General features: G+C 67.0%; 50 protein-coding genes and 1 pseudogene. 26 read left to right on the plus strand and 25 right to left on the minus strand.

The window, feature by feature from the left end:
• The 5 genes and pseudogenes from AC5RVB_RS12520 to AC5RVB_RS12540 all read left to right on the plus strand — a co-directional run.
• Nucleotides 1-304: pseudogene (locus AC5RVB_RS12520) on the plus strand (hypothetical protein); the annotation flags it as partial.
• 70 nt (nucleotides 305-374) lie between these two features.
• Entirely contained in the window at nucleotides 375-1,100 is a 726-nt protein-coding gene (locus AC5RVB_RS12525; RefSeq protein WP_290245871.1) for a YcnI family copper-binding membrane protein, read from the plus strand.
• A gap of 93 nt (nucleotides 1,101-1,193) precedes the next feature.
• Nucleotides 1,194-1,862: a DUF4232 domain-containing protein gene (locus tag AC5RVB_RS12530; protein WP_227904959.1), complete on the plus strand. Its 669-nt coding sequence runs from the start codon at nucleotides 1,194-1,196 to the stop codon at nucleotides 1,860-1,862.
• Between the two features lie 69 nt (nucleotides 1,863-1,931).
• A complete protein-coding gene (locus AC5RVB_RS12535) occupies nucleotides 1,932-6,818 on the plus strand; it encodes an ATP-dependent helicase (RefSeq protein WP_494142843.1) in 4,887 nt (1,628 codons plus the stop codon).
• A 32-nt stretch (nucleotides 6,819-6,850) separates the two neighbouring features.
• Nucleotides 6,851-7,648 carry an Fpg/Nei family DNA glycosylase gene (locus AC5RVB_RS12540; protein WP_227904952.1) on the plus strand — a complete coding sequence of 266 codons (798 nt, stop codon included), beginning with the start codon at nucleotides 6,851-6,853 and terminating at the stop codon, nucleotides 7,646-7,648.
• Nucleotides 7,649-7,806: 158 nt separating this feature from the next.
• Here AC5RVB_RS12540 and AC5RVB_RS12545 read toward each other — a convergent pair whose 3' ends face one another.
• Entirely contained in the window at nucleotides 7,807-8,673 is an 867-nt protein-coding gene (locus tag AC5RVB_RS12545; protein ID WP_494142844.1) for a LysR family transcriptional regulator ArgP, read from the minus strand.
• A 69-nt stretch (nucleotides 8,674-8,742) separates the two neighbouring features.
• Between AC5RVB_RS12545 and AC5RVB_RS12550 the strand changes: the two genes are divergently transcribed.
• Complete coding sequence (locus AC5RVB_RS12550; RefSeq protein WP_290245866.1) at nucleotides 8,743-9,339, plus strand: LysE/ArgO family amino acid transporter; 597 nt, start codon at nucleotides 8,743-8,745, stop codon at nucleotides 9,337-9,339.
• A 92-nt stretch (nucleotides 9,340-9,431) separates the two neighbouring features.
• Nucleotides 9,432-9,812: a GNAT family N-acetyltransferase gene (locus AC5RVB_RS12555; RefSeq protein ID WP_494142845.1), complete on the plus strand. Its 381-nt coding sequence runs from the start codon at nucleotides 9,432-9,434 to the stop codon at nucleotides 9,810-9,812.
• Between the two features lie 39 nt (nucleotides 9,813-9,851).
• Here AC5RVB_RS12555 and AC5RVB_RS12560 read toward each other — a convergent pair whose 3' ends face one another.
• From AC5RVB_RS12560 to AC5RVB_RS12580, 5 genes are all read right to left on the minus strand, one after another.
• Nucleotides 9,852-11,402 carry an MFS transporter gene (locus AC5RVB_RS12560; protein WP_494142846.1) on the minus strand — a complete coding sequence of 517 codons (1,551 nt, stop codon included), beginning with the start codon at nucleotides 11,400-11,402 and terminating at the stop codon, nucleotides 9,852-9,854.
• Nucleotides 11,403-11,495: 93 nt separating this feature from the next.
• Complete coding sequence (locus tag AC5RVB_RS12565) at nucleotides 11,496-12,986, minus strand: hypothetical protein (RefSeq protein WP_494142847.1); 1,491 nt, start codon at nucleotides 12,984-12,986, stop codon at nucleotides 11,496-11,498.
• The gene (locus AC5RVB_RS12570; protein WP_227904940.1) at nucleotides 12,983-13,864 is read right to left on the minus strand and encodes an ABC transporter ATP-binding protein; all 882 of its coding nucleotides are present in this window, start codon (nucleotides 13,862-13,864) and stop codon (nucleotides 12,983-12,985) included. The genes AC5RVB_RS12565 and AC5RVB_RS12570 overlap by 4 nt, the downstream gene beginning before the upstream one ends.
• Nucleotides 13,861-15,003: a FecCD family ABC transporter permease gene (locus AC5RVB_RS12575; protein ID WP_494142848.1), complete on the minus strand. Its 1,143-nt coding sequence runs from the start codon at nucleotides 15,001-15,003 to the stop codon at nucleotides 13,861-13,863. The genes AC5RVB_RS12570 and AC5RVB_RS12575 overlap by 4 nt, the downstream gene beginning before the upstream one ends.
• A complete protein-coding gene (locus AC5RVB_RS12580) occupies nucleotides 14,978-16,132 on the minus strand; it encodes an ABC transporter substrate-binding protein (RefSeq protein WP_290245862.1) in 1,155 nt (384 codons plus the stop codon). The genes AC5RVB_RS12575 and AC5RVB_RS12580 overlap by 26 nt, the downstream gene beginning before the upstream one ends.
• Before the next feature lie 163 nt (nucleotides 16,133-16,295).
• Between AC5RVB_RS12580 and AC5RVB_RS12585 the strand changes: the two genes are divergently transcribed.
• Entirely contained in the window at nucleotides 16,296-16,802 is a 507-nt protein-coding gene (locus AC5RVB_RS12585) for a MarR family winged helix-turn-helix transcriptional regulator (RefSeq protein ID WP_493991699.1), read from the plus strand.
• Between the two features lie 205 nt (nucleotides 16,803-17,007).
• Nucleotides 17,008-17,892, plus strand: a complete 885-nt coding sequence (locus tag AC5RVB_RS12590) for a serine/threonine-protein kinase (RefSeq protein ID WP_494142849.1) — start codon at nucleotides 17,008-17,010, stop codon at nucleotides 17,890-17,892.
• Between the two features lie 27 nt (nucleotides 17,893-17,919).
• On the opposite strand, the gene AC5RVB_RS12595 is transcribed toward AC5RVB_RS12590, so the two are convergent.
• Nucleotides 17,920-19,446 (minus strand): SulP family inorganic anion transporter, encoded by a 1,527-nt coding sequence (locus AC5RVB_RS12595; protein WP_494142850.1) that lies wholly within the window; start codon nucleotides 19,444-19,446, stop codon nucleotides 17,920-17,922.
• A gap of 80 nt (nucleotides 19,447-19,526) precedes the next feature.
• On the opposite strand from AC5RVB_RS12595, the gene AC5RVB_RS12600 reads away from it, so the two are divergent.
• Entirely contained in the window at nucleotides 19,527-20,429 is a 903-nt protein-coding gene (locus AC5RVB_RS12600) for an RluA family pseudouridine synthase (RefSeq protein WP_494142867.1), read from the plus strand.
• 12 nt (nucleotides 20,430-20,441) lie between these two features.
• On the opposite strand, the gene AC5RVB_RS12605 is transcribed toward AC5RVB_RS12600, so the two are convergent.
• Nucleotides 20,442-20,747 carry a hypothetical protein gene (locus AC5RVB_RS12605; RefSeq protein ID WP_227904933.1) on the minus strand — a complete coding sequence of 102 codons (306 nt, stop codon included), beginning with the start codon at nucleotides 20,745-20,747 and terminating at the stop codon, nucleotides 20,442-20,444.
• Between the two features lie 43 nt (nucleotides 20,748-20,790).
• Entirely contained in the window at nucleotides 20,791-21,285 is a 495-nt protein-coding gene (locus AC5RVB_RS12610) for a hypothetical protein (RefSeq protein WP_494142851.1), read from the minus strand.
• 324 nt (nucleotides 21,286-21,609) lie between these two features.
• Between AC5RVB_RS12610 and AC5RVB_RS12615 the strand changes: the two genes are divergently transcribed.
• From AC5RVB_RS12615 to AC5RVB_RS12630, 4 genes are read left to right on the plus strand one after another with little or no spacing between them, the layout of a single operon-like run.
• Complete coding sequence (locus AC5RVB_RS12615) at nucleotides 21,610-23,154, plus strand: pyridoxal phosphate-dependent decarboxylase family protein (protein WP_494142868.1); 1,545 nt, start codon at nucleotides 21,610-21,612, stop codon at nucleotides 23,152-23,154.
• Nucleotides 23,151-24,527 (plus strand): lysine N(6)-hydroxylase/L-ornithine N(5)-oxygenase family protein, encoded by a 1,377-nt coding sequence (locus tag AC5RVB_RS12620; RefSeq protein WP_494142852.1) that lies wholly within the window; start codon nucleotides 23,151-23,153, stop codon nucleotides 24,525-24,527. Before AC5RVB_RS12615 ends, AC5RVB_RS12620 begins: the two co-directional genes overlap by 4 nt.
• A complete protein-coding gene (locus AC5RVB_RS12625; protein WP_494142853.1) occupies nucleotides 24,524-25,060 on the plus strand; it encodes a GNAT family N-acetyltransferase in 537 nt (178 codons plus the stop codon). The genes AC5RVB_RS12620 and AC5RVB_RS12625 overlap by 4 nt, the downstream gene beginning before the upstream one ends.
• Nucleotides 25,057-26,955 carry an IucA/IucC family protein gene (locus tag AC5RVB_RS12630; RefSeq protein WP_494142854.1) on the plus strand — a complete coding sequence of 633 codons (1,899 nt, stop codon included), beginning with the start codon at nucleotides 25,057-25,059 and terminating at the stop codon, nucleotides 26,953-26,955. Before AC5RVB_RS12625 ends, AC5RVB_RS12630 begins: the two co-directional genes overlap by 4 nt.
• A gap of 211 nt (nucleotides 26,956-27,166) precedes the next feature.
• On the opposite strand, the gene AC5RVB_RS12635 is transcribed toward AC5RVB_RS12630, so the two are convergent.
• Together AC5RVB_RS12635 and AC5RVB_RS12640 are read right to left on the minus strand one after the other, a co-directional pair.
• The gene (locus AC5RVB_RS12635; RefSeq protein ID WP_494142855.1) at nucleotides 27,167-28,363 is read right to left on the minus strand and encodes an acyl-CoA dehydrogenase family protein; all 1,197 of its coding nucleotides are present in this window, start codon (nucleotides 28,361-28,363) and stop codon (nucleotides 27,167-27,169) included.
• A gap of 5 nt (nucleotides 28,364-28,368) precedes the next feature.
• Nucleotides 28,369-29,142 (minus strand): SDR family NAD(P)-dependent oxidoreductase, encoded by a 774-nt coding sequence (locus tag AC5RVB_RS12640; protein WP_227904920.1) that lies wholly within the window; start codon nucleotides 29,140-29,142, stop codon nucleotides 28,369-28,371.
• Nucleotides 29,143-29,283: 141 nt separating this feature from the next.
• Between AC5RVB_RS12640 and AC5RVB_RS12645 the strand changes: the two genes are divergently transcribed.
• On the plus strand, nucleotides 29,284-30,414 hold the full coding sequence (locus AC5RVB_RS12645) for a glycoside hydrolase family 76 protein (protein ID WP_494142856.1): 1,131 nt from the start codon (nucleotides 29,284-29,286) through the stop codon (nucleotides 30,412-30,414).
• Nucleotides 30,415-30,448: 34 nt separating this feature from the next.
• Here the strand turns inward: AC5RVB_RS12645 and AC5RVB_RS12650 are convergent, their stop codons facing one another.
• Both AC5RVB_RS12650 and AC5RVB_RS12655 read right to left on the minus strand, forming a co-directional pair.
• Nucleotides 30,449-31,321 carry a class II glutamine amidotransferase gene (locus AC5RVB_RS12650; protein ID WP_494142857.1) on the minus strand — a complete coding sequence of 291 codons (873 nt, stop codon included), beginning with the start codon at nucleotides 31,319-31,321 and terminating at the stop codon, nucleotides 30,449-30,451.
• 21 nt (nucleotides 31,322-31,342) lie between these two features.
• Nucleotides 31,343-31,969, minus strand: a complete 627-nt coding sequence (locus tag AC5RVB_RS12655; protein ID WP_227929340.1) for a YdeI/OmpD-associated family protein — start codon at nucleotides 31,967-31,969, stop codon at nucleotides 31,343-31,345.
• Between the two features lie 126 nt (nucleotides 31,970-32,095).
• Here AC5RVB_RS12655 and AC5RVB_RS12660 point away from each other — a divergent pair, with 126 nt between their 5' ends.
• The gene (locus AC5RVB_RS12660) at nucleotides 32,096-32,635 is read left to right on the plus strand and encodes an NUDIX hydrolase family protein (RefSeq protein WP_227904911.1); all 540 of its coding nucleotides are present in this window, start codon (nucleotides 32,096-32,098) and stop codon (nucleotides 32,633-32,635) included.
• 68 nt (nucleotides 32,636-32,703) lie between these two features.
• Nucleotides 32,704-33,570 carry a DUF6707 family protein gene (locus AC5RVB_RS12665; protein WP_494142858.1) on the plus strand — a complete coding sequence of 289 codons (867 nt, stop codon included), beginning with the start codon at nucleotides 32,704-32,706 and terminating at the stop codon, nucleotides 33,568-33,570.
• Here the strand turns inward: AC5RVB_RS12665 and AC5RVB_RS12670 are convergent.
• Nucleotides 33,567-34,604, minus strand: coding sequence for an FUSC family protein (locus AC5RVB_RS12670; protein WP_494142859.1), 1,038 nt, complete (start codon nucleotides 34,602-34,604; stop codon nucleotides 33,567-33,569). The two genes, AC5RVB_RS12665 and AC5RVB_RS12670, sit on opposite strands and share 4 nt — an antisense overlap.
• Before the next feature lie 186 nt (nucleotides 34,605-34,790).
• On the opposite strand from AC5RVB_RS12670, the gene tgt reads away from it, so the two are divergent.
• A complete protein-coding gene (tgt, locus tag AC5RVB_RS12675) occupies nucleotides 34,791-36,065 on the plus strand; it encodes a tRNA guanosine(34) transglycosylase Tgt (RefSeq protein WP_227904907.1) in 1,275 nt (424 codons plus the stop codon).
• A gap of 45 nt (nucleotides 36,066-36,110) precedes the next feature.
• Here tgt and AC5RVB_RS12680 read toward each other — a convergent pair whose 3' ends face one another.
• The 3 genes from AC5RVB_RS12680 to AC5RVB_RS12690 form a co-directional block, all read right to left on the minus strand.
• Nucleotides 36,111-36,341 (minus strand): hypothetical protein, encoded by a 231-nt coding sequence (locus tag AC5RVB_RS12680; RefSeq protein ID WP_227904904.1) that lies wholly within the window; start codon nucleotides 36,339-36,341, stop codon nucleotides 36,111-36,113.
• Between the two features lie 44 nt (nucleotides 36,342-36,385).
• On the minus strand, nucleotides 36,386-36,604 hold the full coding sequence (locus tag AC5RVB_RS12685) for a hypothetical protein (RefSeq protein ID WP_227904902.1): 219 nt from the start codon (nucleotides 36,602-36,604) through the stop codon (nucleotides 36,386-36,388).
• Nucleotides 36,605-36,718: 114 nt separating this feature from the next.
• A complete protein-coding gene (locus tag AC5RVB_RS12690) occupies nucleotides 36,719-37,456 on the minus strand; it encodes a queuosine precursor transporter (RefSeq protein ID WP_227904899.1) in 738 nt (245 codons plus the stop codon).
• Between the two features lie 213 nt (nucleotides 37,457-37,669).
• Here AC5RVB_RS12690 and AC5RVB_RS12695 point away from each other — a divergent pair, with 213 nt between their 5' ends.
• The gene (locus AC5RVB_RS12695) at nucleotides 37,670-38,323 is read left to right on the plus strand and encodes a TetR/AcrR family transcriptional regulator (protein ID WP_227904897.1); all 654 of its coding nucleotides are present in this window, start codon (nucleotides 37,670-37,672) and stop codon (nucleotides 38,321-38,323) included.
• A gap of 115 nt (nucleotides 38,324-38,438) precedes the next feature.
• Nucleotides 38,439-39,284: a bifunctional hydroxymethylpyrimidine kinase/phosphomethylpyrimidine kinase gene (gene thiD, locus AC5RVB_RS12700; protein ID WP_227904895.1), complete on the plus strand. Its 846-nt coding sequence runs from the start codon at nucleotides 38,439-38,441 to the stop codon at nucleotides 39,282-39,284.
• Between the two features lie 92 nt (nucleotides 39,285-39,376).
• On the opposite strand, the gene AC5RVB_RS12705 is transcribed toward thiD, so the two are convergent.
• Entirely contained in the window at nucleotides 39,377-40,147 is a 771-nt protein-coding gene (locus tag AC5RVB_RS12705) for an Ltp family lipoprotein (protein WP_227904893.1), read from the minus strand.
• A gap of 362 nt (nucleotides 40,148-40,509) precedes the next feature.
• Here AC5RVB_RS12705 and AC5RVB_RS12710 point away from each other — a divergent pair, with 362 nt between their 5' ends.
• Complete coding sequence (locus tag AC5RVB_RS12710) at nucleotides 40,510-44,136, plus strand: S8 family peptidase (protein WP_494142860.1); 3,627 nt, start codon at nucleotides 40,510-40,512, stop codon at nucleotides 44,134-44,136.
• Nucleotides 44,137-44,256: 120 nt separating this feature from the next.
• On the opposite strand, the gene AC5RVB_RS12715 is transcribed toward AC5RVB_RS12710, so the two are convergent.
• Entirely contained in the window at nucleotides 44,257-45,141 is an 885-nt protein-coding gene (locus AC5RVB_RS12715; protein WP_290245847.1) for an Fpg/Nei family DNA glycosylase, read from the minus strand.
• A gap of 33 nt (nucleotides 45,142-45,174) precedes the next feature.
• A complete protein-coding gene (locus AC5RVB_RS12720; RefSeq protein WP_227904886.1) occupies nucleotides 45,175-46,692 on the minus strand; it encodes a helix-turn-helix transcriptional regulator in 1,518 nt (505 codons plus the stop codon).
• Nucleotides 46,693-46,839: 147 nt separating this feature from the next.
• On the opposite strand from AC5RVB_RS12720, the gene aceA reads away from it, so the two are divergent.
• The 3 genes from aceA (at nucleotide 46,840) to AC5RVB_RS12735 (ending at nucleotide 50,702) form a co-directional block, all read left to right on the plus strand.
• Nucleotides 46,840-48,138 carry an isocitrate lyase gene (aceA, locus tag AC5RVB_RS12725; protein ID WP_494142861.1) on the plus strand — a complete coding sequence of 433 codons (1,299 nt, stop codon included), beginning with the start codon at nucleotides 46,840-46,842 and terminating at the stop codon, nucleotides 48,136-48,138.
• A 95-nt stretch (nucleotides 48,139-48,233) separates the two neighbouring features.
• Entirely contained in the window at nucleotides 48,234-49,865 is a 1,632-nt protein-coding gene (gene aceB / locus AC5RVB_RS12730; RefSeq protein ID WP_227904881.1) for a malate synthase A, read from the plus strand.
• Nucleotides 49,866-49,985: 120 nt separating this feature from the next.
• Nucleotides 49,986-50,702: a DsbA family oxidoreductase gene (locus AC5RVB_RS12735; protein WP_494142862.1), complete on the plus strand. Its 717-nt coding sequence runs from the start codon at nucleotides 49,986-49,988 to the stop codon at nucleotides 50,700-50,702.
• A gap of 27 nt (nucleotides 50,703-50,729) precedes the next feature.
• On the opposite strand, the gene AC5RVB_RS12740 is transcribed toward AC5RVB_RS12735, so the two are convergent.
• Both AC5RVB_RS12740 and AC5RVB_RS12745 read right to left on the minus strand, forming a co-directional pair.
• Nucleotides 50,730-51,413: a LytR C-terminal domain-containing protein gene (locus tag AC5RVB_RS12740; RefSeq protein ID WP_494142863.1), complete on the minus strand. Its 684-nt coding sequence runs from the start codon at nucleotides 51,411-51,413 to the stop codon at nucleotides 50,730-50,732.
• The gene (locus AC5RVB_RS12745) at nucleotides 51,406-51,705 is read right to left on the minus strand and encodes a type II toxin-antitoxin system VapB family antitoxin (protein ID WP_227904874.1); all 300 of its coding nucleotides are present in this window, start codon (nucleotides 51,703-51,705) and stop codon (nucleotides 51,406-51,408) included. Before AC5RVB_RS12745 ends, AC5RVB_RS12740 begins: the two co-directional genes overlap by 8 nt.
• Nucleotides 51,706-51,850: 145 nt before the next feature.
• Between AC5RVB_RS12745 and AC5RVB_RS12750 the strand changes: the two genes are divergently transcribed.
• Nucleotides 51,851-52,750, plus strand: a complete 900-nt coding sequence (locus AC5RVB_RS12750) for a hypothetical protein (RefSeq protein WP_494142864.1) — start codon at nucleotides 51,851-51,853, stop codon at nucleotides 52,748-52,750.
• Between the two features lie 6 nt (nucleotides 52,751-52,756).
• On the opposite strand, the gene AC5RVB_RS12755 is transcribed toward AC5RVB_RS12750, so the two are convergent.
• Complete coding sequence (locus AC5RVB_RS12755) at nucleotides 52,757-53,269, minus strand: glutathione peroxidase (RefSeq protein WP_290245843.1); 513 nt, start codon at nucleotides 53,267-53,269, stop codon at nucleotides 52,757-52,759.
• A gap of 150 nt (nucleotides 53,270-53,419) precedes the next feature.
• On the opposite strand from AC5RVB_RS12755, the gene AC5RVB_RS12760 reads away from it, so the two are divergent.
• Entirely contained in the window at nucleotides 53,420-54,451 is a 1,032-nt protein-coding gene (locus AC5RVB_RS12760; RefSeq protein WP_227904872.1) for an isopenicillin N synthase family dioxygenase, read from the plus strand.
• Between the two features lie 88 nt (nucleotides 54,452-54,539).
• On the opposite strand, the gene AC5RVB_RS12765 is transcribed toward AC5RVB_RS12760, so the two are convergent.
• Both AC5RVB_RS12765 and AC5RVB_RS12770 read right to left on the minus strand, forming a co-directional pair.
• Nucleotides 54,540-55,232: a glycosyltransferase family 2 protein gene (locus AC5RVB_RS12765; RefSeq protein ID WP_494142865.1), complete on the minus strand. Its 693-nt coding sequence runs from the start codon at nucleotides 55,230-55,232 to the stop codon at nucleotides 54,540-54,542.
• The coding region (locus AC5RVB_RS12770) for a class I SAM-dependent DNA methyltransferase (protein ID WP_494142866.1) at nucleotides 55,229-55,992 on the minus strand (764 nt) is incomplete at its 5' end. The genes AC5RVB_RS12770 and AC5RVB_RS12765, both read right to left, overlap by 4 nt.

Here is a 55,992-nt window from a genome sequence, read left to right on the forward strand (position 1 = left end):
GGTGCTGGACTGCCTGCCGGCGGCCGTACCTGCTGCGGCAGGGCACGGCCTGCACGACGCCGGCCCCGCCCTGTTCCTGGCGCACCTTGCGGCAGTGGTCCTCACAACTCTGGCACTGGCCCGCGGCGAAGATGCGCTGCACGCAGCTGCGGCCTGGCTGCGCCCGCTGTTCACCGCTCCGGTGCCCCACACCTTCCGGATCATTCGCCCCGCGGCCGTTCCTGCACCGACGCCCGGCCGGGCCCGCTCCCGGCACTGCCCCGCCCGCCCGGTGCGCGGACCGCCGTCGTACGCCTTGGCCTAAACCCTTTTCCTTATCCCTTGCCGCAATCTGCGGCTCCCGGCGCCCCTGCGCGCCATTGAAAGGCTTACCCATGCGTACCCGCACCTCTGCCCTGCTTGCCGCCGGCGGCACCGCCGCCCTGATGACCCTGGGCCTCGGCTCTGCCGCTGCCCACGTCCACGTCACTCCGGACACCACGGGCGCCGGCGACACGGCCCTGCTCACCTTTGACCTCTCGCACGGCTGCGAAGGCTCCCCCACCACGGCCCTGACCTTCACGCTTCCCGATGAGCTGACGGATGCCACTCCCACCGCGCACGCAGGCTGGGACGTCAAAAAGGTCACCGAGGAACTCTCCGAACCCCGGACCCTGCCCAACGGCTCACAGGTCAGCACGCGCACCAGCGCCGTGGTGTACACCGCCAAGGACCCGTTGGCCGACGGCGTGCGGGACACCTTTACGCTCAGCGTCACGCTGCCGGAGGATGAGGGCGCCACCCTGGCTTTCCCCGTCCTGCAGACCTGCACCGAGGGCGAAACCGATTGGGCGCAGGTGCCCGCGGAGGGGCAGTCCGCGCACGATCTGGACTCACCTGCCCCGGTGGTAACCATCACGGAGGCCGACGACGACCACAACGGCGGGCACGGTGACGACCACGGCACACCTGCCGGCTCCGACCGGGAAGATGCGGAGGAGCGGGACGACGATACCGAGGCCGCCGCAATTGCCGGGTACACCGGACTGGGTGCCGGGCTGCTTGGCCTGGCCGCCGGCGTCACCGCACTGATCCGTACCCGGGGCCGCAGCCGGGGCTAGCGCATTCCCGGGAACCCGTAACGGTTTTGCGTCTTTCCGCCCCGCCCAGCGGGGCGGATTGACGCACCCCCGGCGCCGGGACAGGGTGAGAGCATGAACACCCGAACCGCCGTTTCCCGCGCCGCTACAGCCCCAGCACGCAAGGCACTGACCCTGTTGGCCCTCCTCACCCTTTCCGGAGCGGCCCTGGCCGGCTGCGGTTCCGCGGACAGCGACGACGCCGGGTCCAGTTCCCCCTCCCCCACCGCTACTGCCAGCGCCCCGTCCGCGGCGCCTTCCACATCCGCTGCACCAAGCACCCCCGCGGCTGAACCCAGCACCGGGGCTGCGGCCGCCGGACCGGCCCCCTGCACGGCGGGCACACTTAGCGGCGCGGTGGAGGACGTCCCCGGCGGTGCGACCGGCGGCGGTGTGTACCGTGCCCTGGTGCTTACCAACACCTCGGCCGATGACTCCTGCACGCTGGCCGGCTACCCCGGCGTCTCCTACCTTGACGCGGCGGGCACCCAGGTGGGCGCACCCGCTGCCCGGACAGAAGGCACCCAGGCGGTTCCGGTCACCCTGGCCCCGGGCCAGTCCGCCGCCGCGGAACTGCAGGAAACCGTGGCACAGAAGTACGGCGAGTGCCAGGTACAGCCCACCGCCTCCCTGCTGGTGTACCCGCCGGAGGACACCGCGTCCCTGACCATCACCTACCCCTCCACCGGCTGCCTGAACCAGGACATTGAGCTGCTGCACATTGGGGTTCTGCAGGCCCGCTGATATTCGGCCTGCAGCCAAACCCGCGGCAGCGGCGGGGAAACTGTCGGCGCAGTGGGGAAGAATGGTGGCATGACATCGGCGTCCTCGGTGCAGGCCCTGTCCCGGCAGGCCCGGACCGTGCTCGGCAAGTTCACCCCAGCCACCCGGGAGTGGTTCGAGGGTGCCTTCGCCGCGCCCACACCGGCGCAGCTGGGCGCGTGGGACGCGGTGTCCGAAGGCGCCAACGCCCTGGTGGTTGCCCCTACCGGATCCGGCAAAACCCTGGCCGCGTTCCTCTGGGCGCTGGACAGCTTCATTGCCGCCGCGGCGCAGGACACAGATCCCACCCTGGACATTTCCCTGCCTGCCGAGACCAAGGTCTCCGGGTCCCGGCGCGCCAAGGAACCCAAACGTAAAACCAAGGTGCTGTACATTTCGCCGCTGAAGGCCCTGGGCGTGGACGTGGAGCGCAATCTGCGGGCCCCGCTGATCGGCATTACGCAGACCGCCAAACGGCTCGGCCTGCCGGCGCCGTCCATCACCGTGGGCGTACGCTCCGGCGATACCCCGCAGAATGAGCGCCGCGCCCTGCTGACCCGGCCGCCGGACATCCTGATCACCACGCCGGAGTCCCTGTTCCTGATGCTGACCTCGCAGGCCAGGGAAACCCTCGCCGAGGTGGAAACCGTCATTGTGGATGAGGTCCACGCAGTGGCCGGCACCAAGCGCGGCGCACACCTGGCTGTGACTCTGGCCCGGCTGGACGCGATGCTGGAGAAGCCGGTGCAGCGGATCGGGCTCTCCGCCACCGTGGAACCGCATGAAACCGTGGCCCGCTTCCTGGGCGGCAATGCGCCTGTGCGGATCGTGGCGCCGGAGTCGAAGAAGAACTGGAACCTCACGGTCACGGTTCCGGTGGAGGATATGTCGGACCTGGGCGGCGCTCCGGCGGTCGAGGACACCGTTGAGGGCGGTTACGCTCCGCAGGCGAGCATCTGGCCGCATGTGGAGGAGAAGATTGTCGACCTTATTGAGGCCAACCGCTCCACCATTGTGTTTGCCAATTCCCGCAGGCTTGCCGAACGGCTGACCGCACGCCTGAACGAGATCCACGCCTACCGGCTGGAGGCAGCCGCCGCGGCCACCGGGACCGACGACGCCGCGCCCGCTCCGCGTACAGGAACCTCCCGTCCGCCGGCCCAGCTCATGGCCCAGTCCGGGGTCTCGGTCCTGCGCCGCGAGGACCTGGCGGTTGACGACGACGGACCCCTCCTCGCCCGCGCCCACCACGGCTCGGTGTCCAAGGACCAGCGTGCCCTGATCGAGGATGACCTGAAATCCGGGCGGCTGCGCTGTGTGGTGGCCACCAGCTCGCTGGAACTTGGCATCGATATGGGCGCTGTGGACCTGGTGGTACAGGTGGAATCCCCGCCGTCCGTGGCCAGCGGACTGCAGCGCGTGGGCCGGGCCGGACACCAGGTCGGGGAAATCTCGCAGGGCGTGATGTTCCCCAAGCACCGCGGGGACCTGCTGAATTCCGCCGTCACCGCCGAGCGGATGCTGGCCGGGCAGATCGAGCCGCTGGCCATCCCGGCCAACCCGCTGGATATCCTGGCGCAGCAGACCGTGGCGGCCTGCGCCCTGGGTTCCATTGATGTGGAGGAATGGTTCGACGTCGTCCGCCGGTCCGCTCCGTTCGCCGGCCTTCCGCGCTCCGCGTTCGACGCCACCCTGGATCTGCTCTCCGGGCGCTATCCTTCCGACGAGTTCGCCGAGCTGCGCCCGCGGATTGTGTGGGACCGCACCGAAGGGACCATCACCGGCCGGCCCGGCGCCCAGCGGCTGGCGGTGACTTCCGGCGGCACCATCCCGGACCGCGGGCTTTTCGGCGTCTATCTGGTGGGTGATTCCGAAGGCAAAAACAGCCGCCGGGTCGGGGAACTCGATGAGGAGATGGTCTATGAGTCCCGGGTGGGAGACGTTTTCGCGCTTGGTGCCACCAGTTGGCGGATAGAGGACATCACCCATGACCGGGTGCTGGTTTCCCCCGCGTTCGGCCAGCCCGGCAAGCTGCCGTTCTGGCGCGGGGATTCCCTGGGCCGGCCGGTGGAACTCGGCCGTGCCCTGGGCGCCTTTGTCCGGGAAATGGCCGGCTCGGAGGACGCCGCTGCCCGCGAACGGCTGGCCGCCGTCGGGCTGGACGAGTGGGCCGCAGGAAACCTGATCACCTACCTGCGCGAACAGCAGCAGGCCACGGACGTGGTGCCCAACGATAAATCCCTGGTGGTGGAACGCTTCCACGATGAGCTCGGCGACTGGCGGGTGGTCCTGCACAGCCCGTATGGCATGCCGGTCCACGCGCCCTGGGCACTGGCAGTGGGGGCCCGGCTGCATGCGAAGTACGGGCTGGACGGCTCGGCGATGGCCTCCGATGACGGCATTGTGCTGCGGGTACCGCTGATGGAGGATGAACCGCCCGGCGCCGAGCTGTTCCTTTTCGATCCCGAGGAACTCGACTCCATTGTCACCGCCGAGGTGGGCGGGTCCGCCCTGTTCGCCTCGCGTTTCCGCGAATGCGCGGCGCGCGCCCTGCTGCTGCCGCGGCAGAACCCGTCCAAGCGGACCCCGCTCTGGCAGCAGCGGCAGCGTTCCGCCCAGCTGCTGGATGTCGCCAAGAAGTACCCGACTTTTCCCATCGTGCTTGAAACCGTGCGCGAATGCCTGCAGGACGTCTACGATCTGCCGGCTTTGAAAGACATTGCGGCCGGGATCGAGCGGCGTGAGATCCGGCTGGTGGAAACCACCACCCCCTCGGCGTCCCCTTTCGCCCGGTCCCTGCTCTTCGGCTATGTTGGCGCCTTCCTCTACGAGGGTGACTCCCCGCTGGCCGAACGCCGGGCCGCCGCCCTGTCTCTGGACCCGACGCTGCTCAATGAGCTGCTGGGCCGGGCCGAGCTGCGCGAACTGCTGGACGCACGGATCATTCACCGGATCCAGCAGGAGCTGCAGCGCCTGGCTCCGGACCGCAAGGTCCGCGGATTGGAAGGCGTGGCCGACCTGCTGCGCCTGCTCGGTCCGCTGTCCGTTCCCGAGGTGGCTGCCCGGCTGCAGCCTGCGGAACCCGGCCCGGAAGGCAGCACCCCCGAACCGGCATCCCAGGACTACGCCGAGGAGCTGCTGGAGGCACTGGTCCGCGCCAATCGTGCCCTGAAGATCGGCATGGCCGGTACCACCCGGTACGCCGCCATTGAAGACGCCGCCCGGCTGCGCGATGCCCTGGGTGTTCCGCTGCCCATGGGTGTTCCGCTCGCCTTCATTGAGCCGGTGGCGGATCCGCTGGGGGACCTGGTGGGCCGCTACGCGCGCACGCATGGCCCCTTCACCGCGGCCGAGGCTGCGGCGCGGCTGGGCCTGGGTGTTGCGGTGGTGACCGGCACCCTGCAGCGGCTGGCGGGCGAAGGCCGGGTGGCTGAAGGCGAATTCCGGCCGGCGGAAACCCTGCTGCTGGACGCCAACGACGGCGTGGATTCCACTCCCGCCGCCACCGTCACCGTCCCGGGCACCCCGGGCGGCACCGAATGGTGTGACGTGGAGGTGCTGCGGCGGCTGCGGCGCAGCTCGCTGGCGGCACTGCGTTCCGAGGTGGAACCGGTGGACCCCGCCACCTACGGCCGGTTCCTTCCCGTGTGGCAGAACGTGGGAACCGGGCTGCGCGGGCTCGACGGCGTGGCCACCGTAATTGACCAGCTCTCCGGCGTGCCCATTCCGGCATCGGCCTGGGAGCCGCTGATCCTCGGGTCCCGGGTGCGGGACTATGCTCCGGCCATGCTGGATGAGCTGACCGCCACCGGCGAGGTCCTCTGGTCCGGCCACGGGTCCCTGCCCGGCAACGACGGCTGGATAGCCCTGCACCTGGCGGAGAACGCCCCGCTGACCCTGAACCCGTCTCCGGACTTCGAGCCGGGTGCCCTGCACCAGCGGCTGCTGGAAATCCTGGGCAACGGCGGCGCGTACTTCTTCCGCCAGCTCAGCGATACCCTCGCAGCGGTAGGGCCCGCCGAAACCGATGCCAATATTGTCTCCGCCCTGTGGGAACTCACCTGGGCGGGACAGATCAGCAATGACACGTTCACGCCGGTGCGTTCCCTGCTCTCGGGCGGGAAAACAGCGCATAAACAGCGGGCTGCCACCCCGCGGGCACGCACCGCGCGGATGGGACGGCTGGGCCGGGCACCGGGCGCTTCGCTCACGGGCAGTTCAATGCGCCTTGCCGCCGGAGGCACGGCCGCTGCGGCGCTGCGGAACGCCCCGCCGCTGGTTGCCGGACGCTGGAGCCTGCTTCCGCCCGTGGAGGCCGACGCCACCCTGCATGCGCACGCCACCGCCGAGCTGATGCTGGACCGCTACGGTGTGGTCACGCGCGGCTCGGTGGCCAGCGAGGGAACCGTGGGCGGCTTTGCCCTGCTCTACCGGGTCCTCGCCCGGCTGGAGGAAATGGGCAGGTGCCGGCGCGGCTACTTCATTGAACAGCTCGGTGCGGCCCAGTTTGCCGTTCCCGCTACGGTGGACCGGCTGCGGTCCTACTCCGAAGATGCCCAGCTCAAAGCCCCCGAACCCGCCGCCGTCGCCCTCGCTGCCACGGACCCGGCCAACCCGTACGGCGCCGCCCTGCCCTGGCCGTCGCTGGACGGCGGGCACCGGCCCGGCCGCAAGGCCGGCGCGCTGGTGGTTCTGGTGGACGGCAACCTGGCCCTCTATGCCGAACGCGGCGGGAAAACCCTGCTGACCTTCACGGAGGATCCGGAGCTGCTGCAGCTCTCCGCCGCCGCCCTGGTCCAGATCATCCGGCGCGGTGCCGCGGAGAAAATGGCCATCGAGAAGGTCAACGGTGCGGATATCTTGGACACCGAGGCAGCTCGGGCATTGACCGCCGCCGGTTTCTACACCACTCCCAAGGGGCTGCGGTACCGTGTCTGAGACTTCCCTGCGGAATCCGGAAAGGAGACGGCGTGCCTGAAGGCGATACCGTCTGGCGGGCCGCCCGCGATCTCAACGCCGCACTGGCCGGCCAGGAGCTTACCCGGTGCGATCTCCGGGTCCCCAAGTTTGCCACTACCGACTTCACCGGTGACACGGTGCAGGACGTCGTCTCCCGCGGCAAGCATCTGCTGATCCGCGGCGGCGATCCTGCGGAGGGCTGGATCCTGCACTCGCACCTGAAAATGGAAGGCCTCTGGCACGTATACCCCCGCGGCGGGAAGTGGCGACGGCCCGCGTTTAAGGCCCGCGCCGTGCTGGAAACCGCCACGCACCAAATAGTGGGCTTCGACCTGGGCTTCCTGCGCGTGGTGGCGCGGAAGGACGAGGACGACGCCGTGGGCTACCTGGGGCCCGACCTGCTGGGTCCGGACTGGGATGCGGAAGAGGCGCTGCGCCGGCTGCGGGCCGAACCCGACCGCCCCATTGGCCTGGCGCTGCTGGACCAGCGGATCATGGCCGGGGTGGGCAACGTGTACCGGTGCGAGCTGTGCTTCCTGGCCGGCGTGCATCCGAAAACCCCGGTTTCCCAGGTGCCGGATCTGTCCCGGCTGGTGGACCTGTCCAAACGGCTGCTCGAGGCGAACAAGAACCGGTCCCGCCGGATCACCACCGGTGCTGCGGGCCGGGACCAGCTATGGGTCTATCGCCGGGAGAAGCGCGGCTGCCTGCGCTGTGGCACCAAGGTGGCCCATGAGCTGTTCGGCGACAACGAGCTGGAGCTGCGGGACCTGTATTACTGCCCGCACTGCCAGCCCCTGCGGGGTTAGTTTTCCGACCGGTTCGGGTTTTTCCGCCCGGTTCGGGTTTTTCCGACCGGTTCCTGAGTTTCCGCCCGGTTTAAACGCGCCGGAAAGACGCAAAGTGGTCGAAAATCCGTAGTCCTGACGCAGCCGGGCCCGCTGGTTGGAAGGTTTCGTGCCCGCCGCTACCTCAGGTGCCGGGCGGCCCGCCGCACCGAGGCGCCGATACGTTCCAGCCGCTCCGAGTCCAGCTTCCACGCCTGCCAGTACAGCAGGACATCCTCATGGGCCCGGCCGTCCAGCAGCACCAGCGCTCCGTCGTCGAGGTTTGTCCCCAACTGCAGTTCCGGCAGCATGCCCCAGCCCAGTCCGGCGCGGACCGCAGCCAGGAACGCTTCAGAGGACGGGACGGTGTGCCGGGGCGGATCCCCCGTTGTACCGCGGACCCGCAGGAACCGGCGCTGCAGCTCATCCTTGGCGTTGAACCGAACCACGGGCATCGCTTCCCAGTCGATCCCGCCTGCTCCGGTAAAGCGTTCCCGGAGTTCCGGCGTGGCCACCGGGAGGTAGCGCATGGCCCCCAGCGGCTGGACCCGGCATCCGTTCACCGGGGCCGGTTCGGCGGTGACGGCGGCAATAACGTCGCCGCTGCGCAGGAGCCGGGCACTGTGGTCCTGATCTTCCACATGCAGGTCCAGTGTGCTGTCGGTCCAGCCGGCTGCATCCGAGAGGACCGGCAGGAACCAGGTGGCAAGGGAATCCGCATTCACGGCCACCGGCGTCGTGGCCCGGGTGGATGATCCGCCGGACAGTGTGTGCCGCGCTTCGGATTCCAGCAGCTGCACCTGCCGGGCCATCCTCAGCAGCACTGCCCCGGGCTCCGTGGGGGTACACGGTGCTCCGCGCCGGACCATGATCTGCCCCTCAGCATTTTCCAGCGCCTTGATGCGCTGGCTGACGGCCGAGGGGCTGATGTGCAGCCGGTCCGCGGCCGCTTCGAAGGTTCCCTCCTCGACGACGGCGGACAGGGCACGCAGATGTTCAAAGTTCATGAAGCAAAGCTAATGCATCCTGAAAAAGAATCGTTGGTCTGATTCGCATCGGAGAACTACGTTGGAAGCATGTGGAGCATAGCGGCAACCGGCATGGTCACCGGACTGGGATTGATTGTGGCCATCGGGGCCCAGAACGCGTTTGTGCTGCGCCAGGGTCTGCGCCGGGAGCACATTGGAACCGTCACGGCCCTGTGCATCATCAGCGACGCACTGCTCATCTTCGGTGGGACTGCCGGGATCGGCGCACTGGTGAGCCGCTTTCCCGCAGCGCTGGAGATCCTCCGCTGGGGCGGCGCGGCCTACCTCACCTGGTGGGGTATCCGTTCCCTGGTTTCTGCCCTGCGCCCCTCGGCTCTGACCGCCCAGGCGCCGCGCAGCAAAGGCACCGTCATTCTGACCACTCTCGCGCTGACCTTCCTGAACCCGCACGTCTACCTGGATACGGTGGTGCTGCTGGGGAGTCTGGCGAACCAGTACGGACCGGACGCCCGATGGACTTTCGCCGCGGGCGCCGCCGTCGGCAGCCTTCTCTGGTTCACGGCACTGGGCTACGGCGCGCGCTCACTGTCCGGTGTGCTGAACCGGCCGAGGACCTGGCAGGTGGTGGACCTGCTGATCGGCATTGTCATGCTGGTCCTGGCCGCGCGGCTGGTGCTGGGCTGAGGAAACCCCGGCAGGGTCCGGCACCGCCGCAGCCCGGTGCCGCCCCGTAATAAAACGGCGTCCGGGCCGGCGGACGTGGAAGCATTTCCTCCATGACTGATGAACCGTACCGCCTGCTGCACACCGCCCCTCCGGTGGAGGCCTACCTCCGGTTGCGCGCGGAGTCCGGGCTCAGCCCGAAGCGGGCGGACCAGGCCCGGGCGGCCCTGCCCGGCAGCTGGGCCGCCGTCCACATTGTCGAAACAGCCACCGGGACGCCGGTGGCCATGGGACGGGTGATCGGTGACGGCGGCTGGTACTTCCATATTGCGGATATGGCCGTGCTGCCCGGCCACCAGCGGCAGGGACTGGGCGACCGCGTGCTCACCGAGCTGCTGGCCCAAATTCGGGCCGAAGCCCCGGCCGGCGCCTGGGTCACGCTGATGGCGGATCCGCCCGGACGGCGCCTGTATGCCCGGCACGGTTTCCTCTAAACCGCGCCGGACTCCCTGGGCATGGCCCTGACCCTGTAATCAAGACGTGCGAGGCCTGTTGTCCGGGGCCGTGGTGGTGCGGGCCTGAGCCGTCTTCGTACGGGTGCCAAGGGACGGGATGTTCAGGGCGGCCACAGCGATGCTGCAGACCAGCAGCGCCATCCAGACCCACCCGCCCACGTGGCGGTAGGCGTTCGCAAAGTCCGCCGAGGCTGCGGACAGGATCGTGCCAACCACCGCGATGCCCAAGAGCTGACCGGTCTGCTTCGACGTCGAGAAGAGCGACGAGGCCAGACCCGCCTCCGAGTCGGGAAGCGCTGCGAGCTCCTCCACGCTGAGCGGATCGTTGAGCAGTCCGTAGCCGAAACCGAAGACCACGAACGACGCCGCCTCCACCCACAGCGAGCCGTCCGACCACAGCAGCAGCATCACCGAGCCCAGTGCCATGATCCCTCCACCCGCCACCAGGTCCTGCCCCGCCCGACCGGCCGCAACGATCCGCCCGGACAGCTGGGCAGAGACCAGTGCGGCGATTGCGAGCGGAAGGAGGAAGATGCCCGCTTCCAGCGCGCTCTCCCCGCGGATCGAGCGCAGATACTGCGGGGCGATGTAGAAGAACCCGGCGGCGGCGGCGAAGCCGATGATCGAGGTGAGCGACGCCCGGACGAAAGGGCGGTCAGCGAAGAGGCGGAGCGGGATCAGGGGATCCGGGCGGCGCCGGGCACGCAGCAGCCAGACGATGAGGAGGACGGCCGCGGCCCCGAGCGAGATCAGGATCGGTGCAGAGGTCCAGCCCAGCTGTGTGCCCTCGATCATCGCGAAGGCCAGCGCGGCGAGGAACCCCGACACCAGTAGCTGCCCTACGACATCGAACGGGAGCGGCGAGGGGTTGCGCGACTCCCTGACGGCAATTGGCACCAGGGCCAGGCCGATGAGGGCTACCGGGACGCTCATCCAGAACACGCCGCGCCATCCGAAGAACTCGCTGACGACGCCCCCGATGAAGGGTCCTGCGGCCAGGGCGACGCCGCCGATCGCGGCCCACCACGCGATCGCGCGGACCCGCACAGCGGTGTCGGTCGACCGGGCAGAGACGGCGGCGAGCCCCGACGAGGCGAGCATGGCTGCGCCGACGGCCTGCACGACGCGGCCGACGATGAGCACGACAACATCGGGACTCAGCGCGCAGACGACGGAGCCGATCAGGATGACGGCGAGTCCGGCAAGCAGGATGCGACGGCGACCGAGTCGGTCCGCCATGTTGCCCGCCGCTGTCAGGAGGCAGGCGAATGCGAGGACGTAGACCCCGACCGTCCACTGCAGCATCGTCATCGAGGAGCCGAACTCCTTCGCGATGTCGGGCAGGACGATGCTCACGATCGAGCCGTTGACCGTCAGGACGAACTGCGCGATGCAGCACGCAATCAGCGCGACGACGGCTTTGCCCGCCGGCTTCATGAACGACCAGACGTGTGGACCGGGGCGAATGCTGCTTGCCGGCTGCACCCTGCGCGGTGACTCATGGCCCCAGTGTGGCACCACCCACAGCGGATGCGGAGCGGGTCCGGCGGAAAACTGCGTGTCTTCCAATAACCCGCTCCGCAGCCTCTCGGCATCGATCCCGCCGAACTTCCCTGGGCATGGCCCTGACCCTGTAGTCCCCCCGTCCCCCGCAAGCGCAGGTCAGGGGTGTTTCCCCGCGGACGAACGTGTGGCGGTCACCCAGCGCAGCAGTGAGTACAGCAGCTGTGAGGCCCCGGGCATAAACCCGGATCCGTGGTGGTACACCGGGTCCATGGTGGTCACCAGCAGACGGGCGGGCTGGTTGACCTCATCCACATACATCAGGGTCCCCACCTCGGCACCGTCCTCTTCCATGACCACCAGTGACCGGGCCCCGGGGCGCGGGTGCAGCAATCCGTGATGGTGCCAGGACACGGACCACGGGGTAAAGAACTCCCACATCGGGTCCTCCGGCAGCCGCAGCCGGGTGCCGTTGTCCTCGCCCGTGCGCCATTTCCAGAACACTGTGGGCCGGAAGGTGTAGCCAACACCGGGCAGCCATTGCTCCACCTTGTTTTCGCCCAGTACGATCACCGTTTTCCGCGGATCCTCCAGCGCCGCAAGCAGTGCCGGGACAAAACGCTCCAGCTGGCCCTGGTGCAGCCGGTCGCTGACCAGCACCACGTCCAGGTCCGCCAGCACTGCCGGATCAGCGTCCGGGAGGTACACGGATTCCAGCCGGTAGGGTGCCAGCGCCGGATCAGCAAGGGTGCGCAGCGGCTGGAAGGCGCCGCAGTGCAGCAGCCCGATCCGCGGCGCGGCACCCGGTGCGCGGGATTCGCGGGATTCGCGGGATTCGCGGGATTCGCGGGAAACCCTAGCATCGCGGGCTGCGCGGGCGACGGCGGCATCCGCCGGGGCGGCGGCGGGGAGAACGCGGACGACGGCGGCATCAGTGCCGCCGTTCTGCGCGCCGTTGCGCACGCTGGTCCCGCCGTCCCGTCCGCCATCGTTCCGTGCGCCGTCGTTCCGTCCCGCTTCGAGCCAGGCCACCAGGTTCGGGCCAAGCACCCGGGTGCTGTAGCCGTCGTCGCTGAAGCTCTCCAGGTCATTGCCGCCGTGCACCAGCACTTCGCCGGCGCCGATGCGGTAGGCGTAGTCCAGCGGCAGCCGGTAGGAGCCAATGCCGGTGATGACCTGGGCTCCTTCGGGCAGGTCCAGGTGGTAGCCGCGGCCGTAGAAACCGGCTACGCCTATCTCCTCCAGCCGCTCATAGCTGTGGATACCGGGCACGCCGGTGCGGTAGTGCAGGTCCCGGTCATCGATCCCGTTCCAGACCGGATGCTCGCTGACGGCGTGTGGACGGACATCCTGCGCACCGCGGAATTCCAGCTTCCGCCACACGGCCAGCCCGTCGATGAACGGCTTGACCACCTGGCCGTTGACCAGCACCCGGCCGCCGGAGCGGACAAAAGCCGTCAGTTCCTCCCGGTAGCGGCCCAGCAGCAGGTGGTCCACACCGCCGCTGATCACCAAGCCGTTGGCGGAGAGAATCCGGGCCCGCGCGGCGTCGTTGGTCAGGTCGTAGGCATCGGCGTCGGAGATGGCACCGCGCCAGGACGGGTCGGCCTGACCGCGCATGGGCGTGCCGCCGATCAGTCGGATAATCACGGAAGGTCCTTTCGGATAGGCAGGGGAAGGTCAATCAATGGTGCCCCGACGGCTTCGGGCACCGGGCAGGCGCGGCAGGACGGGCCGAAGTCCGGGACCGCGATCACGCGTTCGCCCGAGACGGTTCCCACGGTGGGGGTGCAGATGGGCAGGCCGTACACCTCGGACAGGGCGGGGCCGGTAAGCAGTTCATCGGTGGGACCCCAGCGGACGTCATGGCTGCCGACAAACAGCAGCGCATTTTTGGACACGTGCAGGGCGTGGTCCGGGTGGTGGGTGGTCATGATGATGCCCATACCGTCGGAGGCCAGGCCGGACAGTACCGCCAGCACGCGGGACTGGTTGTTCAGGTCCAGGGCGGAGGCCGGCTCGTCCAGGATCAGCAGCTCGCAGCCGGAGGCCACCGCCCGGGCAATCAGTACCAGCTGCCGCTGCCCTCCGGACAGCTCGGAGTATTCCCGTTCCGCCCAGGCGGCCACGCCCACCCGCTCCATGGCGGCCTCGGCGGCGTCATGGTCCTCGCGCCGCGGAGTCTGGTAGGCCCGCAGGTGCCGGGTGCGGCCCATCAGCACCATTTCGGCGACGCTGAAGGAAGGCCCTGCGCCGTGGTCCTGCGGCACGTAGCCGATCCCCGGGGCGCAGGACACGGATCCTTCGCGCGGGGCCAGCAGTCCGGCCAGGCATTTGAGCAGCGTGGTCTTGCCCCGGGCGTTGGGCCCCAGGATGGAAAGGATTTCGCCGGGCTGCAGTGTGAAGCCCAGGTTGCGGAACAGCCAGGGCCGCAGCCGTGAGTAGCGGAACCCCAGGTCCGCCACCTGCATCAGCGGGTCCTGCCCCTGGTTTCCGGACGCGGGGCGCGGCATGGAAAGTACGGTCATGAGACCTGCCCTTTCTTCTGTGATCGGGCCAGCAGCGCCACGAAAACGGGCGCGCCGATAATGGCGGTGAGGATGCCCAGAGGCAGTTCGCTGCTGGTGATGGAGCGGCTGAGGGTGTCAATGAGCATCAGGTACGTGCCGCCCAGCAGCAGCGACGCCGGCAGCAGCACCCGGTGATCCGGCCCCACCCAGAGCCGGGCCAGATGCGGAACCACCAATCCCACCCAGCCGACGGCGCCGGCCACGGCCACTGTCCCGGCGGTCATCAGGGCGACGGCGCACAACAGCAGCACGCGCGAACGCTGCGGGTTCACGCCCAGCGCGGCGGCGTCGTCGTCGCCCAGCGAGAGCACGTTCAGCCGCCAGCGCAGGGCGAGCACGACGGCGGCGCCCAACGCCACCGGGACCAGGGCGGTGAGCACCTTGTCATAGCTCGCTGCGGCAATGGAGCCCAGCAGCCAGTGCACAATCGAGGGCAGTTCGGAGTACGGGTCCGCTATGTAGGTCATAAAGGAGACCAGGGCGTTGAAGAAGGCTGCCACCACAATTCCGCCGAGCACAATCATGAGCATCGCGTTGTCCCGTCCGCCCAGCCGGCCCAGCAGCAGCACGCCGGCCAGGGCGGCGAGGCCGAACCCGAAGGCTCCGCCCACCATCCAGCCGCCGGAGAGGCCAAGGGTCAGTACCAGCACGCCGCCAAAGGATGCCCCGGCCGTGACGCCGATAATGTCCGGGCTGACCAGCGGGTTGCGGAACAGTGCCTGCAGGCAGGCACCTCCCAGCGAGAGTGCCCCGCCCACCAGGAAGGCCAGCAGCACGCGCGGAAGCCGCACGTCCAGGACCACGGTGGCTTCCTGGTCAGTCCAGGTCCGCCGGAGCATTCCCTCCCCGCCAAAGACGGTGGTGGCCTCATTGGCGAGGATGCGCAGGATCTCGTTCGGGGGAACCCAGTAGCGGCCGGCGGCCATGGACACCAGGGCCACCGCGCAGAGGATCAGGAAGCACAGCAGCAGGATCAGCCGGCGGCGTGCAGCTGTGGGGGTCCCGCGGCGTGCTCCGGCCGGTGGTGCGGGGACTTTCCGCGCGGGACCAGCGGCGGGTGCCGTGCCCATCTCAGCGGCGGAAGACGTCGTAGCCAACACTGGCACCGTTCATGTCCAGCCGCAGGGCGGCGTCGATCTGCCCTTCGGAGACGTCGTATCCGTAGAGGTAGCTGATCTTTTCCTTCATGGCGGCACGCAGTGTGTGGCCGGTGCGGTCGGGGTGGTAAATTTCCGCCGCCCACTGCCACATCAGCGGCGACTCGGCGCAGGGCACCTCCCAGCGGTAACCGCCCAGTGGGGCCTTGTAGACCCGGCGGTTCTTCACGGCGGACACCGAGGCAAGGGACTTGTCCGCATAGACCTCTGCAGGAGTGCGGGCGTCGAAGCCGCCCAGCGTGATGACCTCCGGATCCCATTCGATCAGCTGTTCGGCACTCACCACGTTCTCGGCGGAGATGTTGTCTGCGGCCATGTTCTGCCCGCCGGCCAGTTCCATCCAATAGTGCATGTAGGAGGTTTTGTTCGAGGCCGAATAGCCGTCACCGGACTGGCCCAGGTGCACCACCCGAACGGGCGTTGTGACGCCGGAAAGTTCCTCCTGCAGCCGCGAGATTTCGGTGTGCATCCAATCGACAATTTCGGTGCCGCGCCCTGGCTTGCCGAGGATGGTGGAGAACAGGGACACCCAGGTTTCCAGGTACTCCTGTGTGCCGTAGAGCAGGCAGACGGTCTTGAACCCGGCATTTTCGAGCGGCTCCACGAGGCCGTCGCCCTGGTCCGCCCACTGGAAAACAACGTCGGGTTCCAGGTCGGTGATGGTTTCAATGTTCGGCGTGAAGCTGGACGGGGAGATGGTGGTGGTCTTTTTTGATTCCGGGAACATCTCGCCGAACAGGCCCTGCTGGTTGGCCTGCAGGGTGGACTCATTGATGCCCACAATCCGGCCGTAGCCGCCGTCCACGGCAGCCAGCATGGACGGGGAGGGGATCACGGTGGTGGCGATTCGCTGCACCGGAGCGTCAAAGGACACCTGCACGCCGCGCATGTCCGTCACGGTGAAGCTTCCGGACCCGGCGGAGGCTGCCGGGTTGCCCGCACCCACGGTCTCCCGGGATGAGCAGGCGCCAAGCGCCAGGGCAAGGAAGCCCAGACCGGCTCCGCCAAGGACGGTTCGGCGCGAAGGCCCGATGGAGGACATGGACGGCGGGACGCTGGGTGCGGGCAAGGGTGTTCCTATCAGTCTGAAGTAAGGCGGTCCTAAATCGGACAAACAACATCAGACCACACCCGAACGCATTAGCTCATATTTTTATGTCCTAATTACAGTGTGAATTGTGTCGCACCGTTCCCTAGCCGGGCTAGCCTTCAGGAGGACTAGGATTGGGCGAATGGACATCCCCCAGCAGCCCGGCGATCAGGGCGGGTACTGGTACACCCCGGATCCGGAGCACCCTCGGGCCCGCGACGTACTCGACGCCGTGCGGAGCTACCGTGCCACCGAAACGCAGATCCGCCGGCGCACCCAGGACTCCATGGGCATGAATGAGAATGACCTGCTTGCCATGCGCTACCTCATGCAGGCACGCCAGGTGGGCGGAAGCCTGGGACCCAAGGATCTCAGCCGGCTGCTGGGCATTTCCACTGCCTCCACCACGGCGCTGATTGACCGCCTGGAACGCGGTGGCTATGTCCAGCGGCGCGCACGCCCGAATGACCGGCGGGCCTGGGAGATTGTCCCTACCGAAACGTCCGATGAGGAAGTCCGGGAGACCGTTGGGGACATGCACCGGCGCATGATGCAGGCGGCCGCCGAACTCTCCCCCGCCGAGGCCGACGTGGTCATCCGCTTTATGAACCGGCTGCGGGACGCGCTGCCTGAACCGCCCGCCGGCTAGCCCCGGCCGCAACCCACCCCATTCCGGCCACACACTTCCCGCCGCCTTATTTCCGCCGGCGCCACCGGCCGCGCCGCACCCGTACTGGACTTTCCGATCCCGCCGCAGGTATCTTAGCTTTTCTAATAACTAGACAAGCTAACTATCCATGGGGGAGCGGACAATGAGCGGCTCGGCGCCAGCGGCTATTCGGCATTCCCGGCCGGTGGCCGGACAGCCCCGTTCCGTCCCGTCCGGCCGCCCGGACTCGTCCGGTTTCAGTGCCCACGTTCTCCTCGACGGACGGTACTGCCTGGATGAACCCATCGGACGCGGCGCCGCCGCGTATGTCTGGCGGGCCACCGACCTTGCCTCGCTGGAGAAGGTGGCCGTGAAAATCTTCTCCGCTCCCCTGGGGCACGCACCCCAGGGCCACGAAGCCTCACGCGAGGCCGCCGTGCTGGCAGCGATACCCCATCCGCATGTGGTGGGGCTGTTGTCCCACGGCGCCATCAGCCACCCCGACACAGGTGCTCAGGCCCCCTATCTGGTGCTGGAGATGGTGCCCGGACGCAACCTGCGCCAGGACATTGCCAGCCACGGCGCCATGCAGCCTGCCGCCGCGGCACGGCTCGGCCGGGACGTGGCGGCCGGACTCTCCGCCATACATGCGGCCGGATATATCCATCGGGACATCAAACCGTCGAACATCCTGCTCGACCCGGGGACGGGGACCGCGAAGATTGCCGATCTGGGAACAGCCGTGGACGCCCAGGGCGGCGGGGAGCAGCAGTCCTACGGGAGCCTGCCGTATATGAGTCCGGAACAGGTCCACGGAACAGACCTGACCGGCGCCACCGACGTGTACTCCCTGGGACTCGTCCTGCTGGAGTCCATCACGGGTGTCCGTGCCTTCGACCTGCCGCAGGTTGAATCCATGGTGGTCCGGACGGTCCGCGGCCCGGAGATTCCGGCCGCGCTGCCGGCCGGCTGGACGTCCCTGCTGACGGCGATGACGTCGCTTTCCTTCCGGGACCGCCCGACGGCGGAGGAATGCCGGACGGCGTTCACGGCCCTCCTTGCGGACTCGCCGGCACTGCGCGCCGCCTGACCACGACCGCCCGGTGAGCGCTCCCCGTCAGCCCAGCTTCCCGGCCATCCGGTTCCGCATCTGCACGCTCGCGTCATTGAGCCCGGCAATCTGCACTTCGGTTCCGCGCCGGCGGTACTTTTCCGTGACCGCATCCAGGGCGGCCACCGTGGAAGCGTCCCAGACATGCGAACCGCTGAGGTCAATGACCACACGGGCGGGATCGCGGACATACTCAAACTGGGAGTAGAGATCATTCGAGGAGGCGAAGAACAACTCGCCGTTGACCGTGTAGGTGGCCACGGCGCCGTCGTCGTCAACCATGCGGTCCACGGTGACGAAGTGGGCCACCCGCCGGGCGAAGAGCACCATGGCCACGAGCACGCCGACGCCGACGCCGATGGCCAGGTTGTGGCTCCAGACCGTGACGGCCACGGTGGCGAGCATAACGGCGGTCTCGCTCTTCGGCATCATCTTCAGTGTGGACGGGCGGATGCTGTGCCAGTCGAAGCTGGCCACCGCCACGAAGATCATCACGGCCACCAGGGCGGCCATGGGAATGACCGCCACAACATCGCCGAACACCACCACCAGTACCAGCAGGAACACGCCGGCGAGGAAGGTGGAAATCCGGGTGCGGGCGCCCGAGGCCTTTACGTTGATCATGGTCTGCCCGATCATCGCGCAGCCGCCCATCCCGCCGAAGAATCCGGTCACAATGTTGGCCGCGCCCTGACCCCAGGCTTCCCGGGTCTTATTGGAGCGGGTGTCAGTGACGTCATCCACCAGCTTGGCCGTCATGAGGGATTCCAGCAGTCCGACAAACGCCACGGCCAGCGCGTAGGGGAAAATCACCTGCAGGGTGTCCAGGCTAAACGGGACGTCAGGCAGCAGCAGGGAGGGCAGGCTTTCCGGCAGTTCGCCTTTGTCCCCGACGGTCGGCACGGTCAGGGACGCTCCGACGGTAATGGCGGTGAGCACCACAATGGTCACCAGGGATGCCGGTACCGCTGTGGTGAGCCGGGGAAGGCCGAAGACAATCAGCAGCCCCAGCGCCACCAGCGGGTAGACCAGCCAGGGGACGCCCAGCAGCTCGGGCACCTGTGCAACGAGGATCAGGATGGCCAGCGCGTTGACGAAGCCCACCATGACCTGGCGGGGAATGAAGCGCATGAGTTTCGCCACCCCCAGCACGGCCAGCAGCACCTGGACGACGCCGGCCAGCAGCACGGCGGCAATCATGTAGTTCACGCCGTGGGATGCCACCAGCGGTGCGATGACCAGGGCCACGGCGCCGGTGGCGGCGGAGATCATTGCCGGGCGGCCGCCGAGGAAGGAAATGGTCACGGCCATGGTGAAGGCGGAGAACAGGCCGATGCGCGGATCCACCCCGGCAATCACGGAGAATGCCAGCGCCTCGGGGATCAGCGCCAGGGCCACGACAAGCCCGGCCAGGACCTCGGTTTTGAGCAGTTTTGGTGACCGCAGGGTGCGCAGGACGGACTGGCGCTCTTCGGGCGTCAGCGCCGTCGTCGTGCTCGGCTCAGCAGGAGGAATAACTGGTTTGGTGGCCACCGGGCTCCGTTTCGCAGGGTTCGCGGGCAGAAAGGCCCAGCCCAAATTTAAGCCCGGGCACCCGATATCCTGAAACCGTGATGCAATCCCCGCTTCCCGTGCGCAACGGAGTCAATGCCACCCGCCTGCGCCTGCCGTCAGAGGGGCCGTGGAAGACCGCCATGGACTATGTGCTGGAGCGTTTTGGCCATGTGGATCCGGACGGGATTGTGAACCGTTTTGAGCGCGGCGAGGTGGTGGGCCTGGGCGGTGTTCCGCTGACCGCAGCCACGCCCCTGAACGAGCACACCTTCATCTGGTACTACCGTGAGCTCCCGCCGGAAGAGCGGATACCCGTGGACATCGGCATCCTGCACCAGGACGAGAACCTGCTGGTGGTGGACAAGCCGCATTTCCTGCCGACGACGCCGGGCGGGATGTATGTGGCCGAGTCGGCTCTGGTGCGGCTCCGCGTGCAGTTGGGAATCCCGGACCTGATTCCGATGCACCGGCTGGACCGGATGACGGCCGGCGTGCTGCTGTTTTCCACCAACCCCGAGACCCGGGGCAGTTACCAGATCCTGTTCGAGAAACGGCGGATCAGCAAGGAGTACGAGGCCGTGGCCCCCGTCCGCGAGGACCTGGCGCTGCCGCTGACCGTCCGCAGCCGCATGATCAAGTCCCGCACCTACCTGCTGGCCCAGGAAGTGGACGGCGAGCCGAATGCGGAAACCCTGATTGAGCTGATGGAAAGCCGGGACGGACTGGGCCGGTACCGGCTGTCCCCGCACACCGGCAAAACCCACCAGCTCAGGGTGCATATGGCGTCCCAGGGCATCGGGATCCTCAACGATTCCTTCTACCCCGAGCTGCTGCCGCAGGCACCGGATGACTATTCCAAGCCGCTGCAGCTGCTGGCCCGTTCGGTGCGCTTTACGGATCCGCTGACCCGTGAGCCGGTGGAGTACCGCAGCCGGCTTTCCCTGGACGCTTTTCCCGGCTGATTCTTCCGGTGCCTACAGCACCGTCCAGCGTCCGCGCATCCGGCGGAGCACCCGGAGGTCCCGACCGTTGGCTACTTCCTCGACGGCGGCGCGCATGTTGATGGCCGCACGGCGGGCGCGGGAGTTTTCCACGGAGAATTCGTCATCCGGCACGGTGAACCGCAGCGTGATCCGCGGCACCCCGGAGACGATGTCCAGCTGGTTGGCCTCTACGTGGTGGGCCGATCCCAGGGCGGCGACGGCTGTTTCCATTACCGCTTCGGGCGGGTTGCCCGGCTTCAGACCGAGGATGTTCAACTGCACGCGGAAAGAAGGCATGGAACCAGCCTAGTGCCGCCCCGGGAGTGACCTTGGGCAGGAATTAGCGCTCTGCGTCCGGATCCGGCTCGTCTTCGGGATCAAAATCGGCCAGGGGGTTGCCGCCAAGGTGCGCCGGGTCGTCGCTGGCGTCTTCCTCGTCACCCACGGTCGGATCACCGAAATCAACGTCGGACGCCGCTTCGCCGATGGTGGGTTCCTCCGGCGGAATCTGGCTCTCGCCGTCGAGGAAGCGTTCCTCAGCCGTCTCCTCGCGCAGGGCCTGGTCGGAGAGGGCGCCGGGCTCATCCAGCGGAGCTTCGCCGCGGATCAGCGGGTCTGCCTGCCAGTTGTCGGGGTTGTCTTCGGCCGCGCCGGGATAGGTGTCTTCGGCCGCGCCGGGATAGGTGAGGTCTTCGGCGTCCGTCAGCTGGTCCTGCTCCAGCAGCTCGTCTTCGGAGACCACCGTCAGTTCGTCCGGGGTGGCAACCGCTGCGACGTCGTCGGCCAGAACCGGATCGTCGCCGAGTTCGGGATCAGGAATGCTCTGCTCGCTCATAAACCTTGCCTTTCACGTCCGGGAAACCGGACCGCAACCCGTGCGGCCCATTTAGTAAGCCTACTGATTCATCCGGGCCGGTGCCACCCGCAGGGGATGCGAACCGCCGGGTACACCCTGCTGTTCACTGCATCTGCAGGCCGGTTCCGCGCGCGTCATTATGCCCGTGCAACCCGGGATTGGGACAACTATGACCTCCATTCCATCCCGGTTTCCCGGGCTTTTCTGAATTACGTCATGAAATATTGACGTAATTCGCCCGAGTGGTCCACTGTTTCTTCGTTACCTTTCCGAAATGCACTTTCAAGGGAGTCCGCAGTGTCCTTGCTGCATCACGCCGGCCCGTCCGGCGACATCCGTTTCCACGTTGACGAGGCCTTCGCAGGCGGGCATTTGTTCAATGCCGGCAACAGCGCCCGCTATGCCGCCGGTATGCGTCTGGCCATCGATGCAGTCGCGGCAAAAGTCGAAACCGCTGCCGGCCCGTTCAGCGGCATTGCGCCGGCAGATCTGGCCCCGGTCGTGGCCGGCGTGGATCTGGACACCCCGCTGCCGGACACCGCCGCGGCCCTCGCCGAGCTGGAATCGGTGTACCTGCGCGATGCCGTGTACTTCCACCACCCCAAATATGCCGCGCACCTGAACTGCCCCGTGGTTATCCCTGCCCTGGTAGGCGAGGCGATCCTTTCAGCGGTGAACTCCTCCATGGACACCTGGGACCAGAGCGCCGGCGCAACCCTGATTGAACAGCGGCTGATCCGCTGGACCGCAGACCGGCTCGGACTCGGACCGCAGGCCGACGGCGTGTTCACCAGCGGGGGCAGCGCCTCCAACCAGCAGGCACTGCTGATCGCACGGAACCGCGCGGTGGCAGCGCTGCGCACGGACCCCGGCCATAAAGGGCGGCGGCTGCCCGAGCTGCTTGGCGGGCTGCGTATCTTCGCCTCGGAAGCCAGCCACTTCAGCATCCGCAAATCCGCATCGATGCTGGGCCTGGGGTACGACGCCGTCATTCCGGTTCCGTGCGACGCCAACCGCCGCATGGACATGCAGGCCCTCGAGGCAGCCATGTCCGCGAGCGCTGCACGGGGCGAACGCGCCATGGCGGTGGTCGCCACCGCCGGGACCACGGATTTCGGCAGCATCGATCCCCTGCTTCAGACCGCCCGGCTGGCCGAGGAGCACGGCGCATGGCTGCACGTGGACGCAGCCTACGGTGGCGGGCTGATCACCTCCCGGCGCCACCGCCACCTGCTCGACGGCATCGGCGCCGCAGACTCAGTCACGGTGGATTTCCACAAGACGTTTTTCCAGCCGGTCAGCTCCAGCGCCCTGCTGGTCCGCGAGGCCGCGATGCTCGGGCACGTGACCTACTACGCCGACTACCTCAATCCCGAAAGCGCCGCCCGGGACGCCATCCCCAACCAGGTGGACAAGAGCATCCAGACCACCCGCCGGTTTGATGCACTGAAGCTCTGGCTCACCCTGCGGATCATGGGGGCCGACGGCGTGGGCGCACTTCTCGACGCGGCCATCGATCTGGCAGCCGCCACCGGGGAGCTGGTGGAAGCCGACCCGGACTTCGACACCGCAGCACCTGTCCAGCTGAGCACACTGGTCTTCCGGTACCGGCCGGCCGGCCGGGACGGGCGGAAGGCCGATGAGGAGACGTCCGACGCGCTGAACCTGCACATCCGGCGGGCCCTCTCCGCTTCGGGCAAGGCGCTCGTGGCCGGCACCACTGTGGCCGGACGGCACTTCCTGAAGTTCACCCTGCTCAACGCGGACACCACGCTGGAGGACGTGCGCCAGATCCTCGCGCTCATTCGCCGTGCCGGAGCCGACTACCTCGCCGGAGCCGCAGCATGAGCGCCGCGGAAGCCGCTGCAACCGAACCGCTCTATGACCTGCTGGGCATCGGCGTCGGGCCCTTCAACCTGGGTCTGGCCGCACTCACTGATCCCCTGCCGGAACTGAACACCCTGTTCCTGGACAGCAGCAGCGGCTTTGACTGGCACCCGGGCATGATGCTCGAGTCCGCGCACCTGCAGGTGCCGTTTATGGCCGATCTGGTGACGCTGGCCGATCCGTGCTCGCGCTATTCCTTCCTGAACTTCCTCAAGCAGACCAACCGGCTGTACCGGTTCTACATCCGGGAGAACTTCTATCCGCTGCGGGCTGAGTTCAACGCGTACTGCCGCTGGGTAGCCGATCAGCTCCCCGGCGTCCGGTTCGGGCACCGGGTCACCGGCATCGTGCACCTGTCCGACGGCGGCGAATCCGTGTACGAGGTGACCGCTCAGAGCGCGGCAGGCATCCGGAGGTACCGGACCCGGCGGCTGGTGCTGGGCACCGGGACCCGGCCCTACCTGCCGCCCGCCGCGCAATCCCTGCGGCAGACCGGCGCCACCGTGCTGCACAACAGTGACTACCTGGCACGCAAACAGGAGCTGCAGCAGAAGCGATCCATCACCATTGTCGGGTCCGGCCAAAGCGCCGCCGAGCTGTACCTGGACCTGCTGGAGGAGATGGACGGCCACGGGTATGAGCTGAACTGGGTCACCCGGTCCGGCCGGTTCTTCCCGCTGGAGTACACCAAGCTCACCTTGGAAATGACTTCGCCGGACTATGTCGACTACTTCCATGCCCTGCCCGGGGCGTCCCGCGACCGGCTCATCGCGCAGCAGAAGAACCTGTACAAGGGCATCGATTCCGATCTGATCAACACCATTTACGACACCCTGTATGCCAAGAGCCTGCGCGCGGAACCCCGGACCCGGCTGCTCACCCACCTGGAGCTGCGCGGGGCAACAGTCAACCCCGCGACGGGAGCATCCACGCTGGAGCTGCACCACACCGAGCAGGACCGCCCGTTCAGCCTGCAAAGTGACGCCGTGGTCCTGGCCACCGGCTACACCTACCGGGAACCGGAGTTCCTGACAGGCATCGCACAGCGGATCCGCCGTGACGCCGCGGGACGCTTCGACGTCGACCGCTGGTACGGAATCGGCACCGAACCGGGCGAAATTTTCGTGCAGAACGCCGAACTGCACACCCACGGTTTTGTCACCCCGGACCTGGGGATGGCCGCCTACCGCAACTCCGCGATTATCCGCGCCGTGCTGGGCCGGGAGGTCTACCCCGTGGAAACCTCCATCACCTTCCAGGAGTTCGGCGCCCCGCAAAACACCGCGGTGCCGGTCCAAGACGAACCTGCCGAGCAGTCGGAGGCCCGCGCATGAACTTCAGCTTCATTCCCGTGGACCCCGCCGCCGACGCCCCGCTACTGCACAGCTGGATGACCCGGGACTACGCAAGGTTCTGGGGCATGCTCAATGCCTCTGTGACCGACGTCGAACGCGAATACACCGGCATTGCCGCCAACCCGCACCACCATGCCTGGCTGGGCCGCGGGGAGGACGGCACCCCGGCGTTCCTGGCGGAAAGCTACGCCCCGGCGCATTCCCCGCTGGCCGGAACCTATCCGGTGGAGAAGGGCGATCTGGGAATGCATCTGCTGGTGGGGCCGCCGGATGCACCGCAGCCGGGCTTCACATCCGCTGTGTTCCGCGCCGTGCTGGAGTTCCTCTTCGGCGATCCCGCCGTGGACCGGATTGTCGTGGAGCCGGATGTCCGCAACACCAAGATCGCCGCCCTGAATGCCCGCTTCGGATTTGTCCCGGACCGGCTCATCGAACTGCCGGACAAAACCGCCAGCCTCAGTTTCTGCACCCGCGCCGGCTTCGCCGCTGCGCTCAAAGGAGTTACCCCGTGACACGCACAGCCGCCCCCGCTGCCACACCCGTTGCCCCGGCCCCTGGCCCGGAAACCACCTCACCCGGCACCACCTCACCCGGCACCACCGCACACCTCACGCCCGAGCGCTGGAACCGCGCCAACCGGCATCTGGTTCGCAAGGCGATTGCCGAGTTCTCCCACGAGCGCATCCTGCAGCCGTTGGAAGAAACCGGCCGGGACGGCATGTTCCGGCTGACGTCGGATGACGGCCGTGCCGTATACCGGTTCCGGGCAACCGTGCTTGCGCTGCAGCACTGGAATGTCGCCGCCGAGAGCATCGAACGCACCCTGGACGGGGCCGGCGCTGCCCTGGACGCCTTGGATTTCATCACCGAATTCGCCGGCACGCTGGGCATCAATGAGCAGATGCTGCCCGTGTACCTGGAGGAGATTTCCTCCACGCTCGCCTCCGCCGCGTTCAAGGATGCCCCCGATGCTCCGGACTCCGGGCTGCTGGCAGCCGGTCTTACCGGCGGCGCGGATCCGGCAGCGGATTTCCAGGCCGTGGAGCGTTCCATGACCGAGGGGCATCCCTGCTTTGTGGCCAACAACGGGCGGCTGGGGTTCGGATCCGGTGATTACCTGGCCTACGCCCCGGAAGCGGGCGCGCCTATCCGGCTGGAGTGGATCGCGGTACGGGCGGACCGGACCCGGTTCACTGCGGTGGCCGGGATGGATTACAGGCGGCATCTGCACAAGGAACTCGGCGCCGCCACACTCGCGGCCTTTGAGTCGGCCCTCGCCGCCGCCGGCCTGGACCCGGCCGGCTACTACTATCTGCCCGTCCACCCCTGGCAGTGGCGGAACAAGCTCAGCGTCACCTTCGCCGCCGACGTCGCCAACCGGCACATTGTCCATCTGGGCACCGGCGAGGACACCTATCAGGCCCAGCAGTCCATCCGTACCTTCTTCAACCGGTCCAAGCCGTCCCGCTGCTACGTAAAGACCGCACTGTCCGTGGTGAACATGGGCTTTATGCGCGGCCTCTCCCCCGAGTACATGGTGGCTACCCCGGCGATCAATGACTGGCTGCACGGCCTGGTCTCTGCGGATCCCGCCCTCCAGGCGGCGGACTTCCGGATCCTGCGCGAGGTGGCCGCCATCGGATACACCAACCGCTACTACGACGCCGCGGCGCCCAAGGGCTCCCCGTACCGGAAAATGCTGGCGGCACTATGGCGGGAAAGCCCGCTGGACCAGCTCGACGACGGCGAGCAGCTGGCCACCATGGCCTCCCTGCTGCACACGGACGCGGCCGGGACGCCGTTTGCCTCGGCGCTCATCAGCCGGTCCGGTCTGCCCGCCCGGCAGTGGCTCCGCCGGTACCTGGAGGCCTATCTGGTGCCGCTGCTGCACTGCTTTTACGCCTATGACCTGGCCTTTATGCCGCACGGAGAAAACCTGATCCTGGTGCTGCGCGGCGGCGTGCCGCAGCGGGTCTTTATGAAGGACATTGCCGAAGAGATTGTGGTGATGGGCGAGAAAGTGGAACTGCCCGAAGAGGTATCCCGTGTCCGCGTGCAGATCCCGGCGGAGGAAAAGGTCCTCTCCCTCTTCACTGATGTCTTCGACTGCTTCTTCCGCTTCCTGTCCGCCCTCCTGCATGAGGACGGCATCCTGGACCAGCAGGACTTCTGGGCAGAGGTGGCCGAGACCGTGGCGCAGTACCAGGACGCCCATCCCGAATTCGCCGATGATTTTGCGGCATCGGATCTCTTTGCGGAGGATTTCGTCCTCTCCTGCCTGAACCGCCTGCAGCTGCGCAACAACCAGCAGATGCTGGACCTTAGCGATCCGTCCGGCGGCCTCCAGTTCTCCGGGCGCATCCCCAACCCGCTGGCCGGGTTCCGTCCGGCGTCGAGCGGGCACTAGCCCGCCCCTGTCTGCTGCCGGTTTGGGAAATCCCTCCGCTGCGAAGTGGCAGGGGTTTCCCAAACCGGTCGCTTTCTCCCATACTTGCAGCGAATGCGGCGCCGAAGGGGGCCTGGAGGAAGGTGGCTTTAATATTCCCGCGAGCTCTGCGAGCGCGGAATTTCGTTGCCGCCGTTCCAGGCCCCCGCAGGCGCCGGGACGGGACAGAGCACTACCGCAGCGCGGAAACCCCGGTAATGTCCCGCCCGACAATCAGGCTGTTGATTTCGTAGGTGCCCTCGTAGGTGTAGATCGCCTCCGCGTCGGCGAAGATCCGGGCCATCCGGTAATCCGTGACTATCCCGTTCCCGCCCAGCAGGCTGCGGCCTATCGCCACGCTTTCGCGCATCCGTGCAGTGGCGTAGGACTTGGCCAGTGCAGCCCGGGCCATCTCGCCGGGTGAACCGCTGCGCGCTACGTAGCCGCCGTGTTCCAGTTCCGTGACCCGTGCCAGCATTCCGGTGCTGGCCACCGTGTTGCCCAGCATCTGGACCAGCTGCTGCTGGATGAGCTGGAAGGAGGCGAGCGGGTGGCCGAACTGCAGGCGCCCGACGGCGTAGTCCCGGGCAACGTCGAACGCGGCCATCTGCGCGCCCACTGCCTGCCAGCCCACCATGATCCGTGAGCCGCGCAGCAGCTGCTTGGTGTCATCGAAGCTGTCCACGCCGGCGAGCAGGTCCGCTTCGGGTACGCGGACATCGGTCAGGACAATGTCCGCGTTCTGCACGGTGCGCAGTGCGGTCTTGTTTTCGATCCGGGTCCGGGTGACGCCGGGCAGGTTGGCGTTCAGCAGGAACCCGCGGGTCCGGCCGGTTCCAGGCTCCTTCGCCCACAGGACCATGTAGTCGCAGAAGGTCCCGTTGCCAATCCAGCGTTTGGTGCCGTTGAGGATCCAGGTGTCCCCGTCCCGCACCGCGGTGGTGGCCATCCCGCCGGCGACGTCGGAACCGTGCTCAGGCTCGGTCAGTGCGAAGGCGCCGGTGATGCGCAGGGCCCGTGCGTCGTCGAGCAGCCGGTCCTTCTGCTCCTCGGAGCCGAAGGCATGCAGGGCCTCCACAAACAGGTCATGGTGGACCATAAAGAAGGTGGCAATGGAGGTGTCCGCACGGGTGATCTCCGCGATCACCAGTCCAGCGAACAGCGGCGAGTAACCCTGCTGTACGGGTGTGGACAGGCCCAGGTCCGCCAGCTTCGGCAGCAGCTCCGCCGGGAAGCGGGCCTCGTTCCACCAGGTGTCGGCGTACGGGAGCACTTCGTCGGCGAGGAAGCGGCGCAGTTGCGCCAGTTTCTCCTGCTCGGTTTCACTCAGCAGAGCTTCGAAACCGTAAAAGTCGGCGTCGGGCAGGTTCAGTTGCGGGGCGTGCGTCATCAGGGTCAGCGCGGTCCCATCCGGATGGCGCCGTCCAGCCGGATGGTTTCACCGTTGAGCATCTGGTTCTCGATGATGTGCGCGGCCAGGGAGGCGTACTCCGTGGCCCGGCCCAGCCGCGAGGGGTGCGGAACCTGTGCGGCCAGCGAGTCCTGGGCGGCCTGCGGCAGCCCGGCCATCATGGGTGTCTCGAAGATCCCCGGCGCAATGGTGACCACCCGGATCAGGTGCCGGGCCAGTTCGCGGGCCATGGGCAGGGTCATTGCGGCAACGCCGCCCTTGGACGCGGCGTAGGCGGGCTGGCCGATCTGCCCGTCAAAGGCCGCCACGGAGGCGGTGTTGATGATGACCCCGCGCTCCTCGGTGCCGTTGGCCGTCACCGGGTCCGTTTCGGCCATCGCCGCGGCGGCCAGCCGGGACACGTTGAACGTGCCGATCAGGTTGACGCTGACCACCCGGGCGAAGTCCTCCAGCGGCAGCACACCGTCGCGGCCCAGGACCTTCCCCGGGGTGGCGATACCGGCGCAGTTCACGGCCACCCGGAGCGGCCCTGCGGCCATGGCGGCTTCCACGGCGGCCTGCATCTGGTCCGGATCGGTGACGTCGCCGGGGACAAAGTGCGCGTTGTCGCCCAGTTCTTCGGTGTAGGCGAGCCCGCCGGACTGCGGCAGGTCCACCACCACCACGGAGGCGCCGGCGTCGTAAAGTTTCCGTGCCGTGGCCCGGCCGAGCCCGGAGGCTCCCCCGGTCACTATTGCCGACGCACCTGCGATGTCCATGCATTCCTCCTGAAGTACCGAATTCGAACCGGGGTACCTGCCCCGGCCGCCGGAGAACTGTCGCGCAGATCACACCGGCAGGTCGAGCCTACTGTGCGCGGGCCGGTGCCGCATCCCCGGCTGCTGGTCTAGGGTGGGCGCATGCTCTTCGAGGATCCGGACATGGATGCCGACGCCCGCGCCGAGGCGGCCGGCGCTGCCGTGAGCGCCGCCTTTGGCCGCCAGCTCGCGGGGCTGCCGGGAACCCATCTTGCCGCCACCAGCCGGCCGGCGTCCCGCCTGCAGCAGCTGCGCCAGCCCTGGCACTACTGGTGGCAGGCGCACTATGTGGATGCCCTTCTGGACGCCGCCCTCCGCGAGCGCCGCACCGGCGCTCCGTTCCGCGGTCCGGATCTGCCGTCCGCAGCGGACCTGGCGGCGACCCTGGTCAGGACCATCGGCCTGCGCAACCGGATGCGCTACACCAACCGTTTCTACGACGACATGGCCTGGCTCGCCCTGGCCGTGGGCCGGCTGAACCTGCTCTCCGGATCGCGGGACCGGCAGCGGCCCTACCGGAAAATCCTGCAGGCGCTGAACGCCGCACTGGTCTCCGCGCACACGCCGGAACTGGGCGGCGGGTTGTACTGGAACCGGGACCGGACGTTCAAAAACACACCGGCCACCGGCCCGGCGGCCCTGCATTTTGTCCGAAGCGGTTCCCGGGACCGTGCGCAGGAACTGGTGGACTGGCTCAACGCCACCCTGATAGATCCCCAGACCGGCCTGTACATGGACGGCGTGAAGATGGTGGGCGGGCATCCGCAGCTGGAATCCCGGGTGTTCAGCTACAACCAGGGCCCGGTCCTCGGTGCCCTGCTGGAGCTTGGCGGCAGCGCCAACCTGTCCCGGGCAACGGACCTGGTGAACGGCGTGGCCGCGCACCTGACGGATAACGACGGCGGGGTGCGGGTTTTGCGCACCCACGGCACCGGTGACGGCGGGCTCTTCACCGGCATCCTGGCGCGGTACCTGGCGCAGGCGGCGGTGTCCCCCGCACTGCCGGAATCGGACCGCCGCACGGCTGCCGCGCTGGTGGATGCCACCGCGCAGGCACTCTGGGACGGGCGGAGCAAACGCGGTGACTGGCTGGTGTTCGGCATCCGCCCGCTGGAACCGGCAGCGGCTGCCTACCCGGGCGGTTCCGCCGTCGGGCTCTCCACCCAGCTGCAGGCCTGGATGATCCTGGAGGCCGCCGCCCGCGTGCACCGGGCGGGCGCGGACCCGGACTAACCCGTGCCGGTTCCGGCCAGGGATCCCCGGCGGTTCAGCTGACCTTTAGCGGATGCTGCGACGCGGCGGCCGTCGGGTCCAGGTCCGCCAGGGTGATGAGGTGTTGCGGATGCTCCGGCAACGGGAAGCTCCTGTCCACCTGCAGGTTGCTGTCCACATGCAGCAGCTCCCCGGAATCCAGCAGCCGCCAGTTGGGATTGGCATCCATCTTTTCCGTCGCCAGCAGCACCGCGGGCCGCTGCTCCCGGCCCATCTGCTCGCTGTGGAGGGAGATCCGCTCGCTGTGCTTTTCGTTGTGGGGGCCTTCCGGCGCCTCCTGCAGGACGTACAGCGGGTGTGTGTCCGGGTAGCGGACGGCCCAGACGTCGGTGGGTGTGGTGAGGATGATGTTCACGGCGTAAAGCCGGAGGTTTCGGGCCACCCAGGTCAGTGCCGTGCCGATGGCCGCGCCCACGTTTCCGCCGTTGTTCCTTGCCTCGGCGGTGATGAGGGCAAACACGCGTTCGCTGTCGGTTTCGCCCCGCACCAGGTCATAGGCATCGAGCTGGCGCAGCCGGTTATCCAGCACATCCAGGTCTTCCACCACCCCGTTGTGTGCCAGCAGCCTGTTGTCCTGCACAAAGGGGTGGGTGTTCACCGCGGTGTTTCCGCCGGTGCTGGCGTAGCGGACGTGGGCAAGGAAGGTGGTGCTTTCCAGCTCCCGTGCTTCCTGCGCGTATTTCACGTCCTCATACGCGGCGACCGGGGCCTTGTCGACTTCCGGTGTTCCGTCCGGGGCAAAGGTGCCTATCCCGAACCCGTCGGCTTCCTTGCGGCTTTGCCGGGACAGGCTGTCCGGTGCCGTCAGCAGCCAGAAGGTCGCGTGGACGGGGGTTTTCCCTGCGTGCATCCCAAAGAGCCGGCACATCGTGGACCTCCTGGTTGGATCCTAAGCGTCCCGCGGGCCGTCAGCGGATGGCAAGGGCCCGGGCATTCGTTTCTGCGGGTAGGGGGCACGCTGTTCGCTCAGCATCTGCACAAAGGCGGCAATCCGGCGTTCGCGGGCGGCCTGCGTTTTGAGGGTTTTCAGCCGAAAGTACAGCGCATACCGGTTCTGCGCGGTCAGGACGTCATACATCGCCTGGGCCTCGGGGACCTGTGCGATGGCCGCGCGCAGGTCATCGGGGATTTCAGCCGCCGCGGACCCGGCGTACGCGGCATCCCAGCGCCCGTCCACCTTGGCACTGAGCACCGCATCCCGGCCGGCCGGATGCATCCTGCCTTCCGCTTCGAGCCGGGCAATATGCCCTACGTTGCGCAGCGACCAGATGCTGCGCGGACCGCGCGGCTGGAAACGCTGCAGGTAGCTTTCCTCGTCCCGCTTGTTCGCCTGCCCGTCAATCCAGCCAAAGCACAGGGCTTCGTCCAAGGCAGTGCGGTACGTCAGGCTGGTGACGCTGCCGCCCTTGCGGCCCAGCACCAGGCGCACTCCCTGGGACTGTGCGTAGCTGTGTTCCAGCCACTGCCGCCATGCCCCCGCGTCCGGCAGGAGGAGCTCGGGAAACTCCCGTGTCATGGCCCAAGTCTAGGCACCGGCGGAGGGGGCGGGAAGCGTCCGGTGCGGTTCCGCACCGGTTCAGCCGATGGCCGAAGCCCAGCGTGCCGAATGACGGGTGCGGGGGCTTTGGGGTAGAACACTCCTATGAACGTTCGTACTCCTGATCCCTATCCAGGCTGGCTCTCCGAGGAAGACCTCTATGAAGCCAGGCAGCGGCTCCCCATGGTTTACGTGGAAGCAGTGCCGGTCCGCTGCGACCCGCTGGGCTACGTCACGGAAGTCGGGCTGCTGCTGCAGGCCACGCCCGAAGGCCGGATGGTGCGTTCCTTCGTGTCCGGGCGCGTGATGTACCGGGAGACCATCCGGGGCGCCCTGCTGCGCCACCTGGAAAAGGATCTTGGGCCGCTTGCCCTCCCGCAGCTGCCGCCCACCCTGGTGCCGTTCGCCGTCGCCGAGTTCTTCCCGTCGCCGTCGCAAAGCGGGCTGACGGACGAACGCCAACATGCCGTGGCCCTGGCCTACCTGATTCCGGTGACCGGTGAGTGCAGTCCGCGCCAGGATGCCCTGGAACTGTCCTGGCTCACTCCGGAGGAAGCCCTGAGTCCGGAAATCTATGCCGAGTTCTCCGGCGGCCGCGGCGACCTGCTCCGTCAGGCCCTCGCCTCGGCCGGATGGGGCCGCTGAGCGGCGTAACCAGAGCTTTATATAATGGGGGCTTTGGGGAGCCGAGGTCCAACCACGAAGGAATCGCCATGTCTGAGAGCCAGCCGGAATCGTATACATTCCGGGTCAATGCGGAGCTGCTTTCCCCCGGGCAGCAGCTGGTCCCGGGCGACGGCGCCGCCGCACCGCTGGCTCCAGTGGCGGGCACCAGCCTGGAGGATGATGACTTCGGCACTCCGGCGCTGGTCATCGTGAAGCTTGAGGACGGGGAAAGCGTGCGCCTGGCGTACGCCTCCTCGGTCCGGGTGCTGGCTCCGGCACCCGAGGGCTCGCCGTCGGACGCCGTCCGCCGGATCCCGTCCGAAGAGGACAACGCGGCGGAGATCCTCTCCACTGCCGCGGCTGCCCATCCGGAGAATGCGGCAGTACAGGAGATCACCTCCCGGCTGGAACGCGGACTGAACGTGAAGTCCGGCAGCAACCTGCAGGACGTGCGTGATCTGGCGCATCTCCTGTTTGTGGACCTCGGCGATGCGGAAAACGCCCTGAAGGTCTGCAACATCATCACCGGGCTGCCCTTCGACGGGAACTTCGGGCGCTGGAACTGGATCCAGGGCACTCTGGCGCTCGCTGCGCACATCACCCATGAGGCCGGCGACGACGAGAGTGCCGCCGCCTACAGCCAGGCGGTCCGCGCGGCGGACGCCTCCGAAACGGATCCGCTGAAGGCCAAGCTGGCCGCCGAGCTGCTGCAGCGGCAGCTGAACGAGCCGAACCTGTATGACCGGGAGATCCACCGGGCGGCCGAGGCCGGCAACGCGGACAGTGAGCGGGAATGGCGGATCCTGCGCCTGAACTCGCTGCTGTACCTGCGTGCCCACGGCGGGTCGCAGACCCTTTCCGACGCCGAACTCGAGCGCCGGATCCGTACCGAACTGATCGCCGTCCGGGGCTAGTTCAGCGGCCCCGGCGCACCGCGGCGCAGGTGTTTCCGGCGCAGGTGCATGGCCAGCACAACGGCCATGCCGACGGCGGCGCCGATCAGTGTTTCAATGCCGCGGTCCTGCAGCAGGTGCATCGGATTGCTCGGGTGGGCCAGCTCGGTGCTGACCAGGGCCAGCGGCGTCACCACCACCTGGGCCAGGGCGTATTGGCGGGCGATGAACATTTCCGCGCCGAACTGGCAGGCCGCGATAACCAGGACCATCTGCCACGGTTCCAGTCCGGGCAGCAGGATCAGTGCGGTCAGCAGCAGGCCGCCGAACGTCCCCAGGATGCGCTGCAGGCCCCGGTAGACCCGGTGCCGTACGGTCTGGCCCACCAGCGGAACGGTGGCCGCGACCATGGCCCAGTAGTTGTGGCCGATCCCCAGCAGGGTGGCAATGGAGCCGGCCAGCGAGGCGGCCACGGCATACTGCAGCCCGTCAAGATAGATGAACCGCCGCTGGGCAGCGGAGAACCGCGGCCGTGCGGGTTTGTCCCAGGCGGTCCGGTACTTTTTCAGGAACATCCCGGACTGGCCAACCAGGATGGAAAAGGACACGGTCAGCACTGCGGTGAGCATGCCCTGCCAGACCGGCGGCTGGTTGGGCACGGAGGAGATGGCTGCAAAGGCGAAGATATGGAACAGCGATCCCGCCGGCCGCAGCCGCCAGAAACCGGTGGCCACGGTTCCCAGCCCGGCAACGAGGGTAGTGCCCACCACGGTGCCCCAGGCATCCAGGTCCAGGCGTGCGCACAGTGCAGCCGCCAGGATGACCGCCAGCATCAGGGCGCCGGCCCGGCCCTGATGGCCCAGGCGCTGGCGGTGCGGTTCGTTCCGCCCGTAGATCCCGGTGAACGCACCGAAGCTTGCAAAGATGGCCAGGTCTATCCGCCCCAGGAACAGCACCAGGAGCAGCGGCAGGCCAATGCCGACGGCACAGCGGACCGCCGCGTGGTGATCGTTGTGTGCCGGCCCCATCCTGAACATCTCCTGCAGGTGCGTCAAAGCTGTAGCTGCTGCCTTTCCTGTTGTTCGGCGTCGGGGTTATCCGTGACGGGCCCTGGTCTCTGTGGAGTTTTACTTCCGCCGTCCAACGTATCGCCGCCTTATGGCAGGCCTGAATAAATGTGGTGAACCTCCCAGCCCCGGGCTGCGGCACTCGGCGCCCCGGGGGTAGGGCAAAATGGAAGGGTGTCTTCCTCAGCCTTCTCCTTCACCCTCGGTAAGCGCCTGCGCGAAACCGCTCCGGCAGCGGCAGATGCCCGCGTAGAGGCGAACGGAGGCGGCTTCCAGGGCCGGACCGGCACCATCTCCACCCCGCATGGCGAGATCAAGACGCCGGCGTTTATTGCCGTGGGTACCAAAGCCACGGTGAAGGCCGTCCTGCCGGAGTCCGTGGCGGACCTGGGGGCCCAGGCGGTGCTGGCCAACGCCTACCACCTGTACCTGCAGCCCGGCCCGGACATCCTGGACGAGGCCGGCGGCCTGGGGAAGTTCATGAACTGGTCCGGCCCCACCTTCACCGATTCGGGCGGTTTCCAGGTCATGAGCCTGGGCGCCGGGTTCAAGAAGGTCATCAATATGAACGCCGACGGCACCACGCATGCCACCGGTGCGGACGACGACGTCGCGCCCGGCAAGGAACGGCTCGCGCATATTGACGACGACGGCGTCTGGTTCAAGTCGCACCTGAACGGGGATAAGCACCGGTTCAGCCCCGAGATTTCGATGCAGGTGCAGCACAAAATCGGTGCGGACATCATGTTCGCCTTTGATGAGCTGACCACGCTGATGAACTCGCGCGGCTACCAGGAAATGTCCCTGGAGCGGACCCGGCTGTGGGCGCTGCGGTGCCTGGCCGAACACGCTCGGCTCACCGAGGAACGCGTCGGCAAGCCCTACCAGGCCCTGTTCGGGGTCCTGCAGGGCGCCCAGTATGAGGATCTGCGGCGCAAGGCTGCCCGCGATCTGGGTGCCATGGACTTTGACGGCTTCGGCCTGGGCGGTGCCTTCGAGAAGGAAAACCTCGGCACCATTGTCCGCTGGTGCACGGAAGAGCTGCCGGAGAACAAGCCCCGCCACCTGCTGGGCATCTCCGAGCCGGATGACATCTTCACCGCCATCGAGAACGGCGCCGATACCTTTGACTGTGTCTCCCCCACCCGGGTGGCCCGCAACTCTGCCTTCTACACCCCGTACGGGCGCAAGAACCTCTCCAACGCGAAGTACAAGAAGGACTTCGGTCCGCTGGTGGACGGCTGCGACTGCTACACCTGCACCCACTACACCCGGGCGTACATCCAGCACCTGTTCAAGGCCAACGAGATGGTCTCCCACACGCTGATCTCCATCCACAATGAGCGCTTCACCGTGAAGCTGGTGGACGATGCCCGGCTGTCCATTGAGGACGGGACGTTCTTCGACTTCAAGGCCGAGGTCCTGGGCAAGTACTACAGCGGCACGTAGGTTCCCTGCCGCTGCAGCACCTGGCACCGGGGTTTACCCGGCAGGCTAGTTCCAGGCCCGGGGCAGCGGCTCGTTGTCCTGGTCCGGCTCATCCGTCGGGTTCTGCCGTTCAGCGCCTGGATCCTCCGCGCCGCCCGTCGGGGAACCGTCCGCGTGGCCTGCCTGCTGCTGGCCGCTTTCTGCGTCCTCGTCCTGTCCGGGAACCGGCGGATCAACTATCTGCAGCTGTTCCTCAGCCTTGGTCTCGTTGTGTTCGAAATCTTTGTCCTGGGGCACTGTGTCCTCCTGTGGATTATTCGAAAAAGCCGGGCATGAGGCGGTTATGAATTGTCCGGCTTTGCCAGGGTGTCTTCGTCCTCTTCGAGGGCGGATTGGGAATCACGCTCGGTATCACCGGGGCTGGAATCCTCGCGGGATTCCTCGATCAGTGCCTTCGTGACCTCGTCGTTGAATTCATCCCGGGTGCCTGCCAGGTTTTCATCTGCTGCCTTGGCGCCGGGGTTGGAAACCGGTTCTTCAGTGTTCATGCCGTTGCTCATGCTTTTGCTCCCGCCGTATCGGTGAAGGTAAACGCGTGCGTTCCCCTACCCTTGCACATCACGGGACGGATTTCTCCCCGGCAGGGCAGGCCCCGGGAGAGCCGTATTCGGAGCCTAGCGCCCGGCCGCGGGCTCCAGCTCAGGGGCGGCGTACGTTGGTTCACGCCGCTTGATGACCTTGATGACGGCGGCGGTGACGGGCACAAACAGGAACTCGACCAGGGTTTTGTAAAGGAATCCGAAGATCACGTAGTTCAGGAACCCGGCGGCGTCGGTAATCCCGATCACCGGTGCCGCCACGGCGCAGAAAATCAGGGTGTCCGCGAACTCCCCCACACCGGTGGAGGCCATCAGCCGTCCGGCCAGGGCTTTTTCCCGGAACCGTTCCTTCATCCGCACCAGCACCAGCGAGTTCAGCAGCTGGCCCGCAAGGAACCCGAGCAGGCTGGCCAGCACTATCTGCCAGACCGGGCCCAGCGCCACCTCCAGCGCGGCCTGCTTTTCCTGCCCGTAGGCATCATCGAAACCGGGCAGCGCAATGATGATCGCGAAACTGACGACGGCGAGCAGCGCCATGCCGAATCCGGTGAAGATCGCACGGCGGGCAGCCTTAAAGCCGTACACCTCGGACACCACGTCGCCGAGGATGTACGCCAGCGGGAACAGGAAGAACCCGCCGTCGGTGACAATCTCCAAACCGCCCGGCAGGTCAAAGTGCACGCCCTTGCTGGCGCCGATGTTGGAAATGACAATCACCACGCACATCAGCGTGAGGATCAGGTCATACTGGGAGCTCCCGCGGGAGGCGTAGATTGCAGGGGTTTTTGCAGCTGCCCGTGGCTGTGCAGTCATGGCATTTCCGTTTCGGTAGTGGTTCGCCTGGCGTCCGCCGGCTGTATTAGCACTGTGCCCGCTGCCCCGGGCAGCCCCGCAGGGCCGCATCCATTCTGCCATGTCCGGCCGCCCGTCCGCTCCGGCGTATATTTCCCCATCCGGTACCGCTTTTTGAACGTGTTCAAAACTGTGGTCTACTGAACGCTGGAAATACTGCATAAGGGAGCATCATTGGCCGTCACCGTCAAGAGCGAACAGACGCGCCGGCTCCTCATCGATACCGCGCTGCACCTGTTCACTCGCCAGGGCTACGAAAAAACCACCATGCGCACCATCGCATTGGAGGCGGGCGTCTCCGTGGGCAACGCCTACTACTATTTCCGTTCCAAGGATGACCTCATCCACGAGCTGTACCGCTCACTGCAGGATGAGCACCGGTCCCTGGCCCTGCCGCTGATCCGCGAGGGACAGAACCTCGGCGAGAACCTCGCGGTCATCCTGGGCACCTGGCTGACCACCCTTGAGCCTTACCACGCCTTCGGGGCACACTTCCTGCGCGATGCCATGGCACCGAACCGCCAGGCCGACGCCGCCGTCGGACGCGGGAAGTCCATTGCCCTTTTCCGCCAGGCGGTTACCAGCGCCCGGCCGCAGCCGCCGCTGGCCATCCGCGATGACCTGCCTGAACTCCTCTGGCTTGTCCACATGGGCATCAGCCTGTTCTGGGTCTATGACCATTCCCCCGGGCAGCGGCGCTCCCACCGGCTGGCTGCGAACCTTGCCCCGCTGATCGCCAAACTCGTTATCCTGTCCCGGCTTCCCGTGGTCCGGAACATCGTGGAGGACGTGGTCTCGCTGCTGCGCGGCATCCGCCGGGATCCGTAACCGAACGACGGCGGCGGCAGCGGCAGGTGTGCCGTCACGGCACGCGCCGGCGGCGTGCCGTCAGCGCATAGCGGACGGGTGGCAGCTTCTCCCGTTTTGGGTGGAAGATGGACCCATGTCTGCAAACACACACTCTTCCGCGGCCACAGCTCCGGCCGTCACGCTGACCATTGCCGGTTCCGAGGCCACCGGCGGTGCCGGTGCCCAGGCCGATCTGAAGACGTTCCAGGAACTGGGCGTTTACGGGATCACGGCCCTGACCTGCATTGTGTCCTTCGACCCGAAGGACTCCTGGAACCACCGCTTCGTGCCGGTGGATCCGCAGGTCATCGCGGACCAGCTCGAGGCCATTACTACGGCCTATGACCTGGATACCGTCAAAATCGGCATGCTCGGCACCCCGGCAACCATCGACGTCGTTGCCAAGGCACTGCAGGCCCAGGACTGGAAAAACCTGGTGCTGGACCCGGTTCTCATCTGCAAGGGCCAGGAACCCGGCGCGGCCCTGGACACGGACCAGGCACTCAAGGCCCAGATCCTTCCGCTGGCAACCTTCGTGACCCCCAACCACTTCGAATCCATGTCCCTTTCCGGCATGGATTCCATCGAGACCGTTGAGGACCTGAAGGAAGCGGCCCGGCGCATCCACGAGGCCAGCGGCGCCGTAGTGCTGGCCAAGGGCGGTGTGCGGATGGAAGGCGACGACGCCGTCGACGTGTTCTACGACGGTGAAACCATGGAGGTGCTGCGCGCGCCCAAGGTGGGCGATGTAGCTGTCAGCGGCGCCGGCTGCACCCTCGCTGCCGCCATTACCGCCGAACTGGGCAAGGGCGCCACCCCGCTGGAAGCGGCAAAGACCGCCAAGGCCTTCGTGACCGAAGGTATCCGCAACCGGGTCTCCTCGAATGCGCCGTTTGATGCCCTGTGGCAGGGCAAGGCCGGGCAGGGTCCCGCTCTGTAGTTCCGAGTCATTACCCTCCGCAAAAATACGCAAAAGGGACCTCCCGGCCAGGGGAGGTCCCTTTTGCGTATGCAGCCTGTTCCAGGCCCTGACTACTTCAGGTTCTCAATGGCGTAGTCGGCTTCCTCGGGGGTGAACTTTGCGCCGTACTGGGAAGTGGACGCCAGCTGTTCCCTCAGTTCCTCGGTGGGCAGGGACAGTTCTTCCTGGAGAATCTTCGCGTATTCCAGTGCATTGGTCTTGTAGTCGGCGGTGATGTTGTCGACGGCGTACTGCGCAGCCTCCGGGGTGTACTTGCCGTATTCCGAGCCGAGTTGGTCGAAGATGGCGGCCTTGCTCATATGCATGTCATCGCTGAAGAACTGGGCACTGCTCAGGGCCTGGGCCCTGTCATCACTCTTCGGGACGGCAGGAGCAGCAGGAGCAGGGGGAGCGGCCTGGGCCGGTGCGGAGTAGGTCGGGGCCGGCATCGTGTTGTTGGTTTCGGCTGCCGCCTCGTTTTCCTCGACAGCCGCGACGACAACCGTCGTCAGGGTGAAAACCATCACCACCGAGAGGATCACGTTGAGAACCCAGACAATGGCGGTAACAATCCACGCCGTCTTCCTGTTCTGCTTGTAACCCTCCAGCGGGCGGCCCTGCTTGTCCTTCTGGTTACCCGTCAGGGTGATGATCAGGTCAACAAGCGCCCAGATACCGAAGCCGCCACCAGTCAGGAGTTTCAGGACGCCGGTGCCGATCTTGCCCAGATAAAAGCGGTCAATGCCCAGACCACCAAGGAAAAGCGAGAGGAGCCAAGTGACGACAAAGGACTTTCCGGTGATCGTCGCACTCTTGTAATCGGTCGCAGCGGTAGTGCTCATAGCAGGATGTCGCCTTCCAATAATGCGGCTCGTATTTCGTACGGTCGAAACCATAATGCCGCAGCCCGCGTCCGAATCCCGACAATCTGCGGATTCCTCCGGCGCGGTGGAGAAAATACAGTCAAGTCCCTCCAAAAACAAGGTTAGGGCAACTAATTCACGCCTATTAATGCGAACCTTTGCAGCATTGGAATGCTCCTCTATTGTGTCCCTACGGCTTGGTTTTTGGGGGCCGTCACGTGCACGCTGACACTCCTCGACGGGGGTTGGGGGCACAACGGAAAACCTGCCGCAGTGTGTCAGCAGCCGGAAACAGTCCCTGGACGTCCCGGTAGCGCTCGGTGGAATGTTCAAGGAGCGCAATGAGATTGTCCATTCATCACAAACCCGGCGCGGTGCTCACTGCCGCCTTCGCCGGGGTAGCACTCACCGCGGCCCTGGGCCTACCGGCCCAGGCCACCGAGACCACCACTGACGCCAACGGGCTCACCGGAGGAATCTCGGTTGAGCAGTTCGAAGCCCTGAAGGTCGCCCCCAGTTTGCGGGACGCCTCCGGCACGGTTTCGGTCTATGTCCAGTTCACCGGCGAAGGCGCCTTTGAACAGACGCAGCCCGAGGAAGTGAAGGAGGGCAAGGCCGATCCGGTGGTCAACAAACCGCTGGTCGAAGAAATCCGCAGCAACATCGCCTCCCAGGCTGAATCCGTAGCCGCCGAGGCCGACGCCAGCACCCTCTACACCACCACCAACACCCTTCCGGGAACCGCGATTATCGGCGATGCCGAGGCCATCCGTGCCCTCGCCTCCCGCGACGACGTCGCCCGGATCACCAAGATTGTCCCGAAGACCATCGGGAACAAGGGCGCGGATATTGACACCCGCGCACTGAACACCTGGGTGGAACGGAAGCAGACCGGCGAAGGCATCACCATCGCTGTCCTGGACACCGGCATTGACTACACCCACAGCGACTTCGGCGGGCCCGGAACTTTGGAGGCCTACGCGGCCGCCCAGGCTTCCCCCACCATTCCCGCCGCGGACACCGGTCTGGTGGATCCGGCCAAGTTTATTGGCGGATACGATCTGGTGGGCGACGACTACGACGCCGACCCCTCCTCCCCCACGTACCAGCCTGTTCCGCGCCCGGACCTGAACCCGCTCGACTGCGGCGGGCACGGCAGCCATGTGGCGGGCACAGCGGCGGGCTACGGCACCAACGACGACGGCACCACCTACCGCGGCGACTACTCGACCCTCACGGCCGAGCAGGTCAACGGCATGCGGATCGGCCCCGGCTCCGCTCCCAAGGCACAGCTGGTCAGCATCCGCGTCTTCGGCTGCGCCGGTTCCTCCGAGGTGGTCGGCCAGGCACTGGACTACGTCCTGGACCCCAACGGCGACGGCGACTTCTCGGACCGCGCCCAGGTGGTCAACATGTCCCTGGGCTCCGATTACTCCCCGGTGGATGATCCCGAAAACGACATTGTGGACAAGCTGACCCAGCAGGGCATCCTGTCCGTGGTCGCTTCCGGCAACGCCGGCGACGTGTACGACATCGGCGGCTCACCGGGCAACGCACGCTCGGCCCTGACCGTTGCCAGCACCATCGGCAGCCAGGTCACCCTGGACCGCGCCGATGTCCTGGCGCCCGAGGAACTCGCCGGCCCCGTAGCCGGACAGTACTCCGCCAACTTCAACTACTCCGATCCGGCCGTCACCGAAGAACAACTCACCGGCGACGTGGTCGCGGCTCCCGCGAACAATGCCTTCGGCTGCAACCCGTACCCCGCAGGTTCGCTGGCGGGCAAGTGGGTCTGGATCCAGTGGGAAGAGAACGGTGCCTTCCCCTGCGGCTCAACCGTGCGTTTCAACAACGCCCAGAACGCCGGCGCCACCGGCGTTGTGCTGGATTCCCCCCGTTCGGTTTTTGAGTCCGGCATCGGCGGAAACGCCACCATCCCCGGCATCCAGCTCAACGCCGAATCCTCGGACCGCCTGCGGCCGGCCGCCGTGGCCGGAACCCTGACACTGAAGCTGTCCCCGTCCTACATGGCCACCGCAGGTGCCCCTTCAGGCGAGGGCGACACCGTCAGCCCGTTCACCTCCCGCGGAGTCCATGGCTCCAACGGCATTGTGAAGCCCGACGTCGCTGCCCCCGGTTCCTCCATCGGTTCGGTGGCAGTCGGCTCCGGAGACGGTGCATCGGTCAAGAGCGGCACGTCCATGGCCACTCCGCATGTGGCCGGCATTGCCGCCTTGGTTTACGCCGCCACGGATCTGAACGCCTACGAGGTCAAGTCCGCCATCATGAACACCGCCACCCATGACCTGCTGACCGCGGACGGAGCCGTACAGGGCCCCAACCGCGTCGGTTCCGGCCGGGTGGACACTTTGGACGCCCTGAACAACAAGACGCTGGCCTACGCTACGGATGACCAGGCACTGACCAGCGTGAACTTCGGTGTCCTGGAACTGGGCAAGGAAGCTCTGGTGCTCACCAAGCAGGTCACCGTGGAGAACAAGTCCGACCGCCCGCAGAACTACACCGTGAGCTACCTGGGCGCAACGACCATGCCCGGCGTCGACATCAGCACCACCCCCTCGGTCAACGTGCCTGCCAATGGCAAGGCGACCGTGGATGTCACGCTGAGCATCTCCGATCCATCGGCACTGACCAAGACGGCTGACTCCGCTGCCGCCCTCGAGCAACTCGGCCTGTCACGCCAGTTCCTTTCCGACGTTTCCGGCCGCGTACAGCTGGAAGGCAAGGGAACTCCCACCCTGCGCGTTCCGGTCTACTCGGCTCCCAAGCCGACCTCGGACATGAGCGCCGGCACGGAGATCCCCTTCGCTGACGCGGATACCCTCACCAGCACCGTCACCTTGCAGGGACGGGACCTGAACCAGGGCGAGGGCGCTTCACGCTACCTCTCCATGGTGGCGCCTCTGGTACTGGGCGCCGAGAGCCCCCGCCTCGAGACCGTGAAGATGGATTCGATGTACGCCATGGATGTGCAGTCCGTGGGTGCTTCCTCCAACATCCCGACGCTCAAGTCCGCCGGCGAAGACCCGCAGGATGCCGTGGTGAACTTCGGTGTCAGCACGTGGGGCAACTGGGCGATCCTGGGTGCTTCGAATGAAATCGACGTGGAAATTGACACCAACGGGGACTCCGTTCCGGACTACGTCGCCTTCACCACCCGCGCCGATGACCTGGACCTGGTCCTGATCTCCACCTACCGGCTGAACCCGGACGGCAGTGCCGAACTGGTGGACCAGACGGGTGCCAACGGCGTCCTCGGCGACACGGACAGCAACACGTTCGACACCAACGCGGTGACCCTTCCGGTTTCCGCCTTGGCGCTGGGCCTGGACGTCAATGCGGCGTCCGCACCGCTGCAGTACCGTGTCACCACGTGGAGCCCCTACAACGTGGATGACCAGGGCAACAGCGTCCCGGTTGACGCCACGGAGTACATTCCCTTCGACGCCGCCAACCCGGCACTGACGTTCAAGGGCGCCACCGCGGATGCCCTGTTCGCCGACGTCGACGGCGGCAAGCTGGACGTGACCCGCAGCGCCGGCACCACCGACGCCAAGGCACTGTTCCTGCACCTGCACAACGCCACCGGCGATCTCAGCGGCACCAACGGCGACGGCGGCCGGGCGGAAGTCCTGCCGATCAACGTTCCGGCCAAGGTGGTCAACCCGGTAAGCGCGGTCAGCAAGTGCAACGCCTTCAAGGCCGAAATCACTGTGACCGTGCAGAACAACGGCGACCGCCGCGCGGACGTTGACCTCAACAGCCCGTACGGCAAGGCCAAGGTCATGAAGCTGGAGCCGGGCGAGACCGGCACCGCGGTCATCAAGACGCGCCAGCTCTCCGTCACCGCCGGCGAGGTAACGGCTTCCTACAAGTTCCTCGGTAAGGGGAAGGCTGAGAAGGCCGAGTACACGGCCGCCTACGGCGCTGTGAAGTGCAGCAGGTAGCTAAGTGCAGTACGTAGCCGAGTGCAGCAGGTAGCCCCCGGCTAGGCAAAAGCGGCGGGTCCCGGAGAAATCCGGGACCCGCCGTTTTTTGTTTTGTGCCTTGCCTTTGCCTGCGAGGGCCTACTTCTGCAGCTTGGACATCCGCCGGTCCGCCAGGATCTTCCCGCCGGTCTGGCAGGTGGGGCAGTACTGCAGGGAGGAGTCCGCGAAGGACACCTCGCGGACCGTATCCCCGCACACCGGACAGGGTTCGCCGGTCCGGGCATGGACCCGCAACGCCTTACGCTTGGAATCCTTCAGCGCCGACGCCGGCCGTCCGGAGGCCGTGGCGATCGCTTCCTCCAGGGTGGTGCGCATGGCCACGAACAGCCGCCCGGCGTCGTCGGCGTCCAGCTTCGCGGCATTGGCGAACGGTGACAGGCGTGCCGCGTGCAGGATCTCGTCGCTGTACGCGTTGCCGATCCCGGCAATCACCGACTGGTCCCGCAGCAGCCCCTTGACCTGTCCGGAGTGGCCGGCGAGCAGTGCGGCAAAGTCATCAAAGCCAACGTCCAGCGCTTCCGGTCCCAGCCGCGCAATGCCGGGCACTTCCTCCAGATTCCGCACCAGGTAGACCGCCAGGGATTTCCGGGTGCCGGCCTCGGTGAGATCGAATCCGGGTTCCTTGCCGGCGTCGTCGGCGGCGAACCGCACCCGCAGCGCCATGGCCCCCTTGCCGGGCCGCAGCCGTCCCGGTTTGAGGGCATCAGACCAGCGGAGCCACCCCGCCTTGGCCAGGTGCATCACCAGGTGCACGCCGCCGGCGGAAAGGATGATGAATTTCCCCTGCCGCTCCACACCCTGCACCGGCTGTTCTCGCAGTTCCTCCACCGGAACCCCGGCCGTTTTCAGCACGGAGAAGGAGAGCACCTCCACATCGGAGACCACGGCCGGGGGCGCGTCGGCGGGCAGCAGCTTGGTCCGCAGGAAATCAACGAGTCCCTGCACTTCGGGCATCTCGGGCATGGCACCTACCCTAATCCGTGGCCGGGGGCAGCGTCACTGCTCGGAATGGGACTGTAGGAAGGAATACACCTCGGTCTCGTCCACTCCCGGGAAGGCGCCGGGCGGCAGTGCCGCCAGCAGGTGCGAGTGCGCCCGGGCGCTGGGCCAGGCGAAGCCGGACCATTCCGAGGACAGCTCGCCTGGCGGCGTGCGGCAGCAGTCCGGATCCGGGCAACGGGACTTGGACCGTTCGGTGGTGTCCCGGCCGCGGAACCACTTCACATGCTGGTACGGCAGCCCGATGCTTACGGAGAACTTCCCCGCCGAGCCGCGTTCCACCCGGGCCGTGCACCAGTACGTGCCGGCCGGGGTGTCGGTGTACTGGTTGAACGCGCTGAACTGGTCCGGCACGGAGAAGACCTCCCGCGAGGTCCAATAGCGGCAGATCGGCTGGCCCTCAATGGCGCCGGTGTGGTCCGCCGGGAACGTCACGCCGTCATTCTCATACGCCTTGTAGACAATCCCGCTCTCGTGCACCTTCTGGAAATGGGTGGGGATGCCCAGATGCTCGGTGGCGAGGTTGGTAAAGCGGTGCGCCGCGGTTTCATAGGACACCGCAAAAGCATCGCGGATGTCCTCCACAGCTATTTCCTTCGCGGCCTTGGCCCGCTGCAGGAACTCCACCGTGGCTTTCTCCGGCAACAGCAGCGCGGCGGCAAAGTAGTTGGTGGCCACCCGCTGGCTAAGGAATTCGCCATAGCTGCTGGGAGTCTGGTGCTGCAGCACGTAATGGCCCAGTGCCTGCAGCAGCACCGAGCGCGGATCGTGGTCCGAGCGCTGGGACTGGGTGAGGTAGATGCGCCGGTTCTTCAGGTCCGTCACGGAGCGGGTGGAGTGCGGCAGGTCATTCACGTGGTGCAGGCTGAACCCCAGGTGCGCGGCGATGTCCGCGATCACGTGCTGGGACAGCGGGCCGGAGGTGTGCCCCACCGAATCCAGCACCTTCTGCGCCTCGGCCTCGTATTCGGGAAAGTAGTTGTTCCGCTCGCGCATCATGGCCCGCAGTTCGCCGTTGGCCCGGCGGGCCTCCTCTGGAGTGGCCACCTGTTCGTTGAGCCGGCGCTCCAGCTCGGCCTGCAGCCCGACCAAGGATTCCAGCACGTCCAACGGCAGCCGGGAGCCGATCCGCACCTTGGGCAGGCCGAGCGAGGCATAGAGGGGGCCGCGCTGCGCCCGCTCCAGTTCAATTTCCAGTGCCGCCCGCCGGCTGGGCGGCTCGGCGCCCAACAGGGAATCGATGCTGACGTCCAGGGCGGCTGCCAGCGCCTGCATCATGCCGAGCTTGGGTTCGCGTTTCCCGTTTTCGATCAGGGACAGCTGGGAGGCGACGGTTCCGACGGCGGCGCCCAGATCATCGAGGGTCATCCCCTTGGCCTTGCGCAGATGCCGCACCCGGCGGCCCAGGCTGATCACATCCAGCGTGCGGTCGGAGTCGCCTGCGGACTGCTTTCCGGCGGCCGATCCGCGCTTGCGGGGCTCGGGACTGGGCCGGTTCCATGTTGCACTCGTCACGTTTTTCACAATACGCGAAGAAACGCATTTCTTTCCATAGAAAAACCCTAGAAGAGGGGTTGTTGTTGGCACAGGCTTAGTTCACAGCAGGAAATTCCGGTTTGAAGCGGACCGGAACGAGTGAGATGAATTCGAGGAGATTTAGTAATGAGCCAGGACCAGAACAACGCCCCCACGGCAGAACAGCTCACCCAGGAATGGGCCACCGATCCCCGCTGGGAAGGCATTGAGCGCGACTACACCGCCGAAGATGTCGTCAAGCTGCGCGGCCGCGTCCAGGAAGAGCACACCCTGGCCCGCCGCGGTGCCGAGAAGCTCTGGGACCAGCTCCGCAACGCCGGCGACGAAGGCTACACCAACGCACTGGGCGCCCTCACCGGCAACCAGGCAGTGCAGCAGGTCAAGGCCGGCCTGAAGGCCATCTACCTCTCCGGCTGGCAGGTGGCAGCCGATGCCAACAACTCCGGCCACACCTACCCGGACCAGTCCCTGTACCCCGCCAACTCCGTGCCCACCGTGGTCCGCCGCATCAACAATGCCCTGCTGCGTGCCGACCAGATCGAGTTCGCCGAAGGCATCCAGAGCGTGGATGACTACCTGGTGCCGATCGTGGCCGATGCCGAAGCCGGCTTCGGCGGCCCGCTGAACGCCTACGAGCTCATGAAGTCCATGATCCAGTCCGGCGCCTCGGGCGTGCACTGGGAAGACCAGCTCGCTTCGGAGAAGAAGTGCGGCCACCTCGGCGGCAAGGTCCTGATCCCCACCGGCCAGCACATCCGCACCCTTAACGCCGCCCGCCTCGCGGCCGACGTCGCCGGTACCCCCACCGTGGTGATCGCCCGCACCGACGCCGAGGCCGCCACGCTGATCACTTCCGACGTCGACGAGCGCGACTCCGAATTCATCACCGGCGAGCGCACTGCCGAAGGCTTCTACAAGGTCCGCAACGGCATTGAGCCCTGCATCGCCCGGGCCAAGGCCTACGCTCCCTATTCGGACCTGATCTGGATGGAAACCGGCACCCCGGACCTGGAAATGGCCCGCAAGTTCGCTGAAGCCGTCCGGTCCGAGTTCCCGGACCAGATGCTGGCCTACAACTGCTCGCCGTCCTTCAACTGGAAGAAGCACCTGGATGACGACACCATCGCCAAGTTCCAGCGCGAACTCGGTGCCATGGGCTTCAAGTTCCAGTTCATCACCCTGGCCGGCTTCCATGCCTTGAACTACTCCATGTTCGATCTGGCCCACGGCTACGCACGCAGCGGCATGAGCGCCTACGTGGAACTGCAGGAGAAGGAATTCGGTTCCGAGTCCCGCGGCTACACCGCCACCAAGCACCAGCGCGAGGTCGGCACCGGCTACTTCGATGCCATCTCCACCGCACTGAACCCTGAAGGCAGCACCCTGGCCCTGGCCGGCTCCACGGAGTCCAGCCAGTTCCACTAACCCCGGCTATTTAGCCGGCGGGGGCTGGCGGCCACACCGGCCGCCGGCCCCCGCCGGATCACCCCACAGCTTTGAATCACCCCAAGGAGAACGCCATGAATGACCCCATCACCCTGAACGGCATTTCCCTCACCGCTCCCGCAGTGCGGCGGCAGGAGGAAATTCTGACTCCGCAGGCATTGGACTTCGTCAAGGCGCTGCACCGGGCCACGGCCACCCGCCGGCAGGAACTCCTTCAGCAGCGCCAGGCCCGCCGCCAGCAGATCTCCAATGGCGCGGATCCCGCTTTCCTGGCCGAGACCCGGCACATCCGCGAGGATGAGTCCTGGCGCGTGGCACCCACCGCTCCCGGCCTGGAGGACCGCCGCGTGGAAATCACCGGCCCGGTGGACCGCAAGATGACCATCAACGCCCTGAACTCCGGTGCCAAGGTCTGGCTGGCGGACATGGAGGATTCCTCCACCCCGTCCTGGTCCAACGTGGTCAACGGCCAGCTGAACCTGCGCGATGCCCTGGACCGCCGCATCGACTTCACCTCCCCGGAGGGCAAGGAATACCGGGTGCAGGGCGCCTCTCTCACCGACCTGCCCACCATTGTGGTCCGCCCGCGCGGCTGGCACCTGCCGGAAAAGCACATGCTGATCGACAACACCCCCATTGCCGGCGGCATTGTGGACTTCGGCCTGTACTTCTTCCACAACGCCCAGCGGCTGATCAGCCAGGGCCGCGGCCCCTACTTCTACCTGCCGAAGATCGAGAACCACCTCGAAGCCCGCCTGTGGAATGACATCTTTGTCCTGGCCCAGGACCTGCTGGGCATCCCGCAGGGCACCATCCGCGCCACGGTACTGATCGAAACCATCACCGCCGCCTTCGAGATGGAGGAAATCCTCTACGAACTGCGGGACCACGCCGCCGGCCTGAACGCCGGCCGCTGGGACTACATCTTCTCGGTGATCAAGAACTTCCGCACCCGCGGACCCCGGTTTGTCCTGCCGGACCGCAACATGGTGACCATGACCGCGCCGTTCATGCGTGCCTACACCGAGCAGCTGGTTCGTGCCTGCCACCGCCGCGGGGCACACGCCATCGGCGGCATGGCCGCCTTCATCCCGAACCGCAAGGACGCCGCAGCCAACGACGTCGCCATGGAGAAGGTGCGCGCCGACAAGACCCGCGAGGCCGGCGACGGTTTCGACGGTTCCTGGGTGGCTCACCCGGACCTGGTGCCGGTGGCCATGGAGGTGTTCGACGGCGTGCTCGGCGACCGCCCCAACCAGCTGGAGCGCACCCGCGAGGACGTAGTGCCCAATGACAAGGCACTGCTGGACGTTGCCTCCACCCCCGGCGTCATCACGGAGGCCGGCATCCGCAGCAACATCGAGGTGGGCATCCGCTACATCGAGTCCTGGCTGCGCGGCAACGGCGCAGCGGCCATCAACAACCTGATGGAGGATGCGGCCACCGCCGAAATCTCCCGTTCGCAGATCTGGCAGTGGATCCACACCTCCGCGGTGACCGACGAGGGCGAGATTGTTACCCACCACTGGGTGGAGGAACTGCTGGATGAGGAGTTCGACAACCTGCAGCGTTTCGAGGGCGACCGTTTCAACGACGCCCGCGAGCTCTTTGAGGAAGTAGCCTGCGGGGAACACTTCCCCACCTTCCTCACCGTGCCCGCCTACGCCCGTTTCCTGCACGAAGCGCGGGAACTGGCCGCGGCGTAGCCCCTGGGGGGCAGGTGCGGATACCGCCTCAGTATCCGCACAGGAAAGGACCGGGACCGTTTCCGCATAGGCTCAGGCCGTGCGGGAATGGCACCCGGTCCTTTCCGCGTTGCAGAGGGTATGAAGATTGATATCTGGTCCGACATTGCCTGCCCGTGGTGCTACATCGGCAAGCGCCGCTTCGAAGCCGCACTGGCCACCTTCCCGCACCGGGACGAGGTGGAAGTGCAGTGGCACAGCTTCCAGCTTGATCCCACCCTGCCTGAGCACTATGACGGCACCGAGGTCCAGTACCTCAGCGAGCGCAAGGGCATTGATCCCGAACAGCTTGCCGGCATGCTCGAACAGGTCACCGTCCAGGCCGCCGGCGAGGGCCTGTCCTATGACTATGACTCCCTGGTGGTGGCGAACAGCTTCTCCGCGCACCGGCTGATCCACCTTGCCCGTGCCGAAGGCGGCAACGCAGCCGCCGACGCCGCCAAGGAAGCACTGCTCTCGGCCCACTTTGAGAAGGGCCGCGACATCGGTTCGGCGGAAACCCTCGCGGAGATCGGTGCCGGTCTGGGACTCGACGCCGGGCGGGTGCAGGCCATGCTTGCCTCCGACGAATACACCGACGCCGTGAACGCGGACATCGCGCAGGCACGCGCCCTGGGGATCAGCGGGGTGCCGTTCTTTGTCCTGGATGAGAAGTACGGCATCTCCGGGGCCCAGCCCGCGGACCTGTTCTCCTCGGCGCTGGAGCAGGCCTGGCAGGAGTCACACCCGCTGGTTAACCTCACGCCCGCCTCCGGCTCCGCCGACGGTCCGGCCTGCGGCCCGGACGGCTGCAGCTAGGACCGCAGCCAGGTGCCGGGGCCCCGGCTACCCCGCGGCAGGTGCGGTATCCGCGCCGGGACAGCTGAGCGGCCCGGGACCGGCGGCCACTGCCTGTTCGGCCGGCTGCAGGTTTTCATACCCGGAGCCGATCACCACGTCCACGGACGCGTCCGTCCGGTCATCGTGCACATACTGGGTGCCGGGAATGTGCTGCTGGACTGTGTAGGCGGCGGCGAAGCCGGAGGTCCCGGACAGCACCAGCGCCGTCATCCCGGCCCGGTTCACGCTGGAGTTGCCCACGGTGCCTATCTGGAAGCCCCTGTCCCCCAGATCCGTGGCCACGCTGCCGGCCAGGCCCGGCGCCGCCGTCGAGTTGTAGATATTGATGCTCACCGTGGCCGGGTCCAGATACGGAAAAGGCCCGGCCGGACATTCGTCCACCGGGCCTGCCTGGGCAGTGGGCGCCTCTGCAGCGGGCAGCCGCACCCAGCCGGATACCAGTCCCTGCGCCAGCACCACCGCCAGCAGCAGCAGGAAAGCCAGGAACCCCAGCACCGCGGTATGCAGCCGCCGCCGACGTGCTGACCGCTGGATCAGTTCCGGCTCGTCGGACGGCGCAAACACCTCGTCCAGTTCGCCGCCGGTAATGATCCGGTGACCGTGCCATTCCCTCGAATCATCCTCAACGGGCGTGCCGTCGGGAGCTTCGTCGGGAGGCTTGTTAGTCATCGAGGACCAGCACGCGTGCGTGCAGGATAGTCCGCTGGTGGAGGGCCGTCCGTACGGCCCGGTGCAGTCCGTCTTCGAGATACATGGTGCCCTTCCATTGGACGACGTGCGGGAACAGGTCTCCGAAAAAGGTGGAATCCTCGGCCAGCAGTGCACCAAGGTCCAGCGTGGCCTTCGTAGTTACCAACTCATCCAGCCGAACCTGCCGGGGAGGTACAGCCGCCCAGTCCTTCGGTGTTACGTATCCATGGTCAGGGTAGGGGCGTACGTCGCCAACAGCTTTGAAGATCACTAGTACAGAGTAAAGAACAACGGCACCCAAAGAAACAGCGACGCTCGGGCGCGGGCCCGTCAGAATGCCAGATTGGCACTCTTTCACCTCCCGCCGCCGTGCCTGCCCGCACTCGGGACTCCGCCAAAGACGCGATACTGGAGTGGTGAACTTCTCCGCTCCCCGCCTAGGTCTCCTGCTCGACGTCGACGGCCCCGTTGCCAGCCCTGTCTCCAGGACCGTCCGCCCGGCCATCATCCGCGACCTGGTCTCGCTGGCCGTGGCCGGCTGGCCCGTTATCTTCAACACCGGACGCTCCGATGACTTCATCCGGCAGCAGGTCATGCAGCCCATGATCGCTGCCGGGCTGCCGGAGGGCGTCCGGGTCCATGCCGTCTGTGAGAAGGGCGCGGTCTGGTTCTCCTTCGACGGAACCGGCCCGGACCAGCCGCAGGTGGATCCGGAGCTGAAGGTCCCCGGCGATTACGCCGAAACAATCCGCAATCTGGTGGAAGAGAAGTACTCGCGGACCATGTTCTTCGACGAGACCAAGCTGGCCATGCTGTCCGTGGAACAGCACGTACACGTGGACAATGCCGACTACCTCTCCGAGCAGGGCCTGTTCGACGCCGACGCGCTGGAGCAGCTGGGGCTGGCGGGCCTGGGCGGGCAGCGGCTGGACCGCACCCTTCCCGATGCCGCCGGGAACGTGTCCTTCCGGATTGACCCGACCATCATCTCCACCGACATTGAAGCCGTGGGGGTGGGCAAGGACCTGGGTGCGCGCCGGGCCCTGGCGATGCTTGAAGCGGAGGGCACAGAGGTGCCGCGCACCTGGCGCACCGTGGGCGATTCCCGCACCGACTACGCCATGGCGGATGAGCTGTCCAGGCTGGGCTTTGAGGTGGCGCACGTGGACGTCCGGCCCGCGGACGGCGTGCCGGAGACGGACTATCCGGTCCTCACGGCCGGGTCCCTGATCCACGACGACGCCGGCGCGCTTTACTTTGAGCGCTGGGTGGCGATGGCCGCGGGCGAGGCTGCGGACGACGCCGTCGTTCTCTGAGCCTGCCTACTCGAGGCGCAGTACGGCCTCCACGGACTCCTGGATTTCCGGGGCGCCGGGAGCGACGGCGGAGGCGAAGCGGCCCACCACCTCACCGGAATCGGTAACCAGGAACTTCTCGAAGTTCCAGCCGATCTCCTCACCCAGGTCCCCGTCGCGGAACTTCGTCAGCTCGGCGTAGAGCGGGTGCCGGGCGGGTCCGTTGACGTCGGTCTTGGCCGCGAGCGGGAAGCTCACGCCGTAGTTGCGCGAGCAGAACTCGGCGATGTCCTCTGCCGTGCCCGGTTCCTGCCCGGCGAACTGGTTGCTGGGCACACCAAGGACGGCGAAGTTCCGGTGCTGGTAGGTCTCGTAGAGGGCCTGCAGCCCTTCGTACTGCTGCGTGTATCCGCAGCGCGACGCCACGTTGACCACCAGCACGGCCTTGCCGCGGAACAGGTCCCCGAACGTGGTTTCGGTGCCGTCCAGAAGGGTCAGGGGAATCCCGTAGAGGGTGCTGTTCTCGGTGCTGTTCTGCACGGTGTGCCTTTCCGTTGACGTGCTCCCATTTCATCGCATCAGCGGACCGGACACCCAATTCCGGTTATCCGCAGCGGGTTGGGAGAGTGGCGGATAGCACTTCGTAACATTCGGTTCAGAGTTGACTCGGCCCGGTGATACGTTGCCGGAATGAGTGCGATTCCCGAGTCAATTCCTGTTCTTGACCTGAGCACGGCCCGCAATGCCGACGGCTCCTTCAACCCCGAATTCATTGACCAGCTGCGCGATGCGACGCACCGGATCGGCTTCTTCCAGCTCGTTGGCTACGGTGCCGGCGAAGCGATGGTGGAGGACCTGTTCAGTGTGACCAAGCGGTTCTTCGACCTCCCCCTGGAGGACCGGCTTGCCCTGGACAACCGCAAGTCCCCGCACTTCCGCGGCTACACCCGGCTCGGCACCGAAATCACCCGCGGCCGCCCGGATTCGCGTGAACAGGTGGACTTCGGACCGGAACGCGAGCCTGCCGCGGACTACCCGGCCGATCAGCCGTACTGGCTGGTGCAGGGCCCGAACCTGTTCCCGGACGAGGTACTGCCCGAGCTGCGCAGCACGTCCATGGCCTGGGCCGAGCGGATGTCCGAGGTGGGTGCGGAGCTGCTCGCCGCCATCGCCGTGTCCCTGGAGCTGCCGGAGGACCACTTCACCGAACCGTTTGAGGGCACCCCGGCCTGGATGGCCAAGCTCATCCACTACGTGGGCGGTGTGGTGAAGGAAGCGGGCACGCAGGGAGTTGGCTCGCACGCCGACTACGGTTTCGTCACGCTGCTGCTGCAGGATTCGGTGGGCGGGCTGGAAGTGAAGCCGCACGAGTCCGACACCTGGATCCCGGTGGAACCCATCCCCGGCGCCCTGGTGGTGAACCTGGGCGAGATGCTGGAGGTAGCCACCCAGGGCTACCTCTCGGCCACCATCCACCGGGTGCTGGCACCGGCACCGGGCGTGGACCGGTACGCCATTCCGTTCTTCTGGTCCCCGCGGCTGGACGCCGTCATTGACCCGGTGCAGCTGCCGCCGGCGCTGGCCGGTCAGTCCCGCGGGATCTCTGATGATCCGGACAACCCCATGCTGGCCTCCTACGGCGCCAACGTGCTTAAGGGCTGGCTGCGTGCCCACCCGCAGGTGGCCAAGCTGCACCACCCGGAGCTGGTGGCGGGCAAGTAGGCCCTGTTTCCAGGACCACCGCGCCGACGGCGCTGCCCGGCCTCTCCGCCGGGCGGCGCCGTCGGCGTTTTCCTGCCGGTGCGGAAGCTCAGGCCCCGAGCCGGCGCAGGTAGCCGGAAAAGCCGGCCGGTACCCGCCCGTCCAGCCGACCGGAGGTGACCGCCCGCATCCTGTCGGTGGCGGTCCAGCCTGCCCCGGCGGCCCGGATCCGTGAGACCAGCTGGACGTCTTCGTGGACGTGCAGGGGTTCGAAGCCGCCGGCGGCGGTGTAGGCACGTGCGGAGAAGGCCATGTTCGCCCCGTGGATGTGGGGGTGGCCTTCGGTCAGCCGGTGTTCGGCATGCCAGCGTGCCAGGTGCTCCGCGCTGAGGTCAGCGGCGTCAGGCTCCACGGTGCCCAGGACCAGCTCATAGCCGGCGTCGGCGAAGCCCAGCTGAATGACCAGCCAACTGGCCGGCACCACAGTGTCCGCGTCCGTGACGGCAATCCACTGCGCACCAAGCCCAAGCATGGCGGCGGTGCCAACATGACGGGCCGCACCCACCGACCCCGCATCCGTCTGCAGCAGGTGCAGGTCCAGGCCCAGCCGCCGGCCCGCCTGCGCAGCCGCCCGGGCGGAGCCGTCGGTACAGGAGTCAAGCACCACGGCCACGCTCACCTCCGCGGGGACAACCCGGCCCTTTAGTGCCGCCACGGCGGCGGCCACTGCAGCCAGGCAGCGGGGCAGCAGCTGTTCCTCATTGCGGGCAGGAATGACGACGCCGACGTGCGGCCGGGTCACAGCAGCCCTTCGCGTTCTGCCACGGACCGGGCCGGCGGATGTACCAGCACGTCGATGCGGAAGTCGGCTTCAGAGTGTTCAGCCAGCAGTTCCAGGCCGCTGCCGGCGCGGAACACCTCGTGCACCTCGTCCGCGTCCATCGGCCAGTCCCGGATCGGATGCCGCCAGTGGCAGAGCAGCAGCACGCCGTCTCGGTCCAGGGCGGCCGCCGCCCGCTGGACCGTTTCGCGCAGCTGCTCCCGGGTGAGGAAATAGCCGATCTCGGAGAGGACCACCAGATCGAAGCTGCCCTCCGGCCAGTCCTCGGGAATGGAGCCCTGGCTAAACCGGATCCGCTGGTCCGCCCCGATCCGCTGCCGGGCCAGTTCCAGGGCCCGCGCGGAAATGTCCATGGCGGTGACGCTGTCCGCGCGCCGGGCCAGCTCTTCGGTGAGCACGCCGATGGAGCAGCCGGGTTCAAAGACGCGGCCGAACCGTTCCCGGGGCAGCAGGGCCAGGGTCAGCTCCCGTTTGCGCCGTTCGTAGAAGCTGTCTCCGAAGTTCCAGGGGTCCGGCGAGGAGGCATAGAGGTCCTCGAAAACCTGCTTGCCGGTCCGCGGTACGGTCACGATGAAGGTTTCGAAGGGGCGCTCGAAGTGCGCCAGGACCTCCGGCGCCAGGAGCGCCTCGTCCCCCGGCCGGTCCGAAAGCGGAGCCACCTGGCTGCGGTGCTCCCCCATTGCCGCGGCCTTGGCTGCAGCGGCGTCCCGGGGCAGGGCGA

This window comes from Arthrobacter sp. Y3225209 (assembly GCF_059090685.1).

Coding starts and splice junctions, on each gene's coding strand:
- AC5RVB_RS12600 (WP_494142867.1), top strand. CDS start 19,527: ATGCAATCCCCGCTTCCCGTGCGCAACGGAGTCAATGCCACCCGCCTG.
- AC5RVB_RS12645 (WP_494142856.1), top strand. CDS start 29,284: ATGCTCTTCGAGGATCCGGACATGGATGCCGACGCCCGCGCCGAGGCG.
- AC5RVB_RS12715 (WP_290245847.1), bottom strand. CDS start 45,141: ATGCCCGAGATGCCCGAAGTGCAGGGACTCGTTGATTTCCTGCGGACC.
- thiD (WP_227904895.1), top strand. CDS start 38,439: ATGTCTGCAAACACACACTCTTCCGCGGCCACAGCTCCGGCCGTCACG.
- AC5RVB_RS12655 (WP_227929340.1), bottom strand. CDS start 31,969: ATGACACGGGAGTTTCCCGAGCTCCTCCTGCCGGACGCGGGGGCATGG.
- AC5RVB_RS12625 (WP_494142853.1), top strand. CDS start 24,524: ATGAACTTCAGCTTCATTCCCGTGGACCCCGCCGCCGACGCCCCGCTA.
- AC5RVB_RS12705 (WP_227904893.1), bottom strand. CDS start 40,147: ATGAGCACTACCGCTGCGACCGATTACAAGAGTGCGACGATCACCGGA.
- AC5RVB_RS12525 (WP_290245871.1), top strand. CDS start 375: ATGCGTACCCGCACCTCTGCCCTGCTTGCCGCCGGCGGCACCGCCGCC.
- AC5RVB_RS12760 (WP_227904872.1), top strand. CDS start 53,420: ATGAGTGCGATTCCCGAGTCAATTCCTGTTCTTGACCTGAGCACGGCC.
- AC5RVB_RS12605 (WP_227904933.1), bottom strand. CDS start 20,747: ATGCCTTCTTTCCGCGTGCAGTTGAACATCCTCGGTCTGAAGCCGGGC.
- AC5RVB_RS12635 (WP_494142855.1), bottom strand. CDS start 28,363: ATGACGCACGCCCCGCAACTGAACCTGCCCGACGCCGACTTTTACGGT.
- AC5RVB_RS12585 (WP_493991699.1), top strand. CDS start 16,296: ATGGACATCCCCCAGCAGCCCGGCGATCAGGGCGGGTACTGGTACACC.
- AC5RVB_RS12640 (WP_227904920.1), bottom strand. CDS start 29,142: ATGGACATCGCAGGTGCGTCGGCAATAGTGACCGGGGGAGCCTCCGGG.
- AC5RVB_RS12545 (WP_494142844.1), bottom strand. CDS start 8,673: ATGAACTTTGAACATCTGCGTGCCCTGTCCGCCGTCGTCGAGGAGGGA.
- aceB (WP_227904881.1), top strand. CDS start 48,234: ATGAATGACCCCATCACCCTGAACGGCATTTCCCTCACCGCTCCCGCA.
- AC5RVB_RS12690 (WP_227904899.1), bottom strand. CDS start 37,456: ATGACTGCACAGCCACGGGCAGCTGCAAAAACCCCTGCAATCTACGCC.
- AC5RVB_RS12530 (WP_227904959.1), top strand. CDS start 1,194: ATGAACACCCGAACCGCCGTTTCCCGCGCCGCTACAGCCCCAGCACGC.
- AC5RVB_RS12555 (WP_494142845.1), top strand. CDS start 9,432: ATGACTGATGAACCGTACCGCCTGCTGCACACCGCCCCTCCGGTGGAG.
- AC5RVB_RS12685 (WP_227904902.1), bottom strand. CDS start 36,604: ATGAGCAACGGCATGAACACTGAAGAACCGGTTTCCAACCCCGGCGCC.
- AC5RVB_RS12740 (WP_494142863.1), bottom strand. CDS start 51,413: ATGACTAACAAGCCTCCCGACGAAGCTCCCGACGGCACGCCCGTTGAG.
- aceA (WP_494142861.1), top strand. CDS start 46,840: ATGAGCCAGGACCAGAACAACGCCCCCACGGCAGAACAGCTCACCCAG.
- AC5RVB_RS12570 (WP_227904940.1), bottom strand. CDS start 13,864: ATGACCGTACTTTCCATGCCGCGCCCCGCGTCCGGAAACCAGGGGCAG.
- AC5RVB_RS12710 (WP_494142860.1), top strand. CDS start 40,510: ATGAGATTGTCCATTCATCACAAACCCGGCGCGGTGCTCACTGCCGCC.
- AC5RVB_RS12650 (WP_494142857.1), bottom strand. CDS start 31,321: ATGTGCCGGCTCTTTGGGATGCACGCAGGGAAAACCCCCGTCCACGCG.
- AC5RVB_RS12620 (WP_494142852.1), top strand. CDS start 23,151: ATGAGCGCCGCGGAAGCCGCTGCAACCGAACCGCTCTATGACCTGCTG.
- AC5RVB_RS12535 (WP_494142843.1), top strand. CDS start 1,932: ATGACATCGGCGTCCTCGGTGCAGGCCCTGTCCCGGCAGGCCCGGACC.
- AC5RVB_RS12665 (WP_494142858.1), top strand. CDS start 32,704: ATGTCTGAGAGCCAGCCGGAATCGTATACATTCCGGGTCAATGCGGAG.
- AC5RVB_RS12735 (WP_494142862.1), top strand. CDS start 49,986: ATGAAGATTGATATCTGGTCCGACATTGCCTGCCCGTGGTGCTACATC.
- AC5RVB_RS12660 (WP_227904911.1), top strand. CDS start 32,096: ATGAACGTTCGTACTCCTGATCCCTATCCAGGCTGGCTCTCCGAGGAA.
- AC5RVB_RS12550 (WP_290245866.1), top strand. CDS start 8,743: ATGTGGAGCATAGCGGCAACCGGCATGGTCACCGGACTGGGATTGATT.
- AC5RVB_RS12610 (WP_494142851.1), bottom strand. CDS start 21,285: ATGAGCGAGCAGAGCATTCCTGATCCCGAACTCGGCGACGATCCGGTT.